At 35.8% G+C, this 57,671-nt stretch carries 58 protein-coding genes (1 of these 58 running past the window's edge); 38 read left to right on the plus strand and 20 right to left on the minus strand.

Annotated elements, in window-relative coordinates:
• The 8 genes from I4641_RS02275 to I4641_RS02310 all read left to right on the plus strand — a co-directional run.
• The coding region (locus tag I4641_RS02275) for a hypothetical protein (RefSeq protein WP_229638804.1) at positions 1-323 on the plus strand (323 nt) is incomplete at its 5' end.
• 110 nt (positions 324-433) lie between these two features.
• Entirely contained in the window at positions 434-655 is a 222-nt protein-coding gene (locus I4641_RS02280) for a hypothetical protein (protein WP_229638805.1), read from the plus strand.
• Between the two features lie 24 nt (positions 656-679).
• Positions 680-1,177 carry a hypothetical protein gene (locus I4641_RS02285; protein WP_229638806.1) on the plus strand — a complete coding sequence of 166 codons (498 nt, stop codon included), beginning with the start codon at positions 680-682 and terminating at the stop codon, positions 1,175-1,177.
• A 168-nt stretch (positions 1,178-1,345) separates the two neighbouring features.
• Positions 1,346-1,585 (plus strand): hypothetical protein, encoded by a 240-nt coding sequence (locus I4641_RS02290; protein WP_229638807.1) that lies wholly within the window; start codon positions 1,346-1,348, stop codon positions 1,583-1,585.
• 439 nt (positions 1,586-2,024) lie between these two features.
• Positions 2,025-2,609, plus strand: coding sequence for a DUF6036 family nucleotidyltransferase (locus tag I4641_RS02295; protein WP_229638808.1), 585 nt, complete (start codon positions 2,025-2,027; stop codon positions 2,607-2,609).
• Complete coding sequence (locus I4641_RS02300) at positions 2,606-2,983, plus strand: hypothetical protein (protein ID WP_229638809.1); 378 nt, start codon at positions 2,606-2,608, stop codon at positions 2,981-2,983. Before I4641_RS02295 ends, I4641_RS02300 begins: the two co-directional genes overlap by 4 nt.
• Positions 2,984-3,393: 410 nt before the next feature.
• Entirely contained in the window at positions 3,394-3,999 is a 606-nt protein-coding gene (locus tag I4641_RS02305) for a hypothetical protein (protein WP_229638810.1), read from the plus strand.
• Positions 4,000-4,609: 610 nt separating this feature from the next.
• Complete coding sequence (locus tag I4641_RS02310; RefSeq protein ID WP_229638811.1) at positions 4,610-4,906, plus strand: hypothetical protein; 297 nt, start codon at positions 4,610-4,612, stop codon at positions 4,904-4,906.
• A 422-nt stretch (positions 4,907-5,328) separates the two neighbouring features.
• Here the strand turns inward: I4641_RS02310 and I4641_RS02315 are convergent, their stop codons facing one another.
• From I4641_RS02315 to I4641_RS02335, 5 genes are all read right to left on the minus strand, one after another.
• The gene (locus I4641_RS02315) at positions 5,329-5,616 is read right to left on the minus strand and encodes a hypothetical protein (RefSeq protein WP_229638812.1); all 288 of its coding nucleotides are present in this window, start codon (positions 5,614-5,616) and stop codon (positions 5,329-5,331) included.
• 378 nt (positions 5,617-5,994) lie between these two features.
• Positions 5,995-6,258: a Txe/YoeB family addiction module toxin gene (locus I4641_RS02320; RefSeq protein ID WP_229638813.1), complete on the minus strand. Its 264-nt coding sequence runs from the start codon at positions 6,256-6,258 to the stop codon at positions 5,995-5,997.
• Positions 6,251-6,505 carry a type II toxin-antitoxin system Phd/YefM family antitoxin gene (locus tag I4641_RS02325; RefSeq protein WP_229638814.1) on the minus strand — a complete coding sequence of 85 codons (255 nt, stop codon included), beginning with the start codon at positions 6,503-6,505 and terminating at the stop codon, positions 6,251-6,253. The genes I4641_RS02320 and I4641_RS02325 overlap by 8 nt, the downstream gene beginning before the upstream one ends.
• A gap of 44 nt (positions 6,506-6,549) precedes the next feature.
• A complete protein-coding gene (locus I4641_RS02330; protein WP_229638815.1) occupies positions 6,550-7,758 on the minus strand; it encodes a hypothetical protein in 1,209 nt (402 codons plus the stop codon).
• A 106-nt stretch (positions 7,759-7,864) separates the two neighbouring features.
• Complete coding sequence (locus tag I4641_RS02335) at positions 7,865-8,128, minus strand: helix-turn-helix domain-containing protein (RefSeq protein ID WP_229638816.1); 264 nt, start codon at positions 8,126-8,128, stop codon at positions 7,865-7,867.
• Positions 8,129-8,297: 169 nt separating this feature from the next.
• Between I4641_RS02335 and I4641_RS02340 the strand changes: the two genes are divergently transcribed.
• The 13 genes from I4641_RS02340 (at position 8,298) to I4641_RS02400 (ending at position 18,647) form a co-directional block, all read left to right on the plus strand.
• Entirely contained in the window at positions 8,298-8,960 is a 663-nt protein-coding gene (locus I4641_RS02340; RefSeq protein WP_229638817.1) for a hypothetical protein, read from the plus strand.
• Between the two features lie 23 nt (positions 8,961-8,983).
• Positions 8,984-9,319 carry a hypothetical protein gene (locus I4641_RS02345; protein WP_229638818.1) on the plus strand — a complete coding sequence of 112 codons (336 nt, stop codon included), beginning with the start codon at positions 8,984-8,986 and terminating at the stop codon, positions 9,317-9,319.
• A 189-nt stretch (positions 9,320-9,508) separates the two neighbouring features.
• Entirely contained in the window at positions 9,509-9,742 is a 234-nt protein-coding gene (locus I4641_RS02350) for a hypothetical protein (RefSeq protein WP_229638819.1), read from the plus strand.
• A gap of 77 nt (positions 9,743-9,819) precedes the next feature.
• Positions 9,820-10,050: a hypothetical protein gene (locus tag I4641_RS02355; RefSeq protein WP_229638820.1), complete on the plus strand. Its 231-nt coding sequence runs from the start codon at positions 9,820-9,822 to the stop codon at positions 10,048-10,050.
• Between the two features lie 44 nt (positions 10,051-10,094).
• The gene (locus I4641_RS02360) at positions 10,095-11,267 is read left to right on the plus strand and encodes an ATPase (protein ID WP_229638821.1); all 1,173 of its coding nucleotides are present in this window, start codon (positions 10,095-10,097) and stop codon (positions 11,265-11,267) included.
• 55 nt (positions 11,268-11,322) lie between these two features.
• Complete coding sequence (locus tag I4641_RS02365; protein WP_229638822.1) at positions 11,323-12,153, plus strand: hypothetical protein; 831 nt, start codon at positions 11,323-11,325, stop codon at positions 12,151-12,153.
• A 20-nt stretch (positions 12,154-12,173) separates the two neighbouring features.
• The gene (locus I4641_RS02370; RefSeq protein WP_229638823.1) at positions 12,174-13,445 is read left to right on the plus strand and encodes a HipA domain-containing protein; all 1,272 of its coding nucleotides are present in this window, start codon (positions 12,174-12,176) and stop codon (positions 13,443-13,445) included.
• 221 nt (positions 13,446-13,666) lie between these two features.
• Positions 13,667-14,425: a ParA family protein gene (locus tag I4641_RS02375; protein WP_263858097.1), complete on the plus strand. Its 759-nt coding sequence runs from the start codon at positions 13,667-13,669 to the stop codon at positions 14,423-14,425.
• Positions 14,416-14,853, plus strand: coding sequence for a hypothetical protein (locus I4641_RS02380; RefSeq protein WP_229638825.1), 438 nt, complete (start codon positions 14,416-14,418; stop codon positions 14,851-14,853). Before I4641_RS02375 ends, I4641_RS02380 begins: the two co-directional genes overlap by 10 nt.
• 541 nt (positions 14,854-15,394) lie before the next feature.
• Positions 15,395-15,640: a hypothetical protein gene (locus I4641_RS02385; RefSeq protein WP_229638826.1), complete on the plus strand. Its 246-nt coding sequence runs from the start codon at positions 15,395-15,397 to the stop codon at positions 15,638-15,640.
• Positions 15,621-15,917 carry a hypothetical protein gene (locus I4641_RS02390; RefSeq protein ID WP_229638827.1) on the plus strand — a complete coding sequence of 99 codons (297 nt, stop codon included), beginning with the start codon at positions 15,621-15,623 and terminating at the stop codon, positions 15,915-15,917. The genes I4641_RS02385 and I4641_RS02390 overlap by 20 nt, the downstream gene beginning before the upstream one ends.
• Positions 15,918-16,059: 142 nt before the next feature.
• Positions 16,060-16,533: an ATP-binding protein gene (locus tag I4641_RS02395; protein ID WP_229638828.1), complete on the plus strand. Its 474-nt coding sequence runs from the start codon at positions 16,060-16,062 to the stop codon at positions 16,531-16,533.
• 170 nt (positions 16,534-16,703) lie between these two features.
• Entirely contained in the window at positions 16,704-18,647 is a 1,944-nt protein-coding gene (locus tag I4641_RS02400; protein WP_229638829.1) for a protelomerase family protein, read from the plus strand.
• A 153-nt stretch (positions 18,648-18,800) separates the two neighbouring features.
• Here the strand turns inward: I4641_RS02400 and I4641_RS02405 are convergent, their stop codons facing one another.
• The 4 genes from I4641_RS02405 to I4641_RS02420 form a co-directional block, all read right to left on the minus strand.
• Positions 18,801-19,262 carry a calcium-binding protein gene (locus I4641_RS02405; RefSeq protein ID WP_229638830.1) on the minus strand — a complete coding sequence of 154 codons (462 nt, stop codon included), beginning with the start codon at positions 19,260-19,262 and terminating at the stop codon, positions 18,801-18,803.
• Positions 19,263-19,782: 520 nt separating this feature from the next.
• Positions 19,783-20,586 (minus strand): DUF6753 family protein, encoded by an 804-nt coding sequence (locus tag I4641_RS02410; RefSeq protein WP_229638831.1) that lies wholly within the window; start codon positions 20,584-20,586, stop codon positions 19,783-19,785.
• Positions 20,516-21,259 (minus strand): P-loop NTPase family protein, encoded by a 744-nt coding sequence (locus I4641_RS02415; RefSeq protein ID WP_229638832.1) that lies wholly within the window; start codon positions 21,257-21,259, stop codon positions 20,516-20,518. The genes I4641_RS02410 and I4641_RS02415 overlap by 71 nt, the downstream gene beginning before the upstream one ends.
• 22 nt (positions 21,260-21,281) lie before the next feature.
• Positions 21,282-21,875, minus strand: a complete 594-nt coding sequence (locus I4641_RS02420; protein WP_229638833.1) for a hypothetical protein — start codon at positions 21,873-21,875, stop codon at positions 21,282-21,284.
• A gap of 380 nt (positions 21,876-22,255) precedes the next feature.
• On the opposite strand from I4641_RS02420, the gene mobF reads away from it, so the two are divergent.
• Together mobF and I4641_RS02430 are read left to right on the plus strand one after the other, a co-directional pair.
• The gene (gene mobF, locus I4641_RS02425; protein ID WP_263858098.1) at positions 22,256-24,721 is read left to right on the plus strand and encodes a MobF family relaxase; all 2,466 of its coding nucleotides are present in this window, start codon (positions 22,256-22,258) and stop codon (positions 24,719-24,721) included.
• Positions 24,722-24,725: 4 nt separating this feature from the next.
• Positions 24,726-26,405, plus strand: coding sequence for a type IV secretion system DNA-binding domain-containing protein (locus I4641_RS02430; protein ID WP_229638835.1), 1,680 nt, complete (start codon positions 24,726-24,728; stop codon positions 26,403-26,405).
• Positions 26,406-26,545: 140 nt separating this feature from the next.
• Here I4641_RS02430 and I4641_RS02435 read toward each other — a convergent pair whose 3' ends face one another.
• The 3 genes from I4641_RS02435 to I4641_RS02445 are packed head-to-tail and all read right to left on the minus strand — an operon-like array spanning position 26,546 to position 28,677.
• Positions 26,546-26,704, minus strand: a complete 159-nt coding sequence (locus I4641_RS02435; RefSeq protein WP_229638836.1) for a hypothetical protein — start codon at positions 26,702-26,704, stop codon at positions 26,546-26,548.
• 9 nt (positions 26,705-26,713) lie between these two features.
• Entirely contained in the window at positions 26,714-28,228 is a 1,515-nt protein-coding gene (locus I4641_RS02440) for an ATP-binding protein (RefSeq protein WP_229638837.1), read from the minus strand.
• Positions 28,229-28,272: 44 nt separating this feature from the next.
• A complete protein-coding gene (locus I4641_RS02445) occupies positions 28,273-28,677 on the minus strand; it encodes a hypothetical protein (RefSeq protein WP_229638838.1) in 405 nt (134 codons plus the stop codon).
• Between the two features lie 489 nt (positions 28,678-29,166).
• Between I4641_RS02445 and I4641_RS02450 the strand changes: the two genes are divergently transcribed.
• The 9 genes from I4641_RS02450 (at position 29,167) to I4641_RS02490 (ending at position 39,800) form a co-directional block, all read left to right on the plus strand.
• Positions 29,167-29,754, plus strand: a complete 588-nt coding sequence (locus I4641_RS02450) for a hypothetical protein (protein ID WP_229638839.1) — start codon at positions 29,167-29,169, stop codon at positions 29,752-29,754.
• Between the two features lie 478 nt (positions 29,755-30,232).
• Complete coding sequence (locus tag I4641_RS02455) at positions 30,233-30,535, plus strand: hypothetical protein (RefSeq protein WP_229638840.1); 303 nt, start codon at positions 30,233-30,235, stop codon at positions 30,533-30,535.
• A 6-nt stretch (positions 30,536-30,541) separates the two neighbouring features.
• Positions 30,542-33,670 (plus strand): putative type IV secretion/conjugal transfer ATPase, encoded by a 3,129-nt coding sequence (locus I4641_RS02460; RefSeq protein WP_229638841.1) that lies wholly within the window; start codon positions 30,542-30,544, stop codon positions 33,668-33,670.
• Between the two features lie 10 nt (positions 33,671-33,680).
• Positions 33,681-34,595 (plus strand): hypothetical protein, encoded by a 915-nt coding sequence (locus tag I4641_RS02465; RefSeq protein WP_229638842.1) that lies wholly within the window; start codon positions 33,681-33,683, stop codon positions 34,593-34,595.
• An 11-nt stretch (positions 34,596-34,606) separates the two neighbouring features.
• On the plus strand, positions 34,607-35,701 hold the full coding sequence (locus tag I4641_RS02470) for a hypothetical protein (protein WP_229638843.1): 1,095 nt from the start codon (positions 34,607-34,609) through the stop codon (positions 35,699-35,701).
• A gap of 28 nt (positions 35,702-35,729) precedes the next feature.
• On the plus strand, positions 35,730-36,494 hold the full coding sequence (locus I4641_RS02475; protein WP_229638844.1) for a hypothetical protein: 765 nt from the start codon (positions 35,730-35,732) through the stop codon (positions 36,492-36,494).
• Between the two features lie 10 nt (positions 36,495-36,504).
• Positions 36,505-38,070, plus strand: a complete 1,566-nt coding sequence (locus I4641_RS02480; protein WP_229638845.1) for a hypothetical protein — start codon at positions 36,505-36,507, stop codon at positions 38,068-38,070.
• Entirely contained in the window at positions 38,070-38,777 is a 708-nt protein-coding gene (locus I4641_RS02485; RefSeq protein WP_229638846.1) for a hypothetical protein, read from the plus strand. The genes I4641_RS02480 and I4641_RS02485 overlap by 1 nt, the downstream gene beginning before the upstream one ends.
• 9 nt (positions 38,778-38,786) lie before the next feature.
• A complete protein-coding gene (locus I4641_RS02490) occupies positions 38,787-39,800 on the plus strand; it encodes a hypothetical protein (protein ID WP_229638847.1) in 1,014 nt (337 codons plus the stop codon).
• Here I4641_RS02490 and I4641_RS02495 read toward each other — a convergent pair.
• Positions 39,797-41,251, minus strand: coding sequence for a response regulator (locus tag I4641_RS02495; protein WP_229638848.1), 1,455 nt, complete (start codon positions 41,249-41,251; stop codon positions 39,797-39,799). The two genes, I4641_RS02490 and I4641_RS02495, sit on opposite strands and share 4 nt — an antisense overlap.
• Before the next feature lie 108 nt (positions 41,252-41,359).
• Between I4641_RS02495 and I4641_RS02500 the strand changes: the two genes are divergently transcribed.
• Complete coding sequence (locus I4641_RS02500; protein ID WP_229638849.1) at positions 41,360-42,484, plus strand: hypothetical protein; 1,125 nt, start codon at positions 41,360-41,362, stop codon at positions 42,482-42,484.
• A gap of 4 nt (positions 42,485-42,488) precedes the next feature.
• Positions 42,489-42,734 (plus strand): hypothetical protein, encoded by a 246-nt coding sequence (locus I4641_RS02505; RefSeq protein WP_229638850.1) that lies wholly within the window; start codon positions 42,489-42,491, stop codon positions 42,732-42,734.
• A gap of 8 nt (positions 42,735-42,742) precedes the next feature.
• On the opposite strand, the gene I4641_RS02510 is transcribed toward I4641_RS02505, so the two are convergent.
• The 7 genes from I4641_RS02510 to I4641_RS02540 form a co-directional block, all read right to left on the minus strand.
• The gene (locus I4641_RS02510; RefSeq protein WP_229638851.1) at positions 42,743-43,387 is read right to left on the minus strand and encodes a hypothetical protein; all 645 of its coding nucleotides are present in this window, start codon (positions 43,385-43,387) and stop codon (positions 42,743-42,745) included.
• Between the two features lie 139 nt (positions 43,388-43,526).
• Positions 43,527-44,495 (minus strand): hypothetical protein, encoded by a 969-nt coding sequence (locus I4641_RS02515; protein WP_229638852.1) that lies wholly within the window; start codon positions 44,493-44,495, stop codon positions 43,527-43,529.
• Between the two features lie 22 nt (positions 44,496-44,517).
• A complete protein-coding gene (locus I4641_RS02520; protein ID WP_229638853.1) occupies positions 44,518-45,726 on the minus strand; it encodes a PstS family phosphate ABC transporter substrate-binding protein in 1,209 nt (402 codons plus the stop codon).
• A gap of 83 nt (positions 45,727-45,809) precedes the next feature.
• On the minus strand, positions 45,810-46,709 hold the full coding sequence (locus tag I4641_RS02525) for an ABC transporter substrate-binding protein (RefSeq protein WP_229638854.1): 900 nt from the start codon (positions 46,707-46,709) through the stop codon (positions 45,810-45,812).
• 285 nt (positions 46,710-46,994) lie between these two features.
• A complete protein-coding gene (locus I4641_RS02530; RefSeq protein ID WP_229638855.1) occupies positions 46,995-49,946 on the minus strand; it encodes a plasmid replication protein, CyRepA1 family in 2,952 nt (983 codons plus the stop codon).
• Between the two features lie 708 nt (positions 49,947-50,654).
• Entirely contained in the window at positions 50,655-52,661 is a 2,007-nt protein-coding gene (topA, locus tag I4641_RS02535) for a type I DNA topoisomerase (protein ID WP_229638856.1), read from the minus strand.
• Between the two features lie 74 nt (positions 52,662-52,735).
• Positions 52,736-54,265, minus strand: coding sequence for a DUF3102 domain-containing protein (locus I4641_RS02540; RefSeq protein ID WP_229638857.1), 1,530 nt, complete (start codon positions 54,263-54,265; stop codon positions 52,736-52,738).
• Between the two features lie 455 nt (positions 54,266-54,720).
• On the opposite strand from I4641_RS02540, the gene I4641_RS02545 reads away from it, so the two are divergent.
• From I4641_RS02545 to I4641_RS02560, 4 genes are all read left to right on the plus strand, one after another.
• On the plus strand, positions 54,721-54,954 hold the full coding sequence (locus tag I4641_RS02545) for a hypothetical protein (protein WP_229638858.1): 234 nt from the start codon (positions 54,721-54,723) through the stop codon (positions 54,952-54,954).
• 54 nt (positions 54,955-55,008) lie between these two features.
• Complete coding sequence (locus I4641_RS02550) at positions 55,009-55,641, plus strand: nitroreductase family protein (RefSeq protein ID WP_229638859.1); 633 nt, start codon at positions 55,009-55,011, stop codon at positions 55,639-55,641.
• Between the two features lie 91 nt (positions 55,642-55,732).
• The gene (locus I4641_RS02555; protein ID WP_229638860.1) at positions 55,733-57,538 is read left to right on the plus strand and encodes a fatty acyl-AMP ligase; all 1,806 of its coding nucleotides are present in this window, start codon (positions 55,733-55,735) and stop codon (positions 57,536-57,538) included.
• A 19-nt stretch (positions 57,539-57,557) separates the two neighbouring features.
• Positions 57,558-57,671: the 5' end (the start) of a phosphopantetheine-binding protein gene (locus tag I4641_RS02560; RefSeq protein WP_229638861.1), read on the plus strand. It continues 1,497 nt past the right edge of the window; only the first 114 of its 1,611 coding nucleotides appear in the window; the start codon lies at positions 57,558-57,560; its stop codon lies off the right edge, out of view.

The following is a 57,671-nucleotide window of genomic DNA, read 5'->3' on the forward strand; positions in this document are numbered from 1 at the left end:
ATACTATGTCCAATTCTTCTAGCCCTTACACTGAAACCATTACCGATCTTCTACAGCTTCTTACTGATGCTGGCGTTATTTCTCACGACAACCAAGAACGAGCTAAAGCGGTCGCGCACAATTATCTCGAACAGCATTCTGACTTTATCTCGATTACTTGGGACGTTGATGACGTTAAAGCAGTAGCCAGAGATCGCAATCTCCAGCTCACTAATGAACATTGTTTAGACGTTTTGGATTACATCGAATCCAACCATGATGCAAATATCGGTATTTCCTGGGACTCTGTTCACTTCGCTCTTGATTCAATGGACTTTGATTAATCTCTCTCCATCAACGCAAAAAATGAACTTTTCTAATTCTTACCATCGCTCTAACAAACCCCCCACTATCAAATGTCCTCCCAATCCGAAAAAAACTCTAATTATTCCTCATGAACCTGGACAACATTGATTTTAATTCTGCTGCTTACACCATCAACCTCGACGGTTCTTATCTTCACCAAAAAGATAGTCTTTGGGGTCTTTACGACTTCGGCGATTCTCCCGATAATCCTATCGTTCCCTATACTTTCCCTACTCGAAACGAGTTAATCCTCTGGTACTTCAAAGATATGGGTTGGAATATCAATCTCTACTTAATTCACCTTTCTTGAGCCAACTACTAGCTAAAAATTATCATGCCTAATTGGTGCAACAATACTCTCCAAGTCAATGGCGACTCTCAACACATCAATCAACTTCCTTGGAGCGATCGCGGATTACTCTTTGAGAAAATCATTCCCCGACCTTATGACCTTCAGCCAGAAAAAATTGAGTCCTGGAGTCGTCTACATTGGGGCATTAAATGGGACTGCGAAATTGAAATTGTCGATTACACGGAAGATTTTCTTGAACTTCAGTTCACTAGTCCTTGGATAAGTCCTTTTAACGGCTTTAATGCGATCGCAAAACTGTTTCCTAATCTGACTCTTCAGTTAAAATCTTCTGAGTCTGGAAATGATTGGCAAGAGTTTTGTCTTTGGCAAAACGGTAATTTAATCCAAAAAACTACTGGCTCTTTTTACCAACAATCATCTCTAAGATGTCCCAACTGCCAGTCAGATTATTTTCCAGAAATCGATCTCGATGGTCGCATTACTTATTCCGAGTGCCTCAAATGCGGCTGGCACTGCTAAGATTTTTCTCTTTGAAGAGTTTTAAAACAGCATTAGTCCCTCCTTGGACGCAAAGCGGTCGCCTGATTCATTGCTACGCGATCGCTCTCTCCCTTATAAATTTACAATCTCAAATAGTTTTCCTTTGACGCACCCCATACCTAAAGGCAGAGGATTCCTAAGAGATAGATGACTAACATGGAACAAAAATCTCAAAAATCGAACAGTGAAGAATTGAATTATCTTACAAGAGAATTTGTTAAGCAAGATTGTGGCACTAATGGGGCTATTCTAAGCGATCAAGATTGCGACATCATCATTGATAAAGTCAAACAACTTCATTCAGTCGGTAAATTTCATCACACTGGTGTTTATTGGATTGCTAACTCCCTCGCTGCCGACGGTCTGATTCAAGTTAAACAAAGATAGCAATAAACTTCTCAGATTTCATAATGTTGAATTAATTGATTTAAAGAATCAAGAATCAAGAATCTTGATTCTTTAAAATATCGCTTTCAATTAAAGAACTCGTCTTGTTTGCTAGGCTTTAATGTATAAAACTCGATTCAAGTTGATCGATATCCTCACTATTAAATGAAGCCAGCAAATTTGATATTTTTTCCGAATAATTGTCAGCAACATTTAGAAATTTATTAACATATTCTTCAAATAATACATAATCATCAAGTGAAACTATTTGAGCGAGTGGTTCAGCAGTGATAGATATCAACGAAGCAATCATTATCATTGAAAAAGTTGCTACATCAGTCTGGAGTTGAAATATACATCGATCCTAACTCTCCCTCTCCTTTTTACTATTTTTAATAAGAGCAATGATATTATATAAGAGTAAGGAAACAGGAATTAAATGCTCTACACTGAAACTTCTTTTTCCCAAGCTATATTCCAAATGTTTGAAAACTTAGATTCTTGGTTAGCAGAAAACTACCAAAATCTTCCTCCCAATGCTGTGAAAGTCTATCTTTTTGGTGGCTGTGCCGTACATCTCCATACAGGATCTAGAACTAGCAATGACGTTGATGCAGAATTGAAAAAACTTGACAATCTGGCTTTTCCTGAGATAACTATTAAACCCGTCTTTTTTAGAAATGAACGGGGATTACGAAAAAGTCTATTTTTTAATGGTAATTTTGATACTTCTCTAGCTTCTCTCAATCCTGACTACGAAGAAAGAGCAATATTTTTACACCAAACTCGCTCTAAATTAGTCTCCCTTTTTCTCGTTTCTGCTGTAGATTTAGCTGTTTCTAAGTTGAGTAGATTTGAAATTAACGATCGCTCCGATATTAAAACACTCTACGAAAAAGAGCTATTCACCGAGCAGGAATTTATCGATACCGCAAACGAGGCTCTAAGCTACTACCCTGTCCGACCCGATGGGCTATCATTTAATATAAGGCAAGCTTTAGATCTGATTAGAAAAGAACAATGACTTTACAGCAACAGTTTGAAAATCTAGTTGGTTCGTCTTTGACGAACCTCAATTCAGAAGATTTAAAGCCTGTTGCTCTTGGTTTTTGGTACGAAGACTATACTCCAAATCTCGACAAAATGAACTCTATGGAACTTCGTCGTGCTGGTTACTTGCTTGATTTATTTATGAGCTTCAATTGTGTAAGCGATCTCCGACAAATTGAACTTATGGCATTAACTCAGAAAATCAAAGAAAACCTGCCCGAATTAAAACTTGTTACTTCCAGTAAAAGCTTAGACCCAATAGCTCAAGAATGGGATCTTGATGAGGACATATCTACTGCCATACAACCTTTACTACAATATCAAACACGGCACTACGTTCATTTTTGATACCTTAATCTGGCTCTTGATACTGAGAAGTTCGTCCAGAATTGTAGACATATATTAATTTTCTGCGATCGCGATAAATTGTTGAGGTATTACAGGGAGGCATATTCCTTTCCCTTTCTAACTTCTAAGCACCACCTAAAAAAAATAGTTGTTGGCAAGCGCGGATTTCTATTACGTCAGAAAAATTAGTAAAATTCTCAAAGGCTCATTTTTTCGACTGTTTATTTTTCTTGGGAATATATTTCACAGTCTTAATTTTTCTATTAGGAAACAGTTGATTAAATGCTTCTATCGCTATTTCAGAATTATGCTGTGTTGTATTCGTTCTTACTCGACTCATTTTGTCTCCAAAAATAAATTTACTACATCAACGCTGATAGGCGGCAAAGCACACAAAACAAAAAGTGAAAATGGAATTACAAGTTGAGACTATCACTTATTCATCAAACAGTGATACATATATCTCCAAGATAGATGACTTTTTAATAACGCCAATGCATTCTTCCATTAAAGCAGATTTTAGCTATGAGTTATCCTCCGAAGACTTTGCAGATGGCGTAATCAAGCTCAAAAAGGTTGGATCTATCTCAGCTTACAGAATAAACTTATTTGAGCCTGAACGAAGTCTGGCGATTTTAGCCGATCTTATTTCTCAAGATCTCTGTTTCGCTGCAAGCTATTTTCTTTACGATGATGGCAAAAATTATTTATCCTCTCAATATTTGTACTATATTGATGAGGTTTTTATTAAGCCTGAATACAGACAATTTGGATTTGCGCTGAAGGGACTAGCGATGTTTTTGGAGAATTTTGCTCAGGGAGAAGCCGTTTCTTGCCATCCCTGTCCTCTGAAAGACTTGAGAGCAAAATATGAAGAGAAATACGGCAAACGCTTGCTCAGAAGATATTGGTCAAAAGTCGGACTGAATAAATATTCAATAGACAATAATATTCTTTGGACAGACGATTGGTCTATGCCCTCTTGGTTAAAGCATCAAATTTTTTTTGAGGATTAAGTTTGCAACTCCTTACAGAAATTTAACGACCAAAAACCTGTTTTTTGAAATGATTCCATTAAATACAGAATAGCTTCTAGTAAGACTAAGGTTACATCCAGTAGCTTTCATTTGAATAACTCTAAAGTTTCGGTTTATCGTCAAGAATTTCTTTATTAACTTTGCGATCGCATCCTGTTTCCGCACAAGGTCAACAACAACAATCTTTATAACTTATGCGATCATCGCTTCATTCTCATTTTCAAGATTCTTGTATCAAGAAAAAAGAATCTTGATATTTCTCACAATCTATCATTTAGCTCTTTTACTCGTTTCAAACCGAGTCATCCACTCAACTACACGACGGACAATCGAGAGTGAACTCAGGCGCGACTTAGAACAGTTGAGTTCATACCTACGCTCAGGACATACACCCGTTAATCTTGAATATTGATTCTTGATTCTTACTTGCGATCGCCTGTGGATTAAAATATGTGTATTGTTTGCAAAAACAATGCTCTAAAGCTTTGAACTCAAAGATCTTAAACCAAAGCTAAATATAACGCTACCAAATTTCCAAGTTAAAATAGCTTTAATTGAATTGTAAAGTTAATTATTTTTTAGCTGTTTCATGAAAGATATTTACAGCATGAATACTTATTACGAGGGTATTAATGCAGATAACATACAACTCGAATTAGATCGTGAATATTTTCATCTCAATCCCAAGCGAAGTCACTATATTAGGGAAAGATTACCAAATGAATTAGGTATCAATAGTCCTTATGTGCTAGTAATCAAATTAGGAGAAAACGAACGGACAAGGTTTCCCTCAGAAACTACCACTATTTCACGGCAGAAAGTTAAAAAACTTAGAAAAATTTCTCTAAAAAAGATCAAACAGCAGCGATCCTCACGTTATGCCTGAGTTTGATCTAATCTTTATTCAATAATCTTGATTCTTGATTCTTTAAAACTGAAGAAAGCGATCGCCCGAACTATTAGTGCGATATGCAGTCAGGATTATGTTGCTAGAGTCGGTTAATTTAAAAAGAAGCAATTTTTTATCTGGGTATGTCCGACTCAAATATCAGAAATATATTGAAGCAATTCAGGATGACAATGAAACCATTCACCCCTAACAATAAACTTTTAACGTTTGGTTCTATTGATGGCGGCTTTTTCAATAAAATTGCCACTCTATTCGTCGAGTGATCGTAGACAAATTTCAATCTGCCTAAATTTGCCCGTACTCGATTTGATAATTGCCTATTTTTACCGAGTGCATTTTGAGTAATCTGGATTAATCTGTTGCTTGATATGTTTATTTCTATGTTTAATTTTTATTCTTCAATAAACCCAGGTCAATCTTGACTTGGGTTTTAAAATTTTAAATGCCAGTCTTTTATAGCGGTGACTGGCGGTATTTATACTCTCTATTGTCTCAGATCCCTTGTCTTTAGATGTGATTTGGATCACTTCAGACATTTCTAAGTTGTTAGCAAAGCAGATTTCTGTTGCGCCAATATTTCTTTCTTGTGCAATCGCTTTATTTTCGCTTTTCCTTATTCTTGAATCAAGAAAAAAGAATCTTGATATTCCTCGCAATCTATCATTTAGCTCTTTTATTCGTTTCAAATCGAATCATCCACCCAACTACACGACGGGCAATCAAGCGTGAACTCAGGCGCGACTTAGATCGATCAAATTCATAACCACACTCAGGACATACACCCGTGAAAAACGGGTGATTATCTAACAGATACTCCTGTTCTTCTTTAGTTCGATATGAATGATTTCGGATCAATTCGTTCCCATACCAGCAGTATCCTTGAGGAGACCATTGTTCTTCTGGTTCTTTTTGGGGGTCAGGTCTGAAATCTATACAGCTATTCCCCTCTACTCCCTCTGGATGTACCCCACAGACAACATATGGCGAAGGCGAATAGAATAAACGGCGATCGCATTCTGGTATTTTTGGCATGACAGCATTCTTGTTAAGAATTTTTGCTTACTTTAGTAATGAAAGCGGCAAGAAATAATAGTTATGTAACGGTCATCTACTGCATACACGAGACGATTGCTATCATCAATTCGACGAGACCAAAATCCTGATAAGTTTTCCTTCAAAGGTTCTGGCTTTCCTATTCCATTAAAAGGCGTACTTTTTGTTGCTTTGATTAGCTTATTGATTCTCTTAAGGGTCTTTTTATCCTGCCCTTGCCAGTAAACATAACTGTCCCACGCTTCATCAGTCCATGCTAATATTCGACTACTCATCCAACAATTCTTTTTCTGTTACTTTTCCCGCCCTGTATTGAGCTATCGAACGCTCTAGATGAGCTGCATTCGCAGGAGACTTGAGTAGATGAACCGTTTCCAACAAGCTATTAAAATAATCCAGAGACATTACTACCGCATCATCTGCATCCCTTCTGGTTATTACCGTATAGTCGGCATCATCAACTACCCGATCCAACACATTTTTTAGCTTGTTTCTCGCTTCGGTAAAAGTAATTATTTTCATCCTAAACCTGTCTTACTACCTGTACAAGTATTTTATCCTAATCATCAAGAATTTTGATTTCGTTTCATTATCTTCTTCAAATATTCCAGTGAATACCCTCGCTCTAATGCACTTTCCCACTTCTCCCAGCTCCCTGAAAGGCATACCCACTGCTGCCCTTCTCTGATTTCCTGCCCAGAGCAATACCCCAATTCTCTAGATAAGTCATACCAATGACGGAATACTGCTCCTTTATCAACTTCTGATGATTGGCGATCAAGATCGCTTTCAACAATATTTTGACTTGACCAATCCCCTTTCAACGCCGATACGAAATACCCCGAAGGATTTGGAATGTGCTGTTCTCTTTTTCTCGCTCTCACCAATGCGATTGCACCCTCTACCTTCTCTGCTGGATACAATTTCAGTAAATCCTTTATCGTTCTGTTTATTGGTACGCCAGCACTATCTAACAACGGTATTAATTCTTTCCATTTTTTATTGACTATATAGTCAATTTTAGCGGCTTCTTTTTCTTTATTAAGGTTTGACTTATCTTGCGTTGATTTTTGTTTTATTTGGTTAGAAAAAGTAGTTAACCTATCTGAATGATGATTTGTATTGGATTGAGTTTTTTCTCTTTTTGAGGTGTTTTTCTGTTGGGCGGCAGCAATTGAGGAATTTTGATTTATGCGATCGCTTAATTGCTTTGTTGTTAGATTTTTATATTTAGTACTCTTTGTATTGTTTTGAGACAATTCACAGGACTTAGTTGTTTTGATTTTCTCAATACTTAGTTCTGTGGAATCCTCAATACGGATGCTTTCAATACTTTCAGCCTTTTCTATCAGTTTTCCAAGTTCTTCATAGTTGATACTGTAGTAGTAGGTTTGGTTCTTCGGCTGCCACCAAAAACTTTTATACTCCTGCTTCTGATGTCTGGCGAATAACTTCTCCCTTCTGATTAGATTTTTCTCTAACAGAGATGCGATCACTTTTCTAAGTTTCCATTCTGTTAGTCCTACTAGTACTTCATTAAGCCATTCACTGATAGGTTTGAATATCCACCTAATTCCATCGATTACCACTCCATATTCTGAATAGCTCCAGTAGTGTAATTGCTGTAGAAAACGCGCCTCGTTGTAATTGTGGTCTAGTAGGGCGATTAGAGAGTTTGAGATTACTACCGTGTCAAACTTAGTCTTTAAACAATCTATCTGAATTACTGGAGAATTAAGAGTGCAGCTTTGCTCCACACCATTTAAAATGGTCATAACGAATATTTCCCTCCTTTTAGGGATATTGGTCATAAAAGCGATCGCTAAGTTTTCTCAGGACATAGGCGATCGTTTTTGCTATTTACAGCAGATTTTTCTTCTTTTATTGTTTCGGAGTAAATTCAAATAGAGCTGCGGGCATTACTATCTCATTTATTCCTTTTTCTTTGTACAGCTTAGTCAAACAGTTACAAAGATTCTCTAGTGTATCGCCATCAATCCGAGGCATTGTATCTGCCGTTTTCATTCGAGAAACAGAAGTTTCATGAACTTTTAGTTCGGCTGCCAATTCCCGATTGGTTATTTTGGCACGCGCCATTACTTCTCTAAGCTTCCATCGAAGCATTTGCTTCCCCAAAGTCAACATTTTCTAATGTCCTCTATTTGATGACTTTACGCCACTACTTTAGCACACAAGATATTATATTTACTACTTGACGCTATATAGCGTGACGCGCTATACTTAAATCATAAGGAAACGGAAAACATTAATCCGCAAGCCATAGAAGTTAACCAAATAATGTAAATCAATAAATATGAGAAACGATCGCCCTCCGTCCAAAGATTGCGATCGCTCTCTACACCTCAACAAATCAATTAAGGTATTTAATATCATGACACAAGCTACAGCTACGAAGCTAGCAGTAGAAGTAAAAAACTGCGCTACTTGCCTATATTTCGACAATTTTCACGAGTCAAATGGAAGAGGATGGTGCAAACTCTTTGACCATCAAGCCAGAGAGCATCATGAAATTACGAACGACTGCATCGTATCTTCTGACCTAGCGGTTTCAGTAGAACTCGAAGATAACTTAGATATTTTTCCCGATATCGATTTAGAAGAACTCGAAGCATTTCCAACAGAAGAAATAATAGATGAAGCTGATAAATCTCATGCTGAATATGAAGTAGGAAGTATCGTTAAAGTAATTGATAAAGATGAGCATTACATGGAATGGGCAACCTTCGAGATTGTTGAATGCCAATTCAATCAATACACTTATAACGAAAATAATCCTGAAGCTTATTTAAACCATGTTGAATGGCATTATCGTCTAAGCAGCTACGCTGATGGAAATACGATGCCTACAGAAAGCTTTGTAGAAAGTAAGTTTTTGTGGGTAGCAGAGAATGAAATCTGCGCCTTTGATATGGCTCATAATATCTGCACCGAAGATATGCGGAGCGGTATCCTTTAGGACATTTTCTAAATAAATAAAAGATGATCGCTATCATTGCTAATAGCGATCGCAAATCTTTTCAGTTAGATCAACACAATCATCTAGAAATTACTATGCCATTACCAGAACACAACATAGAACGAGAATTCGCCTTAATTTTGCTTTCTCTCCATCTTCAGAAATACCCAGAGCAGGCAACTATCTTGGCTATGAATCATTACGAAGACTACATGAATCTGGCTCACGATTATAAATTACTCAGAAGAGATCTTGAGAGATTACAACAGGAAAACTTTCAATTACGAGTCGAAAACACAAAGATTAAATCTTCCACACCCTCTAAATCTCCACAATTACCTTTATTTTTAGAAAAATGATCCAGCAACAGTCATAAATATCTATCGTTGTCAAAACTGTAGAAGAAAATAAAACCTGTTAGGGGGCGATTGCTAAAAATTGGGTAGGACAGAAAATTAATTATTGAACCCGCAATCGTCAACCGATAGGCGATTCGATACGAATACAGACAATCGACAGAAGTATAATTAAGCATGGAGGAAAAAAACATGGCTAATGCAGAACCGAAACAGCAGTACGAAGGAGCGATTCTACAACAGCTAATCAAAAATTCTGAAAGATTAGTTGTAATAGAAAATGAAGTTACTAAAATTTCTCCTTTGGAAGAGAAGGTAGATTATATTTACAGTTCTATTAAATGGATAATCGGGTTATTGGGAGCAATATTAATTGCTGTGTTAGCTAATTTGTTGAGTCAACCAATTTTAAGTATATTTGGCTGAAACTGCGTGTCTTTGTACTATAGAAAAAAATAGGGCAATTGGCTGAAGCTGAATAAATAGACATTATTAGAAAAACTATGACGCAATCATTACCCTCGAAACAAACTGAAACTGAGAATAAAAATTCAGAGGATATTTCAAAAAAAGATTTTGCCGATTTATCAACAACAGAGATGGAAAAGTTGATGAATAAAGGAATCAAACAAGCAAAGAAACGGATGCACGATAAAGGTATTTCTAGCGTCTCTTCTGTAAATGGACAGATATACGAAGAACTCCCTGACGGAACTAGAAAAAAAAGAAATTAATCAAAGTAGATGAACAACCCTGTCCTAGTTATGTTCGCAGGTCCGTGCGCTGGAGCGCACCGCCATCGCAAAGCGATGTCGAATCCCCTTCGGTGATTGGTTCGGGAAAGTCTAGTATAACTCCAGTGTTCCAAAATCAGCCTGGTTTTCCTCAAAAATATATAAACCCAGATGAGATAGCTTTAACCCTTGGTGGCGATACAATGTCCAAAGCTTATGAAGCATCAGCAATTGCGGCAAAGGAAAGACTTAAATGTATCGAACAAAAAGTTTCTTTTTCCTTTGAAACTGTCATGAGTCATCCTTCCAAGTTAGCTGTTTTAGAAACCGCAGCAGAAGCTGGTTTTGAAACTAAAGTAATATTTGTCTCTACTGAAAACCCAAATCTGAACATAGATCGAGTAAAACAAAGAGTTCTAGATGGGGGACATAATGTACCAGAAGACAAAATAGTCTCTCGTTATCATCGTTCTTTGTCCTACTTACCTAAAGCTGCTGAAATCGCTGATAAAACTTACATTATAGATAACAGCGACTCTCTACAAATAAAAGCAGTTTTATCTCAAGGTCAAGTCATAGAACAACCTGAAGTGAAAATTGATTGGGTAGAGAAAACAATCGCTACTTTAAACGAACGACTACAGAAAAAATTAGCGATAGAACGGGTTAATCCTGATAGTTCGGTTGCGAGTTTAAATCGAAGCAACCATACAGGAAAAATTAAATCAGTTGGCAAACATTTTTTAGTTCAACAAACAAAAGACAATGGAACAGTAGTTCATGAAAATTCAATTTTAAATTCAGATGAATCTGCTGTCGGTCACGATGTCTTAATTAACTATCGTAATGGAGTACACAAAATCAGTATTCCCGAAATTTCAATAGACACATCCGACAAAATTGAAGATACTTTGTTCGATCTTGCTAATTCTTCAAAATACATAGTGCTAAATCGAGGTATAGACAAGACAAGTTCTGAAGATCTTAAAGTTTATAACTTTCCAAGTGGCGTAACTATTGAGAAAAGCTCTGAAAGCTTATCAATTTCCTATAATGATAAATTGCTTCGATTCGATCGCGACTTTAATATTATTCAAAATGATTTCTCTAATCGAGAAATTCTGAAGCTTAATCAACAAACCCAATCGATTAAACAGCATACTCTTAAACAAAGTCGCGATCGAGAAATACAGATAGATCTTTATCTATCAATTTAATAGATTTCTTGAATCTTCAATCTTCAATCTTGAAATAAATTAAATATATAGTCTAATGACATCAATCCAACAACCAAAATCATTAAAAGCAGTTAGCAATCAAATAACATCTCTTTTTATGGCAGAACTAGATTCTAGGACGGGACTTTGGTTTCCTATCAAAAAAATGACCTGGAAAGAAAAACAAAATAATAATTATTTAGACTGTTCTATTCACTTCATTAAAGGAGCGCAAATATATCAATCTCTTTATCCAGAAAGAAAAAATCTATTTGTGCCTAAAGATCTAAGCAGAACAATGAAATACAAAGATATTCTTAAGTCTGCTTGGCGTAACCGAATGCCTGTCGCCAGACCTTTAGAAGAAGAACTGAAGATTTGCATGGGGTTTAATTCTGAGGACTCTATAGATCCAGTAAAATTTGTGGCAAGAGATGGAGGCTATAGACACGGAGATTTGTGCGGACTCTTTCCAGAAATCACTCCAGACGAACGAGGGAATTATAATTTTGTATTTCGTGGTGTCGATACATGGACTATGTGTACGAATAATAAACCCGAACTAGAAACAATTTCTACTGGAGCAAATATAACAGTAAAGCTCCCAGAAAAAGAGAAAGTTATGCCAGGAGAATGGGAAAAGCCGATGCTCGAACCACCTCCTGAAACTATCAGAACAACAATGTATGCTGAAAATGAAATGGTTGGTTATGCTCCTCACTATATCCAAAAACTTTATCAACAATTTAGAGAGCAACTCCAAATTAAAGTTTTTCAAGTTAATTCTGGAGTACCCTTTGAATATCAGTTTTTATTTTTAGCGACGGTTAATCAAAAAGCAGGAATTCCTTTTTCGGATGAAATATTTCAGCTTCTCAACCAATAAAAATTATTTCTCAAAATTTGATGGACGATAAATTTGATATTGTTTCCATCCCAGCAGAAAAGTTTATTTTTAATAAACAACTTGATGGAATAATCGCTAAGGGTTGGGTTGAAACTTCTAAGGGTCGAGCTTTATTTAAACAAGCTGCACAAGTTCCCTCAGATCTTTCCGAATCTAGAACCGATTGGTCTGAGAAAATTACTGCGGAGTTAGCATCCCGCATTCAACTTCCTGCAGCAAAATATGAATTTGCTCAAGTCGAAAGTCCCGATCTAATAATTCCAGGTTCGATCTCAACAGACCTCTCTAATCCAGGAGAAAAACGTATTCCTCTGGCAGAAATACTTGATGAAAGCATAATCGATTACGATTATGCCTTCAACTATGAAGTTTCTCAAGTAATTCAAGTCCTGAGCGAACAAGATATTAAAATCCCTCCTGGCTACAAGCTTCCAGAAGGAATTAATGACGGAGTTGATATGTTCGTTGGGGTTTTAATGCTTGACGCTTATGTCGGAAATACAGACCGACACGATCAAAATTTAGATATAGTCCAATTAGAAGATGGCACTAGTTACCTTTCTCCAGTCTTCGATCACGGTTTTAGTCTTGGTGCAGTTTTAGACGACAGAATGAGGGAGAATAATTCTCCACAAAGGTATTCTGAGGTCTTCAGCGATTCGTCGTTTAGCATTGATGGAGTTGATGTATCTGGATTAGAAGCCTTTGAGGAAGCTGCTAAGTTAAGACCACAAGCAGCCAAAATTTGGCAAAACCAATTATCTCAAATCCGTACCCAAGAAATTCGAGAATTATTCGTCAGAATTCCAGAAGATAGAATAACTTCAAGATCTAGAGATTTTGCCAGTGATTTATTGAGTCATAACCAATCTCAGTTATTAAGTCTCAATTTGAGTTATCAACAAAATATAAGTCTCGCCCCTCAAAATATATCTGCTAGGGCATCTACTCTAGATACTTCTAAACCTATTGAAGACGTTAAATTCGAGCTGGCAAGTTCTGCCAAATACATAGCATTTAAACAAGGCAAGGAAATTATTGATTCAGTAGATGGGGTAACAATAGAAAAACAAGATAATTTATCAATTCGCTATGAAGGCAAATTAATTGAATTTGACCGCGATTTTAACGTGATTAGCAATGAATTTAGCGATCGCGAGCTTCGTCAACTAAATCAAAAAGTTCAAGTTAATAAACAGCAGCTTAAAGAACAAAGCCAACAAATCAATCGAGATCGTAAAATTCAAAGAGATAACGGTCTATCACTTTGATAGATTTTAATAACCTCAAAGAACGAAATCAAAATCGATAAATCAATTGCGATGGCGGGCTTTTGTTTGTTATTTTCAAGATTCTTGATTCTTTAATCTTGATTAAACTATCTCGACAAACTATTTTTTCTGAGCTATCTTGATTCTTGATTCTTGAATTTTTAGATTATTTTTTCAAGATTCTTCTTTCAATACTCTTCATTCTTTTGGATTTACCTAAAATGTGTAGAACCATCTCAATCTTTAATATGAAAGGAGGCGTGGGTAAAACCACTACTGCCTATAACTTAGCTGCTGGTCTAGCCGATTTCTGTCACCAAAAAGTTTTACTTGTTGATATTGACCCCCAAGGTAATTCTTCTGCGTCTTTCGGTATTCCCATTTGGGATTTAGAATTGCAGATCCGAGATGTTTTACTTCGCAAAGCTTCTATCCAAGATACTGTTATCTCCATCCGCGACAATATTGATGTTGTTCCTTCCAACATCATTTTGGCTGAAGACGAAATCCCAATTTCTGGTTTACCTGGTCGTGAATTACTTCTTCGCAAAGCTATTGCCTCGATTGAGGATAAATATGATTATATTTTGATTGACTGTCCTCCCAATATTGGTGTTTTTTCCATTAATGCTCTTATGGCTAGTCAAGAAGTTCTCATTCCTGTTGATTTAAGTTTTCTGGGTCTTCTGGGTCTTCGATCAATCGAAAAAGCTTTAGATCTTATTCGCACTGCTCTCGACCACCCACTTAAAATCACTGGTGTTTTAGCTACCCGTTATGATGGGCGCACTAATGTTAGTAAGGAGGTTCTCCAATCCTTGAAAGACACTTTCTCTGACAAGATGTTTTCTACTGTCATCCCTGAAAACGTCAAAATTAAAGAAGCTCCTAGTTTTTCTATTCCTGTTTACCAACACGATGAAAAAGGCGTTGGTGCTAAAGCCTATTCTTCTCTTGTCCAGGAGGTCATATGTCGCTAAAACAAAATAAATCCAAATCTGCTCTCGGTAATAACCCTCTTTCTGACCTCTCTTCTTCTTCTCTAGGCATTTTTAACCGTACCGATAAAATTGACAACTCTCAAGAATCAAGAATCAAGAATCAAAATTCTGACTTTCAAGAATCAAGAATAAAGAATAAAGAATCTTCTTTTTCTCCTCTCTCTGACCGTGACCTTGATAAAGAAAAGGTTAATCTTCGCCTTCCTCTCGAACTTAATGATTGGCTTGATGCTACTGTTAAGCGTTCTAAACGTTTGCACGGTCACAAGATCAAGAAAGAAACTCTCGTTCATGCTGCTCTCCTTTTCTTTCATCATCTGCCCCTCGATTGGGATTCTATTCAGTCCATCGATGATCTTCAGCTTCGACTTCATAGACTCTCTTCTATCTTGAATCAAGATTCTTGAAAATTTTGGCGATCACTCTTCTCCTATTTTAATATTCTTGATTCAAGAGTATTGATTCAAGATTCTTTTTTCTTGCCACCAAGAGCGATCGCATCTCTTTATTTTTATAGGTTGTCGGCGCAGCGAATTTCTGTTGCGCCTGAATCTCTCTTCTTCACGATAATCTTCTGTTCCCGCGCAAGGTCAACAACAACCAACTGTATTTAAACCCGTTCGATAATTACTTTCTCTCTACAAAAATCAATTTGATTGTTAGAGCAATTCAATTTTAAAAGCTATTTCTTGTTTGGGTAGTAATTATTGTCACTCTTTACTGTTTAATGTTCGAATTTTACCTGGAGATAAGATTACTGCTTACTCAGCTTTAATTGAAGACTCTAAAGGTAAATTAAGAAGAAAAAAATCCACACTACGATCCCAGACTCTCACATTTAAATGATAAAGAACTTTCAGATCGAAGAGACTTTTCTTGCTACTGGAAAGTTCGTGACATAGATTCACTATGCAATTGGTATAATTATAGTAAAGTTAGCTAAAAACAATGACTCAAATACCGCAGTCAAAACACGGCAAAACGGCAAACAATAGCTTGGCAGATACAACTAAAAAAAGCTTTTTCGATTTGTCGACAGCAGAAATAGAACAATTGGTGGTTGAAGCTACTACAAAAGCTAGAGAAAGGATGCACGATAAGGGCATTTCGACCATTATCTCCATTGATGAAAACGTATACGAAGAACATCCAGATGGCAGTCTAACTTTACTTCATGAGCGACCCACAAAATAAACCAGTTCTTGTGATGTTTGCTGGACCTAATGGCTCTGGTAAATCTACCATTACTCCACTGTTTCAAAACCAGCCTGATTTTCCTCAAAAGTATATTAACCCAGATGAAATAGCTTTAACTCTTGGTGGCGATACAATGTCCAAGGCTTATGAGGCATCTGCTATCGCTGCACAAGAGAGACTGATATCTATTGAAGAAAACGAATCATTTTCTTTTGTCGGTCATGATGTCGTGATTAGCTATCAAAATGGAGTACACAAAATTGATATTCCATAAATCCTTTTTTATTAGGATAAATCGAGTTTTATATTAACCAACATGATTTTTAATTTTAGCTTTATAGCTTTAATCAAATAGTGGTGATACGATTTCTTTTGCCACCATCATTTAAAAGCTGAGGATAGTTAAAGCGTAAATTATGACCTCATCAATACTGTGTCATCTTCTAGTTGGTTTACCTGGAAGTGGCAAATCAACTTTTGCTCGACAACTAAATGAACAGATACCTAATTCCGTTATCATCTCTACTGATGCGATTCGTTTGAGATTATATGGTGACGAAAAGATTCAAGGAGACTGGAATACAATAGAGCAATCGGTAATTGAACAGGTTCGGCTAGCAATAACACACGAACAAACTGCTATTTATGATGCGACTAATGTTCGACTAGATTGGAGAAATTCACTGTTGGACAAAGTTAGCGATCTTAATCCTGAATGGATTGCTTGGTGGATAAACACACCAGTAAATATCTGTAAATACTGGAATAGAAGGCGATCTCGTAAAGTACCTAATTACGTTATCAATGCTTATTATGACGATCTTCAGCAGTCTCCACCAACTCTAGGAGAAGGATACATCGCAGTTAAAGAAATAACGCCTTTAGGTTAAAGCCAAATCACTTGCCGATTTTTAAGTGGGGGTGGATTGTATTGCGATCGCTTTTTGCTTGAACTTTGCTTTGAAAATACCATCAAAGCTTTTCTCTTATAGCTTAATTGTTAAATATAAGGATAAGAGCTAAAATATAACAACAAATGTTACGCAATAGAGCTTAAAACTTGTCAAATCTATACGAGCAAGCATCCGAGGAAGGAGCGAAGGTCTGGCTCAAAAAATTATTAGTAGAAATGTTGCCAGCCTTACCGAAAGATTTAGATGGCTGTAATCATTGGTTTGACTCTCTTATTCAAGCTTTTGAAGCCAGAAAATTAGTTGAGCCAAAGCAACAAAAAAATTATCTAACACAAGTACGTAATGCGATTAAAGTAATAGATCCCAAACATCCTGCTTTAGATGTGGTTAAATTTGATAAGTCTACATGGGTAGAAATCAATAATAGCTCCACCGATCGCATTGCCGAGAGGAATACCAAATTTATCCGCAATCCCGAAGCAATAGCAAACAAGGCTAAAGAGTTGATAACTAGTTTGGACTGGTCTGAGATTGCAGCAGGATTAGCCGTGTTGACAGGACGTAGAAGTAGCGAGGTAATTAAGACAGCCAAGTTTAGTTATAAGACTAAGTTTAGCGTCATGTTTAGCGGTTCTCTCAAAAGAAGAAGCGAACCAATTGATGTAGTGTTTGAAATTCCTACTCTTTGCGAGGCGGAACTAGTAATCGATGCGATCGCGCGTTTGAGAAGATTTTTAGGAGATGAGATTGACGAGTTATCAGTCAGACAGATCGGCGGACGTTACTCAAGGGCAGTAGCCAAAAAATGTGACGAACACTTTGCAGAGCTTGTACCAAAACGGGATGGTGAAGACAATCTTTACTCCCATCTATTTCGAGCTGTTTATGCCACTATAGCAAGTCACTGGTATTGTCCGCCGACTATTCCTGAAATGGAATATCGGGCAGCAATCCAGGGTCACTACCAAATTCTGGAAGAGAAAAATCCAGTTTTACGCAGATCCTTGGAAGCAGGTCGGCATTACTATGACTACAGAATCAGCGATGGTTCGGGCAATATTGACGGTAGATTGGGAATGAAATTAGGTCTATCGGGCGTAGAAGTCGTCGAACAATTCGCTCGCATCACCTCTGAGGATAGAGCGAAGGACAACCGAAATAATACTCCTATTGAATCTGCTTTGATTTCCCAACCCCCAAGTGAGCCTCCTAGAGAAAAAGATCTAAATCAAATTCCTAAAAAACATTTGTTGAGAAGAAAGAGAATGAATGAATCAGTGACTGTTCCCAGATACTTAATGTCTCGTTTGATGGGATTATCTGAAAGGTTGGAATTAGATGAAAAAGAAACCTTAGAAGCTCTATTTGATTGGGCAGAAATAAGCTTATCCTTAGCAGAAATCCTAGAGATAGAAGAGTTAAAGACTAATGTACTTTATGACAAAGTAGAAGGATTAATCGAAAAACTGGGACAAGCTGAGGTTCAGAGACCTCGACAGAAGACCGATATTAAGGGAACTACAGACGATAATATTTCTATTAATACCGAATCTATCAGAGATCTTTCTTCTTCGGTGAGAATTTTGTCCGAGCTATTGGCCTCGAAAAACCCTTTACCTCGAAGTATCAATGGTAAGGACACGACTACTACCCCTACAGTACAAAGAAAAACCTCTCAGCAAGGAAAGAACGAGGCAGATACGACAAATAATAAAGTGGTTCGACAAGAGTCAAGCAAGCCAGAAGCAGACAAGACCGAAAACGATAAAGGGAGAAAAGTTTCTCAAAGAACAATTGAAGCAGAAGCAATAATTAATAATGCGATCGATAAAATAATCGAGTTTAACGAGCAAGAAGGTATAACTCACAAAGAAAAAATTAGAATAGGTATAGGAGGAGTGAGAACGCTTACAGGAAGGGGAGACAACATAATTAGAAGAGTATTGAAAAGAAGAGAAGATGAACTTGAAGAGCATCATCTGCATCATGAGTTGAGTTCGACCCATAACAGTAAAGGCAAAACTGCACCGTCAATTGATGAAGTAATTGAATTTGACAAAGATAAGGTGATAGAAGAAATTTGCCAGTAAAAAATAAGTCAACTAAAAGTTGAGTTAGGCTGGGTGAAAAGAAATTTTAAGGCATACCAAGTGGGAACTATTTGATAATTTAGATCGCTTAAAGGATACCACCAGACTGGAAGGTATCCTTCAAGGCTATCTCATAATTTTCAAACAAAAATACTATGAAGGTAAGAATAAATGTTCTGTACCACTAATTGTTGCTAGTAATTCATTACTATCATCATAAATAAAGGTCAAAGCACCATCAGAACCTCCTGAGCCATAGTGGACATCGTGAAGACCGTCAAAATTGCTGACACTAAATGAAATAGTGTCTTCGCTAGAATAATCCTTAATATTGACAGCATTATCCGAGCTAATACCTTCAAAAGAGCCTAGTCGAGAACTGTCTGCTATTACAAAAGTGTCACTTCCTGCTCCGCCAGTTAAAGTATCATTACTACCTGGAGAGTTATCACCTATCAGATAATCATTTCCAAGACCACCATCAATATAATCTGAGCCACTTATTTCTCTTCCTCCAGAGAGAATATCATGAGCATTTCCTCCAATAACCACATCGTTTTCTTCAGTTCCCAAAATGCGATCGTTATTGTTTTTGTCAGCGTAAAGTACAGCCATTTTTGTTCCAAGTTATTTGCATTTCTTACTTCTTCTGCAAAAAACTATTTAATCGCCAAAATATTTAAAATTACCGATAGTTACTGTTAATTTGTTTTAAACAGAAATACAGATAAATTTTACAAAACCTTCCCAGAGATAAACATAATTACTATGCTTTTACCCCTCGTAAAAGCAAAATGTAAATATATTAAGTCAAGATAAGCAAAATATTCTGACGATCGGCAAATAGTTTCAAATTAACGCTTCCCCAAAAAGCATTAATTTCGCAAAAGTTATGTGAATCTTGAAAAGTACATGAAGCGCAAATTACTTTGATACAAAACAATATAGCCCAAATATGATGCTAATTTGATTTAATAACACAAATATTTTATTGTTGACAAAACAATAAACTTAGTTACTTTAATTTACATACCCCTTAATAAACAAGTACCCGCCAAGAGCATTTACGTTTTCATGGCACAAAGCAAATTCTGTAGATTAGAGATCTAAATAACAGCTTTAACTATGCTAATTCCTAAGTATTCAAAACTGAGCAATCTAGCAATGCTTCTGATTGCTCTACATTAGTCATTTTAACTAATCCAAATATAAGCAAGCCAATAACAAGCAATACACTTATAAGCGATCCCAATATCACCCACTTATCCCAAATCTTAGACAATTTCAATTTATTAAAAACAGCAATGGAATTGTCAATCTGAGACTTAGCCAATTCTAAATCTTTTGTTGTTCTACCAACACCTTCAATCAACGCTTTCATAACCTTTATATTGGTACTTCTTTCGGACTGAAGTTTAGTATTGAGTTTGTTTAACTGTTCAATAGCATTTGTAATCTCTTGTGATGACTCTCGAACACTGTTTTCGACTTCAGTATTGGTTGAGAGAATTTCACCTACAAGCGATTTATGCAAAATACAGATATCATCTACGTTTTTAGAATTAATCTCTCCGACGCTTTGTTTAATGTTTTCTATCTGTAGTTCTTGAGCTTCTTGAACAAGAGCGATCGCTTCATGTAAATCCTTCATACTTTCAGAAACTTGAGCCTTCCAAACCCCCAATAGTTCGCGTAATTCAACAGGAGCAATTTCTAAAAGTACGCGAATCTGACCAGTCAATGCCAGCACTAAAAACATGGGATCGTTCGGCTGGACTCCACAGAGACTGATTACCTCGTAAATTTTAGCCCTTATTTCAGGAGATTCTTTAGCAAGACAAAACTCTAAAATTTCATCCGCTTTATTTCTAGGCAGACTCACAGAGATCTCCTTTGTCGTTAGGTTCTTGCCATGCCCCCGTACTATCAAAAGCAGCATAGGCAGAATTGAGGAAATTTACCACTCTTTGCCGTCCCATAATAGTTAAATCGTGATGCTCTCTAGCATCTCCAAATGTTAGTTGATTTTTGTTGATAAAGTATCGTTCTGCGTATCCCAATTTTGGGAAATCAATCGTTTGAACATTATATTTATTGATTGCAGCTTGAACCTTTTCATCTTTCTCAACCTGCTCCCACTCATCGCAAACTCCAAAATTTCTTACTAAAATATGAGGCATTTTTTCACCATAGTCATCTAAAGATTTGAGAAACAGTTTAATGCTGTGATACTCACCATTAGTGACAAACCATTTTCTAAAGGCTACCCCGTGCTGCTCGCCCAAATCAAACAAGTTGTTATTGTCAAACCATGCTTTTAATGCTTTTTGAACCTGGGAGGGCAAATTAACTATTACAGATCTACGAGTTGCAAATTCAAAAATACGATCTGCTCTGCCAGCCTCTTTTTCATTCTCAGTAAAGAAAGCGTGTTTACAATATTTTCTATATACATTAGACACATCAGGATTAGAGCGATCTGCTTCAACTGCAATAAACTCATAATCACGATCTATCAAACACTGAATCGCAACTTTAGCAACAAGAGTCTTCCCAACTCCTCCTTTTTCTCCCCCAAAGAGGTCAACGAACTTATAGTTCGAGCTATCCATATATTACACTCCATAAATTAACTTAATAGTCGTTGTAGCCACTCAAATCATCGTCATCATCAAAAAGATCGTCATTGGAAAATGTTGAGCCTTGAAGCTTAATAGCCAACGAACTCTGATTCTTGTTTGAAGAATCAGCTTCAAGATTTTCTGACATATATAAGCGATCGCTACCGTCGACTTGACTTGACTCAGGCTGAGACACCGATAATGTCTTTGGCAAAGTATTGCTTGGATGCCTATCGATAAAATTATTCCCGTCCGAATCTGAGTTTGCTTGAAACTCACTATTAATCTTTGTCTTCTCTCCATTTAGCAGTTTTCTATTTGAATCACTGTCTGTTTTAGGACTTTGATTAGATTTAGTTTTTAGATTCTTTTGGGTTCGATTTGTCTGATGATATTTCTTTAGTGTGCTTGGCGAGATTGTTACTTCTGTTTCAGAAATTGCCTGGGCTATATCATCATATTCACAACCATTCGCCAAAGCATCTTCAATCAATGAAAAATGTGTTTTTATCAAAGACTTAAGATAGCCAGGCTGTTTTGATTTTGGCTTAACACTCTTTATTTTTTTCCCTACTAGTTTTTCTAGAGGGCTTTTATAAGTCTTCATCACCGCTTGATACGAGGTTATATACTTGCCTTGTTCATTATTTTGCCAAGTATTTATAATTTTGGATCGTCTACCTTAAAAAGAAGCCATACATAGCACGAAAATATTTGATTGCATAGATACAATCCATTCAGAATTTACAAGCTTGATTTTAGTCCGATTCATTCGTAACTTTTGACCCTCACACCAGACGCACCCACAAAAAAATTTGAGAATGAATTGACTTTATTTCCCGAATAAACATGAAAATTTTTAAGAATGAACCCGTTTGAGAGAATAACTATTAAGAGTTGTTAACCAATCGGCTAAAACTATTTTCTTAATTCTGAGTAAAAACAAAATAGAATTATATTAAGCAAAAAATCATTACTCTACACAATATGGTTTGCACTATAGGTAATCCTTACTCTAAGCTTCAAGACTATGCAGAGGAAAATCTGTATACAAAAGAACAAACAATATTAAACAGCAGATGGTTGGGAAAAGGAGCAAGTAATCTTGGAATAACAGGTTATGTCACTCCTAAAGATTATGAAAAGGCATATCGCGGATTGGACCGTGCTGGTAACTCCCTCCGACAACAACAAGCAAACAAAAAGTCTAGATCGGGAAGAGACCTTACTTTTTCTGCTCCTAAATCTGTATCTTTACTTGCTTTACTCGAACCAAAGGCGGAAATTATCAACGCTCATCATCAGGCAATCAATCGAGCCTTGGAATATGTAGAACAAAACTGTGTTTTTACTAGAATTGGTAAAGGAGGGCGTGAAAAACAACAAACGGATAACATGATTGTTGCTGTTTTTCAGCACTCTGACAGTCGAAATTTTGACCCGAATCTACATAGTCACTGCGTAGTTTTTAATCAAACCCAAGGAAAAGATGGTAAATGGCGTTCTATGGATAACCACCAACTTTATAGTCAAAAGATGACGATTGGAATGGTTTATCGCTATGAATTAGGTCGGCAGCTATCAGAATTAGGACACTCAATAAATTGGAATCAAGATGGAACTTTTGATATTGCAGGATTCAACTCAAAACAATTAAGCCACTTTAGTTCTCGTAGGACAGAAATCATTGACGCTGTGGGAATCGAAAGTAGTGTCAAAGAAAAAGCAAAAGCTTGTATTTCAACACGCAACACGAAGAGATATATCAGCATTGATGAACGAGATACTATACATAAATCTTGGCAGCATAAGTTTGATTCATTGGGTCTTACTGTTCCTCAACCTACTACTCATAGCGATAAGCCCAAAGGCATGGCTTCGCTACGCATATTTGATACCAAAGACCTAGAGCGATCGCGCCAAAAATCTATTGATAATTCTATTCAAACCTTGGATAGTAGAGATGGTAAAACCCGATTTTTAGAACATGAATTACTGAGGGAAATACTCGTACAAGCTCAAGGTCAACATCAACTAGACAAACTTCAACATGATGTAAAACATCACCCAGGTCTAATCGGGACTGAAGATGGGAAACTCACCACAATAGATCTATACAGAAAAGAAAAAATAAGGCTTAGAGAGGCGAAGCAGATAGCATCTAAGACTATAGACAAACCAGATATTTTAGAGCTGGCAACTTTAACTTTTGAGCAGAAAACTAGTCCCTATCAAGATCGAAAAGACTTAAACTCCGATTCTAAGATATTTAATTTTAAAGAGATAAAAGATCCCCACAGTAGAATATCTCAAGCTGTTCAAGAGTATCTGCGTAAAAGCGATCGCCAACAATCTAAGACTGTCATCTTAACTGATACAGAAGAAGATAGATACAAAATAACTTCTAGATTAAGACAAGAATTAATTAAGCAGAATAAGCTTGAGAGTAATGCAATTAGGACAAATATATTGCATTCCAAAAATCTGGATACACGAACCGTTCTTAATATTGAAAATTATCAAATAGGTAATGCAGTAAAATTCGATCGTACTTCTAAGAGATTTAACAATAAAGATCTCTATAAAGTAGTTGAAATAGATCTACAAAATGGAATTTTACATCTTATAGATCGTTTCCATAGTGAGAAAAAACTTCCTCTTCATCGATATAAACATCGTCAAGTCTATCAAGCTCAAAAGCGAGAATTAAGAGTTAATGAGAAGATGCATTTTTTACGCAGTCAATATATAAATGGCAATCAAGTATCTGCTGGTCAGTCATTTACTATTACTAATATTAAAAATAAACAAAGAATTACTATAAAAACTAAAGGAAAACTAAGTATTGTGAAGGCTGATGACTTATTGTTTTCAGAATACAATTATGTTGATACTTTAAAAAAGCATCAAGGTAAAAAAATTGATAGCTGTATTTATCACCCCTCAACAGCTAAATCAAATAAATTATTTAAGCAAGATATATATAAAGTAGCTTCCTATACAAAAAGAGGGCTAACTGTCTATACATCTGATAACTTTTTGCAGCAAAACACCACGATAAAAGCTCAAGTATTGCAACCAAGTATGAAACTTAAAGGAAAATCCGAAGTACAGCATATAGATGAGTCTCAGGCTATTAATAACACTTTATTTGAACTTGCTAGTTCATCAAAATACATAGCACTTAATAGAAAGCTTGACATCTTAAATTCAGCAGATCGACAAGTTTATAATTCTCCAGATGGAATAGTAATTGAAAAGAATTTGCAAAATTTATCGATTTATTATGATGACAAATTAATAAATTTTGATCGAGATTTTAATGTGACTAAAAATGAATTTTCAAATCAAGAAATTCATCAACTAAATCAAAAAGTCAGTGATATTAAACAGCAAAGCGTAGAGCAAAATCAAAATAAACAAATTCAAAAAGATATAGGTCTATCTTTATAAGAAAATGAAAAACACGAATATTAATGTAGAGTTGGATTTTTCTAAACTCTGGATAGCCCTATTTATTCTTTTTGATTTATTACTCTTCATAGGGTATTGGACACTCAAAAACAAAGAAGTCGTTGCATTTTTGATCGAACACCCTATTATTATCTTTCCTTATCTAATTGAAAAAATTGGTGTGGTGAAACTTTTACTAGGAGGTATAACAATTGTTGGCTTTGTTCCCCTTATGATCGCATTACCTTCTACTAAAAAATCGAAAAAGCCTCAAGTGGTTCGAGGAGCAGAAGTAACCGATGGCGATCGCTTTGAAATCATAATGCAGAGTAAATGTATTGAAGAAATTGAGGAACAATTTAAAAAGTCTAACAACAAACTAGGGAAATTAAAAATAAAAACTCTGGCAAAAAAGGTATATGAAAGAAACAAAAAGCAATACATTAAAATTGCTGGCATACCATTGCCCCAAAAACTCGAAAATAGAGGCTTTTTCTTTTTTGGCGATCCAGGTACAGGTAAAAGTCAATCTATCAAGCAAGCACTATCGGTCATAAAAAGTCGTCCTGATGTTAGAGGAATAATCTTTGATCGCAATGGTGAAATGCTCAAGCAGTTTTACGATCCCGATAAAGACTTAATCTATAATCCTTTCGATGCCCGTAGTGTTGATTGGTGCCATACCTATGAAAAGGGAGTCAGACCTGAAACAATGGCAGAAGCTCTAATCCCTCCACCTTTAGCTGGTGCGCCAAATCCTTTTTTCCAAACTGCTGCGGGAGTTGTGGTTGGTGAAATATTTCGTAAAGCCAAAAGTAATCAGCAAGTTTATCAAATGCTTACCAAATCAGATGAAGAAGTCAAAAGTGACTTAGAAGGCACAATAGCTTCTAGATATCTTGCTGACGTAAAACTAGCAAGTTCCGTCGTCTCAACCGCTAACAATTACTGCAAATTTTATCGTTATGTTGGCAACCAAAAAGACTACAAAATTAGTTTCTTTAATTGGGCTTACCAAGATGATCCCCGCTGGATCTTTGTTACCTTGAAAGAAAATGATGCTCCAGTTCTACAACCATTACATAGTATGCTATTCGAGCTTATGTTGAAAGGCTTGTTGTCAAATCAGCATAGAAAACTTAAAACAGCAATAATTATTGACGAACTGGGAGCATTAAACAGATTAGATAGCCTGGGAAGATTACTGAGTGAGAGCCGTAAATTCAAAGGGTGTCCATTTTTAGGGACACAAACTCAAGCACAGATTACTAAAATCTACGGTAGGGAAGAAACCAGTATTTTGCTACAAGGAACATTAATTAAGCTCATGCTTCGCTGTAGCGATCCAGAAACCGCCGATACAATGGCTAAATTAATCGGTAAACGCGAAATACTTAGATATAAGACCAACGAGAGTAAAACTGCTGCTACTTTTAAATCTCCTGCGTCTAAAACTAAATCTACAGTCCAAGACTACAACGAGAGCTTTGCAGTTCTTTCGAGTGAAATTCAAAACCGACATGACTTAGAAGGATACCTTAAAGTAGGAGGCTTAACTTCCAAAGTCCAGGTTACATATCAAAATTTCCCAGATAAGTATCCAGATTTTATTGATATCAATGAATCTACATCCAAAGATTCCAAAATTAAATTTACCAAGCTAGACGATTACGAAGCAGCTTGACTTTTTAATCCTATTGATTTTTTGGATGTCATGGTAAATAACCCCTAAAATTTTAATCTGTCATAATGGCAGATTAAGAAATAGCAATATGTAGTATTTAAAACTATGTATTGCTATACACAACTTTGCTTAAGATAAAGTTACCAAAGATTAGTTACCTGTTCGCCAGAAAACAATTCTGACCATACTGCTATTAATTGCCCAATTGAGCCATAAATAAACCAAGCACTAATGCAGTAAAATACCAAAATGAGAGTTTTAGGAGAAATATTTCTAATAAATCTTCTTATATGTTTCATTTTTATTACTTAAATAGCTGGTGTATAACCTTCTGGAAGCGAACTTTTTTTCTCTTGATACAGTCTAATTGGAGGAGAAGCAAAACGGGAGCGATCTTTACCCTGAACTGGTCTAGCAAAATCCGCAGTTCTCCTAATTTTAGCCAGGGCATCACTAATTTTGCGATCGCTTACAGCAGGCTTGAAGTTTTGTCTTTCCTTAATCAGATATTCAATAAGAATTTCTACCGTCAAATCTATATGAAGATTTTGATAGAAGATTTCATCATGAACCCTTCGCACTGCTTTCCCAAGCTCATCTGGAGAGCAAGATCGATATTGTGAAAATATCCTATACCAATCTTCATCTTTAAATTGCTCGTAAAATCCAGGAAAATGGAGATTTAGATGCACTTTTAAAACTTCGTACATAGCCCCATTATGGAGATTAATATCGAAAAACCAGACATATTCAAAACGCCTGATTAACTCTGGTGGTAACATATCAAGCCTATTGATCGTAGCTACCATAATCGAAGGGCTGGTGTGGTCTTGCATCCAAGAGAGTAAATATCCTGCTTGTTTAGCCATTACTCCCCCTGCACTTCCGCTATTCCAACCAAAGAAGGCTTTTTCAAATTCATCAAAGAAAATTACACAAGCTCCTATACTATCGACAAGTTGGAAAACTAAGTCGATATTTTGTAGTGATTTAGAAAGACTTGAAGATATTAATTCATTCCAATTGCATGAAATTAAAGGTACTTTGAGAATTCTACTTAACATTTTGGCTGTTAATGACTTACCTGTTCCTGGTAGTCCCCACAATAAACATCCTTTGGGTGGTCGTAGTCCTCTTTCATAAGCAGTTGGATGAAACAGCTTTCTAATTTTGTTTAGATCTCGCATCAATAGATCTAAGCCACCAATCGATTCCACATCAGGAGCAGGAGTAATTCGCAATCCCTTGGCAGCTAATTTCGCTGTCTTATAAGCTAAGATGTCATTTTCCGACATCTGTCTTTGATTCAGTAGTTTGATTTCTCCATAAGATAAGCCAATATACTGCGTACAGTCTCTATTAGAATGCTTTTCAGTAGATAAAAAATTCTGAATTTCAGAAACATTGGGTAATTTTACTTTTACCTTGGGAATTATTGAATACAAACTATCGGGAATTGATATCAAGCAATCAGCTAAAATTAACTTAGTTCTAGATAGTGAGTCGAAATACAAATTCTCCAGTTTATAAGTTAATGACTTGTTCGACTCTATTTGCCCAAGTCCCTCAACAACTAACACCCCATCCAATGAAGAAGTAAGTTCTAGAGCTTCTGCTTCGCTGCTGATAACGTAGTCTGGTAAAACTTCAAGCCTATTCTCGGTAAACCATTGTAAGTACTTATAACCCTGATTCCAGAAATAAACTCGATCGTCAGGATAATGCTCGGCTATTTCTTTCAGAACAAAATTGCGATCGCATATTGAAAATTCAATCGCAGCAATTTTAGAACTAAAAATTTTTTTCCAGTTAATAATATCCATACTTGAGGATGTAATTTTCAATCCTAGTTTAAAAAAACTAAAGCTTATTCTTTGTGAGTCAAACTTTCTGTGGACTGACAAGCCATATCACTCAATTGACCGCCTATCAATATTAGAGATGAATTAGCTTTTACATCCTTCTCACGAGCAATTTGTTCTGAGAGACTGTTGATTTTAAATTTGGCTTGGTTCAACTTATCTGAAAAAAGTTTCAAAGATCTGTAATAAACATGACTGAGAATAGACGAATCTACATCATTTAAGTTGAATACTTCTACAATTTCGGCTAAAAAAATCAGATCGAGTATTCGCTTATTCAATTTATAGTTGGGGTCTTGTTTCAGTTTTTCAATAACTTGCCCGCAAAAGGTATTTTTGTCATATCTAATATATAAAACACCAGGATCTATTTGATTTTGAACATTAGGTTCAATTTTCTTTTTTGGCATTATTTCAGAAGTGAAGCTAGAAATATTTGAAGGAAAGACTTTAATATTTACGAACTAGTAAAAATATTCTCTTATTAGCTATTTTTAGCTCGCAAGCACTTTCTAAATTGTCAACCTTGATAGATAGGATTGACAATTCTGCTGACTGTGCATATTGATTCTAAATTAAATTACCTAATAATAGCGCATTTATTGTAAACAAATATTACAACAATAAAAGCTTAAAATGCTAGCATTTTCATAATTTTTCTAGCGTGTAACAAGTTTTCCTTAACAAAAACACACAAACTATAACTATAATACTTTTGCTTAAACTATCAATATGCGTTCTTTTTAAACGATTATAAATTTTCTGTGAATAATAAAGAAAATATAAAAAGTGCTAGCATTCACAAAAAATTTTACGCCTTGTATATCAATTCAGGATGTTTTAAAAGTTATGTATGTGAATCGAATATGTACTAGCTTTATTACCTTGTAAATCTAAGAATGGAAAGTACAATCCCAAATACTACTTTCTGCCCAGACGAAATTTTCAAAAGACTAGACACCTATATTACTCAAGTGCAAATTCTTGATAATATTCAAGTTTCAAATCCCCGAAAAATTTTGTCTCGAACATTAGGTTTAATATCTCTTTCAGAAAAAGTCGGACAAAAAAAAATTGAGATTACCAAAGATGGACTAACCTTATATTGTGCAAAAAAGGCTCGTGATTGGACAATTGTTGAGAATCAGCTTAATCGTGAGCAAATTTCAGTTATTGAGAACTTACCTCAAACTAAAGAACAAATTTTCCTTGAGTTCTATAGTCGTAAGTTAACTCACAAGCTGAAAGAAATTTTTCAACTTAAAAACTATCCAATCGATCGGGCTATTAGCCTAAATCATGCTCAAGTTCCTTATGAGTTTCTTATTTCTCATGAATCAACAACAAACAAAATAATTTTTGTAGGAACTAATCTTGAGAACGATATAGTTTTCAAGTCGTCTTTTTATAAAAATGCTCAAGTCCAGGTTATTACTAATAATCTATCTCTTGAACATATAAATCAATTATGCTGCTTTAACTCTTAATATGTTTCCTACTAACATACATAAATTAAAGCAGCAAAGTTAATTTCTTTTTTTGTCAGCAGTTTTTTTGCAGAGAGATGTTGATAGCTGAATCTTATCACTAGATTCCTTACCTAATTACACCTTTCTAATCACATAAAAAGATCAACTGATGGCAAATTCAAATCATCCACTCGGTCTTAACCAACTGTCACGAAGGCAGGCTGCGTCATCCTATGGCGGAGTCTCATCAGGGGGAATCGAGATAATCTGTAACTCGAAATACTTAACCTACAAAAACCTTCAAATTTCTACAATCCAGTCGTTAGTAATTATTGCCACGGCTTTAGTTTACTACTGTAATAACAACCTTCAATTCCTACAGAATAATATCCAGTTTGGGCTAATTATTTTACCTATTGGAGCTGTTGCTTTACTATTTACGTATTTTTCCCTTGGAAAAAAAATAAAGCCCAAAGCACTGCATTTCCTAATCATTTTGTCTACCATAGCATTTGTCTTTAATTATGAGGCAACTGTTCACGCTCAAATTTTAGATGGAATCGATGGGGCATTAGGTGATGTAGGAACAGCAGCAGGAGGAAGCATTGCAGCCACAATATTAGATGCTGTGATCGATTTAATTCGGATTGCTGTCTATGTCGTCGTTGCTGGTGCTGTCATTGCAGCAATAGCATTTGGAGTTATTCAAGCTCAATGGCAAGCTCCCGTTTTAGTTGTAGGAACAATTATAGCGATTGGACTATTTCTAGAGCTTATGGGAGTTGTCGTTTTCGGATAATTGTTAATGAGAAAAGATAAAGACTTCGATCGCGAAATACTAGAACAGTCAATAAGTACCATTCAGGCTTTAGGTGAAAAATCTAAAATAGCTATTATCCCCAGGGAATATTTATTACCTTGGCTTATTATTACCACCATTAGCTACGTGGTAATTTTTAAACCTTTACAGTTTTTTCTGGGGCTGGGGTATTTTTGGCTTCTGGTAATTATTATCTGGTTTTGTACTGCTTGGGCTTTAATAGCTGGACGAAAGAGCCACAATTTTACTGATGAGTTCTATCCACTGCCCGAAGACAACTGGATTGATGTACCGCAAACCTTCATCCCTGCCACAGACAAAATGTTTCCTAAGCTAGTAACCAAAAAAATCAAACTACCAGAAGAACAAGACTCGACTGGAAAATCTCATAAGTACATTCCATTTCAAAATGAATCGGAACTACATGGCAATATGAGAGTAAGTATTGCAGGGCAAGACTTTGTGAGTATTTTGCGCTGTAATAAAGATTTAGAATGGTCTGCTTCAGTACCTTTTAACTTGGTAGGGTTACATCCTCAGTTAGAAGATTCAGAAATTATTAATCAATCACAAGCAATTACTAATGCCCTAAAGGATATTCCTCAAGGAGAATCTATTTGCTTTGTGTTCGGTTGTCGTTCTCATTGTGATAAAAGAAAGCGTCAGTTGACGGATTTGATTAATGAGAAATTTCCCATTATGGGAATTATGCTTGAATCTGAAAAACTAAAAATCGAGGAAATTACCCAAAAAGGTCTGCGACAGGAATGGCATCACTATGCCATAGTTAACTGGAGTCAGAAGAACCAAGACATCCGTCAAAATTCAGATACGATCTCAGTCTTTATCAACTTAAGTAAAAATTTCTTTGCCAAGTATTTCCGTAAAATGGTGGGTACGGAAAACAATTACTGGAGAAGAATTTATATCACTCTTGGTAGAGATATCTACAGTAACTCCTTCCTGCCTTGGAAAATACGCTTAGAAAGTAAAGGAAAGCTACTTTTATCAAGTCTAAATCATCTGCAAGCTTATGAGCTATTGGCAAACAGGTTCAATAATCATATTACTAGAGATTTAGAACCTGATATTCCTCAAAAAATTAATGTTAGTGATATCTCTGGAAAATTAAAACATAGAGTAGTCATTAACAATCCTTACAGTCCCAAAGATTTGCTATCCAAGCTAATCGAAGGAGATGAAGGAGTATCTAACTGTCCAAATCATGATTCTCGTCGCGATCGCATTAGAATTAGAAACGATTTGGTTGCAGTTTTAAAATTAGTATATCCTCCTGAAAAAGTTCAATTTAGTCAGCAGCCTTATTGGGTATGGGATCGAATTAAACATCCTTCGGTTCGTGACACAGACGTTTTTTTAGAAATTACACCTGGAAATGTCGAAGACAGTCGAACTAATCTAAAAAGATTAGTTCGACAAAGTAGCTATGCCAACAAGTATGCAGCAGATAAAGGAAACATAATAGATGTCGATGCTGACCAACTAAGCGATGAGGCAATTGAAGCCCAAAGGCGTTTAAAAGCAGGAGCGCAGCCATTACTTGTTTCTTTTACTATTCATGTTTATCGACAGAGTGACATTGAGCTAGACATTGCCTGCCAAAGACTAATCGAACTATTTGCTCCAGCAAAGTTAGTTCGTGAAGATAAAGTATGCTGGAAAAGGTGGATGGAAAGTCTACCTATTAACAACCACAAAATTCTTACCTCTTCTCAAGTATTTAGCGAACCCAGGATAACTATGGATACAGAGAGTATCCGTAGCTTACTGCCTCTAATCCGTCCAAGAGATATTCATTTTTCAGGAGTTGAATTTATCAATACTGAGGGTGGATATCCTATTTATATCAATATTGTCGAAGAATGTCTTCGTGGAATTATTACTGGAGGAACTGGTTCGGGTAAAACCGTCATGGCATTTTCCCACATTAAGCAGGCTCTAGCTCGTGAAGATCGAGCTTGTGTGGGTTTTGATATGAGCAATGAAGGAGAAGGAACATTAAAGCCCATCATGGAGCTATTAGGAGAACAAGGAGCTTACATCAATTTAATCGATGAAAGTTTCAATATTCTTCAACCCCCTGACTTGAGAAAACATAATCCTGATGTTCAATCAAGAAGATTCAAGATTTGGCTTGAATCAAGAAAGAAAATAATTACCGCTTTCGCTGTAGGTTCAAATCCTAACGATGACATCAACACCGACATAATTTCGGCAATTGTTACTCTGGCTCTAGAAGTATTCTTTTCTGATATAGAAATTGTTAGACGATACAATGCAGCCCTGGAAAATGGCTGGAAATCCCCTGAATGGCAGAACATTCCAATACTAGAAGACTTCTTATTTTTCTGTTCCAAAGACAAATTAGATCTATCAGATTTTGGCTCGCAGCAGGGAGAAGCTTTGGATATAATTGTTACTAATATCAGTGCAAAGTTAGTAGATCCCAATATTGGTGACTGTATTTCCAAACCCAGTACAGTTTCACCCCATGCCAGATTACAATTTTTTGGACTATCAGGACTTAGTGATGATAATAATGCTTATGTGTTAAGCCTTGTAGCTCATGGTGCTTGCTTAAATGCTTCTCTAGAATACGAAAAAAATTTGGTAATAATTGATGAGTGTCCTGCGCTTTTTAGAAAACCAGGGTTTACCGAATTAGTTGGGATGCAATTTTCTCTAGGTAGAAAGGAAGGAACAAGCGTATTGCTAATCGGACAAAACATTGAGGCTATTACTCAATGTGAAAATTCTTCGCAGATTATCCGAAATACTGATTTTCATTTTATCGGTAAAATTTCTAGCGATGGAATCGAACACTACTCCAAAGTCTTACATATTCCTGCAAGGGACTTACGTCAAAATGCAGGCGATACTTTTGGCATTGACAAAAACATGGGCTGTTCGTATTGGTTAATTAAATATCTTGATAAGCATTGGATTACCGCTTTCTATCCTTCAATCTACGAACTAGCTGGATTAGCTAACTCTCCTGATGAAAAGAGAGAACGACAAACAATTATGAATAAATATCCCAATAGTCAAAAGGGAAAATGTCTTGGTTTGGCTGAATATGCCAGCATCTATTAAATTTTGAAAAATGGATAAATTAAAATCTTCTCTCAGCATACTTTTAACCACTTTTGCTTTACAGGTTTCTTTTATTGAAGTAGCAAAAGCTCAAATTTCTACTGGTGGTTTCTCTGGTGGTACTTTTAACTTTCCTGTTGATGGTTCTGGTTCTGGTGGCTTGGGTGGTCTTGGTGACTTAAATGGTTCTAGTAATTCTGGCGGAATCTCTACTGGTGGTTTCTCTGGTGGCACTTTTAACTTTCCTGTTGATGGAATTTCGGGCATTGGTAATTTTAGTGGTCTTGGCGACCTTCTTCCAGAACCAATTGCCGATTTATTTAGGGACATTGCTAACATCGTTGGACAGGTCAATACCTTCTTATCTGAACTAGGAATAGAAGTGAACCTTGGTGAATTAGGCTTACCCGATATAGAACAGGCAATCGAACTATTTGAACAAGATAACCAAATTGACATTGCTAGTGATGTATTTGGTACACAAACGGGAAGTACAGTCATCAATGATGATTCCTTACGCAAGCAATATCTAAAAGATTTGGGAAATGAATATGCTCAAAACTCCACTCTTTCAGAAGAAGGACAGCAAAACACTGCCGAACAAATAGAACTTAGTCAAGAAACTGCTGAAATTAGCAACCAATACGCCCAAGACAGTAACGGACAAGATGTTTCTCAAAATATCTTACGTAATATTTCTAATCAAATTGCTTTGCAGCAGCAGCTTGATAATATGAGCTACTTTGGACAGCAAGAAGACAAGATTTCTCGTTCCTTAATGCTAGCTATCCAGGGTGAAAGCGTTGTGGCTTTGGATAAATTAACCACAACTAGAGATCGCGAAGCAATCAGTATTTTGAAAGCTGGCACATATCATCAAGGGTTGTTGTCAATTCCTGCCCAACATCTATTAACATCCAATTGAGAATAGCCAATATGAGTGATTTGAGCCTACTTGCTCAGGTAGCGACTGGAAATGAATTAAGTCTGAACATTTTAGAAAGATCCCTAAATTTTTATCAGGAAACGGGTGCTGCTTGGGATCGTATATGGGATTTAGTAGTTAACCCTACTCAGCCTTTGTGGGTTGCTGCGATCGCCATCGCGAAATTCATTTTTGGCTTTTCATTACTTTTCTATACATACGTAGTTTTGAGCAGACTAAGTAACATCACTACTTCTAAACCAGTTTTAGATCAAATGCCCCTACCCCTAACTGTAGCTTTTCTATTTGCAGGAAATGGTCTAATGCTATCTAATTTAGTACTGGGGATCAGAGAAATTTTTCAGTATTTCATTGTATTAGCTCTGCAAATACAAATTGCAGGCATTAGTGTAAACCAAGCTTTGCAAGATATTCAAAGCACCGCGATCGCTAATAATAGGGCGCGAGTAATTTTTGCAGACTGCTTATCCCAAACTGGTTTGCAGTTAAATGATTGCGTCAACGATCCCGTAAAAATTGAACAAGCCCAAGAATTACTCAATGGATCGGGAAATATATTAAATGGCAATGCTCTTGAAGCAATATTGAATGCAGTAGTATCAGCAGGGACAACCATAATAGATGGTGCTACTGCTTTTATTGGTAGTGCAGTTTCAACTGTGCTAGCTACTCCAATGATTGTTTTTATCCAGATAATACTATTAGTTATTCAACACGCCTTTATTAACTTGGTCGAAGCAACAGCTTTATTAACTGCTATTAGTGCGCCAATTTTTCTGGGCTTTTCCTTGTACACCTCTAATGCACCCATATTTGCTCTCTGGCTGACCAGTTTTATGGGCTTATATTTTATCCAATTGAGCTATGTATTTTTAATTGGCTTTTATGGAATAGTCATCTCGCAGTTAGATCAAGCTGGCGTAGCAGTTGGCACAATCGTCTTAGATATTGCTTTTCTATTTTACGTCGCGCTTTTTGCTCCAATAGTCGCTGTAGGAATTTCTCTAGGAGGAGGAGTAAAACTGTACGAACAAATAGCAAGCAACATTGAAAGAGCAGCAACTTTAATTATTGCCACCCTATAAATTAGTATTATTAAGTATTACAGATAAAATGGCTATTTCATTCGATAAAAAATCAGCAGAAAAAGAGTTAGAGCATAAAGAAAGTTTAGTTGAAGCAAAAGATAGTAATAAAGTAATTATTATCTTTTTTATATTAGCAATAGGTCTTCTATTTTCAGCGATCGCAAATTTAGGTTTTGTCTACCTTTCTTTACATCTAGGTACAAGAGAGAAAATTTTTGTCACTCGCCAGGGTGAGGTGGAAATAGCACAAGAGAAAGACCCAAACTTTCGCAGCGATCGAGTAATTGAAGAAACTGTATCAAACTGGCTATACCTTACTCATGAATGGGACTCTTCTATTCCTAATAGCGCAGCTAAAGATCCTGGAGTACAGCTTAAAAGTGAAACTAACAATAAATATTTTAAAGTACCAACCAAAACTTACACTGCTTCTTATTTACTAGAAGTTGGCTTTAGAAAACAGTTTTTAGAAGAAATTTCCAAACAAATTCCCTCTAGTTTTTATCATGGTAAAATATCTAGCGATTTAAAAATTTATCATATTGGAAATACAGAAAGAATAGATGATAATCTCTATCGAGTTAGAGTAATAATGACTCGTACTGAAAAGAGCGATACCGCAGAGATACAAGAAACCCAAATAAACCAAATAGTTTATCTACAGGCAACAAAACCTTATAGATTAGTTCTAGGAAATAAAGAACCAAGTGCTTTTAGAAAACAGCTAAATCAGCTTCTTAAAAATGGCTTAATTATATATAAAGTCTCTCCAGAAGTTCCGAAATCATAAAATATTAGCTATGAGCAGTAACTCCTCAGACAATAATTATTTGCATTTTGAAGATCCAGAAGGAATAGAATCTTCAGAAACTCTCACGATAGATGATACAGATGCTGACAATATAGAAGAACTTAGTCCAGAAGATTTTGCAAACTTAGCGAGGCAAGCAAGTGGATATAGTGCTGATTTTAATAATAGTATTCGCGATTCTCAAGGCAACGAAATCGGGTCGCAGCACAAATCGAAGGAAGAAGAGAATAATAATTCCTTATCTGATGAGGAATCTGCGAAAGTAGGTCTTAGAGGTCCTTACATTAAAATTATTGTTGGTATTCTCCTAACCAGTACTGTTGTCATCGGTTTAATTTTCTTAAGGGGTGGCTGGCTAAAAATCATGAACCTTAGCCAAAATCAGAATACTACTGAAGAAAAGTCTAAAGTCGATCCTGATAAACAACAAATAGATAAGTTAAAAGCTGAACTGGCATTAGTAGAACAAAGTAAAAAAACAATTAAACTAGAACCAGAACCCAAGCCAGAACCCAAACCAGAAACTACAACCGCACCCACCCCTGCGCCTCGTTCTGAACCAGAACCTGAGCCAGAACCAGAACCTATAGACCCGTACAAACAGTGGGAGTTATTATCGCAATTAGGGACACTGGGAAGTTCTGCTCTAAATCCAAATATTACTAACTCAACCAGAATATCTCGCAAAATTCCCAATGAATCTCAAGCATTCAGTTCCATAACCTCTCTCAACAACACAAGTGACGAGGAAATACAACCAAGAAACCCAGAAGCTTCTAGAGATGGAAATAGAGTTAATAGCGTCTCTCTTAATAAAAACAATCTAGGCATTACAGATTCCTCCCCCTCATCTCAGTCCAATGTAGCTTTGGCTTCAGTTGACCCCAATAATTTCAATGACCAAAGCACTGCTGCACCAAAATCTAGGTTTTCTCCTGATGCTCAAAAGATAATATTAAGTGGGTTGGGCGTTTCCCCCTCCAAGCTCAAGGAAACAAAAAACTACGATTCAAATTATAGACAAATTACGATCGCCACGAGCATTAGAGGAATATTAACTAATTCTGTTGCTTGGACAGATAGCTCTAACCCTGAAGATACTAGAGCATCTGTAACTTTGACCGAACCCTTGAAATACGAAAATGAAGATATTGCCCTTCAACAAGGTTCTTCCATAATTGTTGAGGTTTCAGACTTTAATCAAGCGGGATTTGTTGATTTAAGAGCGATCGCAATAGTAACGAGGAATTCTAAGGGAGAATTCATCCAACAAGAAATACCCGAAGACAGTTTATTAATCCGTGGTGAAAACAATCAACCTTTGAAATTCGAGACTAAAAATTCAGGTAAGGGCAATTCGGGTATAAATCAATTACTAGGCAGCGCAGTGAAAAGTGGTGCAAGAAGTTTGCCAATTCCAAGACAGGTAGGTTCAGCGTTATCAAGAACGATTAATGGATCTGGCTCTACGAGAGCAAACAAGGGTCAATTCTATTTTATTGAAGCTCAAACTCCTATTTCAGTCTATGTAAACAATTCAATAAATGTAGATTAATGAGAAATAATCCAAATCAAGAAAAATACTATGCCAGTGTCCTCGCACTTATGCTGATAGCCACTCCTTTTAATGGATTAAACGATCTAAAGAATGCTTTAGCACAAATAACAAGACTCCCAGGCATACAAAGCAACGCTCAATTAAGAAAACTCCGACAAAAGCAAATTCCCATAGCTACAACCATATCAGGAACTATAACAACTCCTATTATTTGGACAGATAATTCTCGTCCTTCAACAACTAGAGCAACAATAATCTTAAATAAACCACTTTTATACTCTGACGGAAATATTGCATTGCCTGAAGATTCCTCCTTAATAGTTGAAGTATCTGACTGGGATGATGCAGGATTCGTAACTTTAAACGCGATCGCTATTTTATATAAAGATAGCCAAGGAAAGTTTACCCAGCAGGGAATTCCCCAAGGTAGTCTACTCATCAGGAATGAAGACAATCAGCCTCTAGCATTTAAAACGGAGGAGTCCAATGGCGGGAATTCTCTAATTAGTGGAATTCTAAATGAGGCAGTACAAACAGGTGCAGGAAATTTGTCCCTTCCTGGAGGACTTGGCTCAGTTGTATCTAGAACATTAAGAGACAATTCCAAAAGGTCAAGAAGAGCGAACAGAGATGCAGTTTATTCTGTTGAAGAAGAAACCACAGTTTCTATATACGTAAATAGCTTTTTTAGTATCGAGGATTAAGTATTGAAGATGAATAAATCGTGTATTAAAGGCATTGGTATTTGTGCTGGTGTTGCAGGAGCTTTTCTAGTTGTCCCTACTGCACAAGCAGATACCAATATTCCTGAAAATATTGCCCAAAAAGAGATAATCCCCATCAATATTATTCCTGGGCAAACTACCGCCATCAATTTTGAAAATGATGACCGAGTGTCGTACTTAATCTTAAGCGATCGCTCTAAGATAATTTACTCTTTAAATGCTCCGACTGATTCTGGTCAGGCTAAATCTATTTTCTTACGGAATATCAAACCCCTTGATTTTCCTGGTGAAATAACTAGTAATCAGCCTAATTTGTTTGTTGTAGCTATCGACGATCGGGGAAGACAAGAACAATATGAGTTTATTGTTGATAACTCCCAAAAGCATGATACTAAAATAAATATAACCCCAGAAAAAAAAGAAGCCCCGAAAAAGCCAATAAACGTCATCAATACAGAATTAGGAGCAGCTACCCCAGCCGACGTTCGTATAGGCTTAAAATACAAATTAAGGAAAGCAGAGATATCTCCAAATGACCCTATTGCACTGTATACTTCTGAAGCGATCGCCTTAACTCTCAATAGTCAAAAAAACTTACTAGCTTTAGCCGAAGAATTAGATATTCCTCTGTCAGTTCTCTCTGAGTTTGGCAGAACTGGATTAGCCCAAAAAGCCAAATTTAGAATACAGAAGGCTAATCGAAAAAAAGCTAATGCTTTAAAAGCAGCAAGACAATCTTTAATTGAAGAACAGAGCGAAAAATTTGTTATTGACACCGATCTTGGTAAAGCCAATCTTGAAGACATTAAGTTTGGTTTGTCAGTGATGCAGAAGCGCGAAACAATAACGGAGCAAAAAGCACAAAGAATATCTAAAATAATTAAACAAGCTATGAATGAAAAGAGAAAATTTTCAGCCAGAGATAAGGAAGAACTGAGTAACGTCGGTAGATTAGGTTTAGCATTTAGCTCTAGACTAAGAATCCTTGGGACTCTTGACTAAACATATAATTCTTGCTCGATACTTTCTAAAATATTACCGCTGCTAATAGATATTTTGGTAATAAGTTTGTCTAAAATAAGACTAGGATTAACATGACATTGAACACCCCATTGATTCATTGAATATCCCACTTCTGCTTCTATTTCTTGCAGCAATTTTGTGGAATCTTGAAAAGTATCAAATTTATGTTTAACAAGCAGAGAAATGCTTTCATCAACCCCTGAAATATCTAGTTGACTATGAATAGTTTCTAATAAATTGTTAGCTAGTATTAAATCATCAATATAAAACTGAAGAGTCCGAATAATTCCTTGAATATCTTGTATGGCAAAAGTAAAAGCTTCAATTTGCATTTTGGCTCGATAGATATGCAAGATAGTACGAGTTAAAGAATTAATTTCTGACTGGTTAGACTCTTGACTGGCAGACTCGAAAAAGATATCAATCAATACATTATATGCTTGAAATGCTGATTTTTCTTGTTCAGTAAATTTATCTAATTCACTTTGATATTCTTCGATAATATTCTTTAATAATGTTTCCATTGATTCTAGATGTTCTAAACAGGGTAAAGAAGCTGTTTTGAATAAAAATGAATCAATATATTTCTTTAGTTGTTTGGCATAATTTATTCTTAAAATCTGAGCATTAGTCTCTATTTTTGTTCTAAAGCAAGAAAAATTATTTGTCTGTTCTGTATAAAACCAGCAGTTTACTCGCTCGATTACTATATCGAGTTCGCTTTCTAGATTATCTTTATCAATCTTTTTTTCATCAATACATTTTGATATTAAATCATGAAATCTCAATTCTAATTCTTGCAGAAGATTACACTTGGAAGAATCACCTCTAATAAGAAAATTAATTAAATCTTTTTTATTACTAAAATTTATATCAAAGAAATTCAAAAAAGTATCTCCCACGAAATTATTATCTTTTATGCCATTTTTCCAGATCGTTATTATTTCTAAAGCAATAATTTTATTTATTTTTAATATTTTTTCTGATTCGTTTAATTGTATAATGCTATCGCAACTAGATAATAAATTACTGCTGTTTGTATCATACTTTGGGAAAACAGTGTATCCATTACTTACATTTTGAATTACTGATATTAAATTTGTAAGGATATTATCTTTAAATAAATATCCTCTTGCTCCAGCCATAATAGATTTTTGAACTAAAATAATATCATCTGAGCTAGTAATAATTATTACTTTAATGTAAGGATATTTGCTAATAATTTTCTTAGTAGCATTCAGACCATTCATAACTGGCATTTGAAGATCCATTAGAATTAAATCTAGATCGTTTTGTTCGGCTACAGCAATTGCCTCTAAGCCATTACTTGCAATTCTAATATCACTATCTTTAAATTTTAAGTGAGCCTGTATCTGCTCAACTAATAGAAATTGGTTTGATATTTGATCGTCAACAATTAATAATTTCATTTTGTAGATCAAATGCTAATTACTTTATTTCATATCTATTTTTTAATGATAGTTCAATTATCTCATTACCCTTGAACTGTTTATGATTTTTTTAAATACTCAATAGTCATGAAAAGCTATAAGTTATTAAGTATATTATTAGCCTTTTGCTATTTTCTAAATAAGCCTGCAATCGCGCAAAATGTTGAAGTAAATTTATTACCAAATTTCAACGAAATTTCGTTCAAAGATCTTGATACTTTTAGAGAAGGAGGCACAATAGGTACTGAATTTAACGAACTTGTCGGTCGAGATATCTCCCGTCAGTTTAATGCAGGCGATCGCGTTGAAGATGTTTTACAACTGGGGGATTTAGAAGCTTCTCTAGCTCCTCAAGAATTTACTTTAAATGATATTAACGATCGCCTCTTAGAACAGCCAAATGACTTTTCAATTTTACCACTTAGCGAATTTTCTCTACTTGAAGAACAGACTCTAGAAAATTTAGTAGACGCTATCCCAGGACTAGGACAAGAGCAAGCAGCAGATATCGAACCAATTAAAGCTCTCTTAGAACAAGAAGGTTTTCGTACCGATACCAATCTTGACACCCTGGTTATTGACCAGTCAATTGCCGACCTTGAACTAAGCTCGATTGATTTAGAAAATTTTTCGGTTGATTCTATCCCTAATCTTACAGATACCCAACTGGGAAGTTTTGAAAACTTTGAACAAAGTGCAATTTCAGAAGTTCCAGGATTATCTCAAGTCCCTCTCGGCGATTTTCCTAATGGTATTCCTCTTGCTGGCACATTTATTGCGAGAATTGACTTCGTTTGGGGTGGTGCGGAAAGTGAACGTAATCGAACGATCAGCGGTTCTTATGTTGAAGGCTTTCAAGTTCCCTGCGACTTAAATTGTGAGTATCTAGAACTAGACGATATAGAAAATATCGGGTCGACTATACAATTACCGTTTGAAGGAAAACAATGGATTGCTGGACGAGAACATTGGGTAAAAGGCGGAACTGGATGTTTTTCAGGTTTACGCGAACCTACAGGTATACATCCATTTGGACCCACCTTTAAGCTCGTCCTCTGGAGAACAGATGAAACTACTGACACGGCTCAAATAGTAATGTTTTTCAACATAAAAACTCAATGCGGAGAAACACCTTATGTCATTGGTCCCATACCTTTTCCTCTAGGTTTTGTCCGAGTTAATGATTACGTATTTATTGGCGTGGGAGGCTGAGGCAATGGGAAAGTACAAATCGAATAAAAATAAATTGGCTTTTATCCATCAATATGAAAACTCCGATCTTGAGACTAAGCCAGCAAAGCTTTGGCAGCAATTACAATACTCAATTACCTATTTTATTGCCAGAATTTTCCTAAAGCGATCGCAAACTTTTTTAGCGGATTCACAAGACTTCAAACCTAAAGAAAATTCAATAAACCAAGAAACAAAGATTCAACCCAATCGTCCTATACAAAGGTCTTGAGTCTTGCATTATGGCAATATAGTACTAGTTTGAATATGTTCGTTCTCTTCATACTTATCCTCATCTCTATAAACATACAAACAACTGCGACCAAGGCTCAACCATTCACCATCTATTGGCAAACTGGAGCAATCATAAATTTGCCCTGGAAAAACCTCTCTTCCCGAATCGTGAATTAAATTACCTGAGTACAAAATTAAAAAAACATTATTCAATAGAAAACTGCTTCCATTAACTATCCCAGGATCAAACAAAATCTGTTCTAAACTGGACAAGTAAGGCAGTAAATTAATTTGGCTAACTAGACTATCTTTTGTTACTTCAAAATGGAGCAAAAGTAAGTTAAGGCGATTTGCTTGATAGTGAAAATATTCTGATAATGCCGAGTAACTACTGACAATATTTGAAAAACTTTTAATATCAATACTTAAAACTGAAACCTCAGCATGGCAAATTAACTTATAATAACACCACTCTCTAACATTAAGAAAAATAGTATCTAGACCCACAAAGCTATTAGAGCAAGTCTCTATAAATTGATCGTATTCATTCAAAATTGAAACAGAACCATCAAGGATTAAAATAATACTATCAACTTCAATATATTTATCACCTGCAAAATATTGATAGGTTGCTTTTTTCAGAAAATACATTAAATCTTCTTCAGATAGAAGACAATTACAGGCAGAGTTTAATAATTTTTTTTTATTTCTAACGTTAAATACATACTTAGTTTAGATAAGTAACGAATAAAAAGTGTTTTTCTATAAATTTATGTTTTTTTATAAACAATCATTTTGCTTTGATTATAGAATTTTCTAGAAAACTTAGTTGAAACTCATAAAACAAACTTTGTGAAATATCATTAATATTTATCATGAGCTTTTGTTCAAATTCTTCAACTGTTACAGAACCATTACCCCAATAGTTAATATTATGTCCAATCCACAAGTCAATCAATAATTGCTGATAATTAATATTTATTGTTTCAAAGTACATAAATATAGGTATAGAAATCAATTTAATAGAGCATTTATTTTTTAAAGATTTTTCGACGTTAGTTAAAAACAAAAATGACTTTTGAGCAGAATTATAATAGGCTTGAGTAATCTGCAATAATTTTAGTACAAGTTTACTTAAAACTAAATCTCTTTCTTTTTTAAATTTGAATTGAAATAATAGATTAAGAGCATTCCAAACGTTTTGCTGCTCGGATTTGAAATCTTTAGAACTTGAAAGATTTATGCAAGCTTGATTTACAGATTTAATTTTTTTAGCAAGAATAGACTTATTATCTTCAAATTTTCTTCTTTGGAATAGTAATAGTTTTGAAACACCTTTTAAAAAATTTATTACGTTACCTGGACTTACTTTTTGTAAATCATCAGCAATATATTGTTCCAAGCGATCGCAATATTTATTCTCTAATAAGGTTGATATATCCTTAATTTTATCTAGAACAATATTAGAAAATTCTCTATCTAACTTTTGTTTTAAAATACTATAACTATCTACTAGGCTGGACTTTTGCTTAATTTCATTAAAACAATTTTTAAATGTATCCCAAATATTATCAAAATCATCTAAATTACTTAGTTCAACTAAAGTTACTATTTTCTCAAAGTTTGCCTTTACAGATGTCCTTGTTTTTAACTGATTTATAATCTCTTGTGCCATCCATAATTTCCAATTATCTATTAACTTCTGTGATGGTTGTAAAATTAAGTCTTGAGCCTGATTATTCAAATTATTGTCTTTCATTTCAATTAGTCATCGATAGTAGTTATTGTTGGAATTGAACTCTGTAATTGGCTATTGGCAATAAACCTACTCGCTCGATTTTGTTTTTACCTTCTATTCCATTGAGATAATTTACATAAAACAATCCCGCTTTTTGGTCTAACGTGCCATCCTCTCTTAAAACGATAAATATTCTGCGCGTTAATGGATATCTGCCACTTTTAAAGTCAGCAATATTTAATTCATTATTTACGGTAGGACTAACATAATCTGAGGAGCTACCGTCACCCAAATCAAACATTTTGATTAGTTGCTGATTTTTGACTATGGTAGCTGAAGCAAAAGAGATAGATCCTGGAGTACTAATTACCTTTCTCAAAGCCTGAGTGTAGTTAGCTGTATACTCGGTTGAAACAGAAAGTTTTTGAGTATTGTTGGTTATACCAAGCATCTGTAAGTCTTCGTTCTGAACAACTACTGGTACTATTGGCAAATCTTCAATATTGGGATCGATATTGTGCCAATTATCTATTTCTCCTAAAAATATTTTTAATAACTGCTCTCTGTTTAGCTGCTTGGTATTTACTTGTTTATTGCCATAAACTACTACACCATCTAAAGCAATTGGTATTTGCTTTAAATTGATATTACGTAATTTAGCAATTTTATATTCTTCGTCTGTCAAAGGACGTTCATTGTAAGCAAAACTAAGTTCGCCATCAATCAACATCCTAATACCATTAAACGAACTGTAGTCTTGATTTAGAGGCTTGGTATAGCGTAACTCGTAACCTGAATATTTCGTTTCAATTAAACCATTTATACCCGAAGCTACTAATGGAGCAAAAATTGGTGCGCCTCCGTAACTAAATAATCCTTGAGGTACTTCTATTGGTTCTATTTTCTTAGTTTTTTCTGCTTCAGGCTTAACTAAATTCTGGTTTGGTCGTATGACAAAATAATAATTTACCCATAACATCAGCCCCAAAGCAACGAAAAATAAACCAAGTAAATTAAGAGGTTTTTGTAATTCTCGTAGATTAGAATTTACATTTTGGTTGCTTATCTGACTAAGAAAACTATTTTTCCATCTTTTAGAATAGCTCTTAATAGATGAACCAAAAGAATTTTTAGATGATATATTTTTAGCTTTACTAAAAGCACTATGAGTGTTTGGTAGAATTCTTGCTTCATCCTTGTCTAACAAGGTTGTCTCACAAAGCAAACATGATGTTGTATGACCTTCATTCATATCATACTTACATTTTGGACAGGTTTTGTATTTCGTCGAACTGTTTTTGGAATTTGCCATCACTGTACATAATTTATAAGCAGCTAACCATTTTCTCGAACAGATTGTGCCAATACTCCTGTCTCAGTAGCTTCAGATCTCTTGACTATCTGAATTTGATTTTGAAATAGCTGCAATCGGTCTACTTGTATTCCTGTATGTTTAGCAATGATTTTGTAAGCTTCATCAGGATGCTTTTGCATAAAATTTAATGCCTGAAACCAAACTTTAGTTAATTCTTCAATTAATTCTGGTTGATTTTGGGCAATTTCTTCTGTCACCACAAGCATTCTGGCAATTTCTCGCGGAAATGCTTTAGACGAAATTAGTTCGTGTGAACCTTTTCTAGAAAACGCAGTTATAGAGTAGGGTGGAAAAGTAATTACGCCATCTATTTCATCGTTTACTGCAAAAGCAGCTGAGGCTGAACCAGTTTCTAAATTTACAATTTCAAGATCGTTAGTTGAAATATTGGATTGATTAGAAGCAAGAATTAAGCTTAATAGATGATTGTTAAAAGTTGCAGATTCTGCAATGATTCTTTTACCTCTAAGGTCGTCAATCTTGCCTATACCGTTTCTAACAATCAACTTATCTTCACCATCAGAATAGGTGTTTAAAAGCACTCCTACTTTCCCTTTGATAGCTTTTGGGGAAGTTGCCAGAGCATCTTCAATCATTTGGGAATTACCATCAATAAAGCCTGTGTTTAGATCTCCGACTGAATCTGAATAATTGTCGTACCATTTTAATTCTGCATTAATCCCATTTCTTCTTAATAGATCTCGCTCTTCTACAATTATCCAGGGCCACCAACTAGGAGAGTTGCTGTACCCAATTACTGCTGGTGGGGAAATTGAGGTTAAAGTTCCTCGTTCCATTCCCCTTGTGACAATAAATGTTAGCAGGAGCGCAATTGCAGTCAACCAAGTTAAATTTTGCATGCTAAAAAATTTTCGTCCCGATCGCATCTCAGCACCTATGCACCTATATTAAGCTGTATATAGCAAATAACACTTAAAAAGCTTTATCCGCAAAGAAATCTGCGAGCAGTTTATCTACACTTTTGCTCTTTTGAAATTTGGAGAAAACCTTTGAATATGTGCAGCCTATCATGATTTTCGATTCAAATCAAAATAAATCGTTTTTTTGACTATTTTAGATAGTTAGATTTGTAATTAATAACTTTATATAGAAAAGGGTGAGAACGTAAATAACCTCAATACGACCTACGCGACCTTTAATTCCGTTTCCACTTCCTTTGTTTCACGAGATAACCAATATTCAAAAACCTTTGAGCGTCGATCGAGGTAAACCTCACACCCTTTATAAACTCGTTGTTTAGAAGAGCGATCGCCACGCCAACATTTGAATTCTAATTTTAAGCCCAATTTCTTGAGTATTCTCTGAGCTACAGCGATCGCACTATCTTTTTCAGGATTGATAGTAACTCCTAATATTGTTTTAATATCGAACCGCATTTTAATTGCTCGATCTAGAAAGTCAGCTAGACTCGTTTTACAAAATTCTGCTTCATTGTCGAGAAATTGTTCAATCCCAATAACCTGCAAAGCCATAATTTGTGTTGATAAAGTTCGTTTATTAATATCTGGCTTGAAAGCACTACCTTGACCTTGTTCTTTGATCCGAGCCAGGGATTTGCGATCTCTTTCTGGTAGATGCTGATTGCCAAGAGTGAGATAATAATGAAGCTGCAATTGAGGATACCAGCCATTATCGTCTTTTTCTACTAACTCTGGCGTAACTTCAATGCCATATCTTTTGCTCAAAATTCCTTTTCTTTGGGATAATCGTTCGGCTTCGGTTTTCGCTTTCTTGTTTTTAAGTTCTTCTAACTGTTTCTCTGTAACAATAGAGGCATCTGAGACTTTGTAACGGAACTTGAGATAATTCTGCTCGCACACTTGGAAAACTTCTTGCCGAATAACATTAGCATTTTCAATATCTTCTTCTTGATGACTAGATAATTCATAGCCTTCAGATAGAAGTTTTGTCAGAATTGAGTCTCGATAACTATTTTTACCAGCATTAACAATACAAGCTCTTTTACCCCAGCCCAGGAGGGATTCAGGAGAAAAATTAATCTCAAGGTCATCAAAATCCGAAATAGAGGCTTGTTGTAGTAGTAAGATATTGGCTTTCGTTAGCTTATGCTGCGATTTGAGTAAGGCTTTGACGGAAGTCGAACCATTTCCTATCCGATTTCCTTTGGCGGTTGTTTTTATCCAAATATGACGGGGTACATCGTCTCTAACTCTTTCGACGGTTTGGCAAACCGCATCAACAGTTTGAACTCCTTGAGCGATCGCCCAAACAGAACTAAAATGCTGTTTCAAATTAATCGATACACCAGTTTCGATTACAGGAGAAGCGATTGCAATATCGTAGCCATTGAGAATACAGTCTAGATTTGCCATGCAGCCCACCGCTGGATGTCCTGGTTCTGATACTGAATCGCGATCAATTCTAATAATTCGCAGATGGGGAAATTTTTCTGTTAACAAGATTTCTAAATTAATCGATCCCCATTTACTTTTTGCTTTTTGACCAGTGGTTTGAATAAAAACTTTATTACCTCGTTCGATCTCTTTAACTAATGCAGCAATCAAATCGCGAGGATCGCTTCCAGTGTAAGGAATTAATTTACGGCTAACTTTTGAACGATAAACGTTTTGGGCTACCCAAGTATGTACTGGAAAACCAATCAAATTACTGACATAATCAAGGGCAATAGCAGATAAATCAGCATCGCTTAAATAAATCTGTCCCCCAGAAGTAATTACCGTTTTGAGTAATCTTTGGAAATTTTCAATAATTTCTACTCGATTATCTTGGCAGGTAGAGCTATCTAACAAATGCCAAATTACTTGTTCGGCTTCGTCTAAAATTACTACAGCTTCCGACCAATCTTCGGGATTAAAATTAGCTTGGGAATTTGGATGTAAGGAGTCGATACAAAGCCCATAGCCTAGTATTCCCCTAGTTTCAGAATTTCTGACTTCTTCTATATGGTCAACGCCAAATCTAGCGCACAATGCCTTAGCAAGCTGGATTCTATGGGTAATAATTAAAACTGGCTTGCCTTTGAAAATCAACCGTCGCACTATGCGAGATAACCATTCAGTTTTCCCCGTATTTTTAGGTGATTTTAAGCCAATGAGTTGAGCAGTTTCGGTTGGGATCAAATTTTCACTGAGATACCTTTGATTAATTATTAGCGGTTGATATTTGGAGATGTCTAATAAAGCTGAAAGTTTGAAGTTTGATAAAGACTCTCTTTTCTTGTAGCGAGAATTAAAGTATTCAATTCCTCTGGCTGCGATTAGGTCGTCTACCCCTTTTTCTGGGCGATCCCAGGTAATGATACTTACCGCAGATCCTTGAAGTTGAAGTAATGTTCCTGTTTTAGAGATCGCAGTACGGACATTTTTGACTGTAGAAGGTTTAGTATCGCGATCGAAACAGAAGATTAACTCTCGTCCTCCTTGAGCAAATATCTGTAATTGAGGAATAAGATAGGCGTTACCGCTTTTCCTATTCCATTGGTCCTTTGGCTGACGATAACCATTAAAAATTCCTGGTAAGGCGATAGCAACATATTCGGCGGTGAGAATTGCCCCTGCTTTTTTAGCACCTTCGGTGATGATAATGGGAATTTTGGAATGAGCTACGATCCATGCCCAGAAACCCAATGCCCTTCCTTGAGCCGTAACTACGATGTTTTCTGGTAATGAGACATCATAACGATTAGCGATCGCTTGCCAGAGGTCAAGAGGAACTTTGAGGGCAAAGATTTCTGTGGGGACGTTTTTCGGTGGCTCATACTTAATGAATTTCTCTTTGTATTGAGAGGTATCGAATCCTTTTCCACTCTTCTCTTGATAGCGATAGGGAATATCTGGTTTAAATTGACCCCACTCAGATTCAAATCCAGTTAAGACATCTACACCGCTACACCACCAGCCACCTTCTTCTATGTGAGTGTATCTTTTAAGTATTTTGTCTCTGATTCTGCCATCGTTACGGCGATCGCTATCTGGTAATGCATAAAGTAAGCGATCGTATGGTTCAAAATCTTTGAGTGAAACGACATTCAAGTCGATCAGACTTTGGCTAACAGCCGAATTTAACCATTCTTGCTGATGTCTTTCTAAAACCACAACTATACTCCAGAAAACTAGTACTATTTGTTCCTGGTTACTTTTTGCTGCTTCAAATTTATAATTTGTCCCTAAATATCTTGCCGATAACCCTCAAATTAAATTGTCTGGTTCTTTATTCTGGTTTTGAAAGCCAGGGGTTGCGACGAGGGCGCATTCCGCGTAATAATGATACTTAACATTTTGAATGGGGGTTTCCTGTTTCTCGATTGGTAGTCGAGACAAAATTGAGAATAAATTCTTGGGAATATATTTTTTAGGAATAAATTTTTGATTTGGACAACAGAAAACAACCTTTTTCTATTTACCCTATTTCTAAATAATTCTTTACGAAGCCTAGTTTTGGCTAATCCTTGTGCTGTCTGCTTTCTGGAGTCAGATATTTTCATGCAGCAAAATTTGTCTGTCAGCACTTGTCAAACAGAGTATTTGGTTGATACAATCAACTCAAGAAGGCAGCAAAAAGAGTTACTAATTATTTCTAATAATTAGCTCCAAAGCTGACTAGTCCTAAATTTGGCTCAAATGTTATTACATAACATCCTCCTTCATTTTCATTTCCCCCCAGGGAAGCTACATAATTAGAACGCCGATTCGTACCGCTCAAAGTATTTTCGGTGTTCCGTGGTCTTTAACTAAATTGAATAGAATCCAATTAGTTGGTTAAGATTGTAACTCTAATAGAGTCATCGATCCAGTTATTATTCACTAGGAGCGAGTTTTTAATCGAATTGGTGGGCTTTTTCGGTTAGATCGATCGCAATCCTTAATATTTTTGCGTTGATTTGGCTGTCCGAATTCTTTATTCCACCAATGACCTTGGCTAGATCGATAAAATACGACGTTCTTGTGGCCAGGTTTAAATCTTGCTTGAGAATCCGAGCATCTTAGCAAAGAGCCTGCGTGTTTTCCCTTAGAGTAATCATACCTTTCTAATTCTTTTTTGCAAACGGGACAAGTATACTCTGTTGAAGTTACAGTTCCATTTGTTTTGGATACAGGCGATTTTGGGATCGTTAATTTTGCGCTGGAGAGTGCGGGAGCAAAGTATTTTTGATTCCAATTACAAAGATAAGGCTGCCAAGCTTTTTCCCCCAGAGCGATCGCGTCTAGATTTGATTCCATTTTGGCTGTAAATTTAGCATCAATCAATTCAGCCAAGTAATTTCCCAAGAATGAATCAACGGTCATTCCTAAATCGGTAGGAATTAGCTTTTTCTGGCTGAGTTTGACGTATTTACGGTTTTTAATAGTCTTAATTGAAGAAGAGTAAGTACTAGGGCGACCAATGCCCTTCTTCTCCATTAGAGCTACTAGCTGTGGCTCATTATAGGGCGATGGGGGCGAAGTGCGTTTCTTTTGAAATTCTGCCTTGTTTAATCCCAATATTTGACCGATCGCTAGCTCTGGTAGCAAGCTGTCAGCACTTAAATTATTCCAGTAGCGGGCATAGCCCAAAAATTCGACAATTTGACCCTTGGCAATCCAAGTAATGTCCCTAGCTTTGATTGAAACGGTGGTTTTGGCTATAGTGGCAGGCGCACATTGAGAAGCGATCGCTCTTTTCCAAATGAGAAGGTACAAGCTAAATTCCTCTTGAGAAATTTCTTGTTTTAGTTGAGTTGAGGGATAAGTTAAATCGCTTTGTCGTATAGCTTCATGGGCTTCTTGTGCGCTTTTGTTTGCTTTAAATTTAGTTGCTTTTTGAGGAACATTCTTAGAGTCTTTCTCTTGTAGCCAAAGTCTAGCAGCCTTAATAAAGTCATCAGATAATGCTACTGAGTCAGTTCGCATATAAGTTATTAGCCCTTTTTCGTAAAGTGATTGAGCTAATTTCATCGTTCGGTCGGGACTAAAGCCTAATTTGCTGCCTGAAGCTTGTTGAAGAGTAGAGGTGATAAATGGCGGGGGTGGCTTTTTGTAGAGTTTTTTACGGTCTATGTTACTGATTCTGTGGATACTTGATTGAGCCAAAGCTACTAATTCTCGTGCTTCTGGCTCTTGGTAAATCCTATTAGATTCTTCATCATCCTGATCGCATACAGGGGAAGCTTTAGTGCCTCTATGACTAAAATATGCTTTAAATCCTTCAGCGTACTCTGTGAATATAGAGAAATACTCAACTGGTATAAAATTTGTTATTTCTTTGGCGCGATCGCAAACCAAATGTAATACTGCTGATTGCACGCGACCAACACTTTTTGCTCCTAGATTCCAAACTAAAGGAGAACCTCGAAAGCCTACTAATTTGTCGAGGCAAGAACGTGCTAAACCCGAATCAACGAGATCAGTATTTAAAGATTGAGGATTGGCGATCGCATATTTTACTGCTTTATCAGTAATCTCCGAGTAAGTTACTCGAACTATATTGGGATGAGAAAGAATTGAATAAAGATGCCAAGCAATTACCTCCCCTTCGCGGTCTGGATCGCTTGCTATACATATCCTAGAAACTTTTTTAGCAGTTTCTTTCAGCTCTTTAATTAGCTTCTTTGATTTACTGTCTTTTGGTTGCCAGCGCAAAGAAATACGATCCGTAGGCTGCGTACCAACACAATCGCATTCCATATCAAAACCTAAATTATCTTCACCATCGTTAGCCAAGGTACGAAAATGCCCCATCGTGGCTTTAATAATCCAATTTGCACCAAGAATTTTTCGTAGTTTCTTAATTTTGCCTGGACTTTCTACAATGAGCAATTGATATTGGTTCATAGTTCATTCTAAGACATTGAAAAAAATCTCATTTATGTAGATATGTTAATTTTTGTTTCTGACATTATGACAGATTAGGCTGGATCTAGATTATTCAACTCCCCCTCTACTACACTAATACACTTCTGGTAATTAGGATCGACAACGTATGCTTTACAATACCAGTCATGTACGATATTAAGTATATCTACATGAGGTATATAAAGAACTATCACCGCGTCCAATTCCTCTGTACTACTTGCAATTACCTCACTTATTAAATCGACTAACTTTTTGGCATCCAAGTTGGGATTTTTGATGTAAAGACTCAACCAAGAATCATAGTCTGTGTATTGAAATTTAAATTCAGGATCGGGAGAAAAATTGAGACAAATTAAAGCCTTTGGAGGTAAAAGTTTGAGAAAGTTAGGGGAATTAGGATCTCCATTGTATATAATATGTTTATCTATATGCCAAAGACGTTTTTGGGTAATAACTTCAACAATTTGCTGTTTTGGCTTAGTTGAATCTGAAATAAGCTTTGTTGAATCATCTACTAATGTATTATTCCCTATAAGCTGATAATCGCTATTTTTATCATTTACTTCTTGCTCGTCACTGGCTATTGGCGATTGAGCCTCAGAAAAGTCTATTTTAGTTGTAGTTGAACGTTTTTTGCGACCAGAATCTTGATCGGGATTTTTTTTCGGTTCAGAATACTTGCTTTTTATCTCTTTCGCTTTAGCAACAGTAATAGTTTCGCCAGATTTTGCTACATCTATTGTTTCTCTTATAGCTTCGTTACTAACACTTTTTGGAGCTAATTCGTATAACACTGTAACGGGAAGAAGTTCTAATTCTTCCGTGGACATATCATTAAATTTGTCATAGACTCTCATAAATCTATTGACCATTTTGACACTCCAAGGAAACTCAGATTCAGCCCAAGCATAAAATTTCCCCCTTGGTAATGCCTGTTTGACATCGATTAAATTTTTCCCAATCTGAATTATGCTTTCTGCTGTTATTCTTGCTAGATTCTTGATTGTGCGAGTTTTTTGTTGGATAATCTCACTATCTTGCTGAGATAATTCGTCATAGTTAAAGCCAATATTGTTAATAGATACGATTGAGTTTTGTGGCTTGAATCCTTGGACTGGAATATCACAATATTGCAAAGCCAGTTTAAAAGCTTCACGGTAAGATTCGGGAGATTCATCTTTCCTTAAATAGCCGACAATATTTGAGTTATCTTTAGCCTGCTCTTTCAATATAGTTTTATCAACATAAGCAGAAAAAACAATTATTGGTATTTCTTGGTTAATTTCTGTAATTTCATCGATAAGTTGAATTCCATAGTCGGAACTGTCAGTAGGGTTATAGTTAACACTTTCATTTATGGTTTTAGGCAGTTTACAGTCTAAGAAGCAAAATTTTATCTCAAGATTTTTTCTTAGTACGTTTAAAGCCTCTTCACAACTTGCTACAAATTGAGGGTTTGTATTAGCAAATCCCAAATCATCGATAAAGTCTTCTTGAGATATTTTGTCTGCAGCGATTTCATCATCAATAATTAGATAGCTTACATCGGACAACTTTTGTTCTATATTTTGAACTTTGTTCATTATTTTAAAACTGCTGAGATTTATCTTGATAGTTGTTTTTTTTGATGCTGTGTCTTTAGTCTAGCTTTTATTAGCTAGTCCTACTTTAAATATTCTTTTTCAAATGTTTACTACTAAAAATTGTTAGTCAATTCTAAAATAATTCTTAATTTTTCTCATAAAATATACAGTTGAGGCTTATTGTTTTATTATCTGGAAATGCAGGCGAGGAAAAAGTAGGAAAATTTCCTAGCTTGAATTCATACGAACGTTACTAGATATTTAGCTACATCAACATTTAGAATATCAGCTAGAAAAGAGTAGGAAAATTTGCTAGCTCTTCTTTATGGTGAACAATATTAAGCATTTGGATACATTTTTTCTTAATTCTTAAAATATTAACTGACGGTGCTTGTTAGCAGTTAGTAGACATTCATCTCTATGAGTTAATACATAGTCCGCGCGTGAATGTACTTATGGATCGATCAATCGGTTTACTCGTAAAGGATAGACCAATAGTAGAAGCTCATTTATGTTCTCCGTATTCTGTAAGAGAAGCTTTTTCACCTAAAAATTTGACAAGAATAAATGGAATTAAGTTACAGCGAATTTGGATTGATCTGATTCACGAAGTTAATCAGCTTGAACTAACAGTTCAAGAACAAATAATTAAACAACAGGAGATTATTGAATCTAGAGTTGGTAATTAAAGTTGTTTATTGACAAAACTTTAACTACTTTTGGTTTCATGATTTTTAATTACTATGATTCTTAAAGAGATAATTAGAGAGCGAAGATCTGCAAAATCTTTTATCTTAGATAAAGCAATTGCCCAAGACAAATTATCAGAAATTTTCGAGTCAGCAACTCTTGCTCCTTCTGGATTTAATTTACAGCCTTGGCGATTTATTACAGTTCAAAGTTTATCTAATAAGGAAAAACTTTACTCTTGTGCTTTTAAACAAGAACAAATTAGACAAGCTTCGGCAGTCTTAATCTGTTGTGGCGATCGCCATGTTTTTAGTCCCGAATATATTGAGTCAGTATTAGAACTTGGTAAAAGTTCTGGTTCTATGAACGAAAAGCACGCTGATTTTTTGAGAGGGGCTATTCCCACCTTTGCTAAGTTTCATCCTAGTTATGATTCGATTGAGGCTTGGACTAATCGCCAAGTAATGATCGCCGTCACGCAAATGATGCTCACTGCTAAAAGTATTGGAATTGATTCTTGTTCTATGGAAGGGTTTGTTAGTAAAGCTATAAAAGAAAATTTTGATATTCCTGAGCATTGGGATATATGTTGTCTTTTAGCCCTTGGATACTCAGCGAACGAGCGCAAATTTGGCGGTAGATTCGGTGTAAAAGAACTTTTTTATCAAGAAAGTTACCCTCAATAGCCTTCATGATGTTGCTCTGAATCGAAAAATTAGAAGGTAGCTAACCTTCAACATTCATTTGTTTCCTAAAAGATGTCAATCTTATCTTGTTATGACGAGCCTATTAAATATTCAACAAAAGTTGTTGCTTACCAAAAATTCAGATTTTGCTAATTCAAGCAATGATTTGGTGGAACTTTTGACAATTCGCGCCCAGCAAAACTCTAATCAGGTTGCGTATCGTTTTCTTGGAGATGGAGAATTTGAATCTGATTTAATTACCTATGGTCAATTGAACAAGAAAGCACAAGCAATTGCTGCTCATCTCCAAAATAATAAAGCAGAAAAAGGCGATCGCGCATTACTATTATATCCTTCTGGGTTAGAGTTCATAGCTGCCTTCTTAGGATGTTTGTATGCGGGGGTTATTGCTGTTCCAACTTCAATGCCTCGAAGAAGAGAAAAAGCCGATCGACTTAAGGCAATAACTGAGAATTGTCAGCCTAAATTTATCTTGTGTACGTCAGCATATTTGCCGAATCTCAAACTAAAAAATCCCGATAATAATCAAATAGAGCCAATAATATGGATCGAGAGCGATTCTGTTTGGTTGGAACTGGCATCTAAATGGGAAAAAACCGAGATTGATCGAGATGCAATTGCTTTTTTGCAATATACTTCTGGATCTACTGGTACTCCAAAAGGAGTAGCAATTTCACATCGGAATATATTGTACAACCAGAAAATGATCGAAGCAGGTTTTTCACATTCTAAGAAAACTGTCTTTGTAGGTTGGCTACCTTTATTTCATGACATGGGTTTGATAGGTAATGTATTACAACCTTTATATTTAGGAATACCATGTATTCTAATGCCTCCAACAACATTCTTGGTCAAGCCTATTCGCTGGTTAAAAGCAATTAGTAAGTACAAAGCAACAACTAGTGGTGGTCCTAATTTTGCCTATGAGTTGATTTCACAAATTCCCACCGAACAACTAGCAAATATAGATTTAAGTTCATGGGATTTAGCATTTTGTGGTGCAGAACCAATCCGCGCAGCAACTATTCGTAAACTGGATAAATTAAAACCATTAGGCTTCGATTCTAAATCTTTTTACCCTTGCTATGGCATGGCTGAAACAACTCTATTTGTTACTGGAATCAACAAAAGTAGTCCTTCAACTATCCTCAATCTCGATCTTGATTCTCTTGCCAGAGATCGAGCGGTATTAGTTCGTAGTAATGAAGATTCTAATCAGTCAAATTCTATAGCAATCGTTGGCTGCGGTCATACATGGCTGAATCAAAAAATTATTATTATCAATCCAGCTTCTTCCCAGAAGTGTCTGAGTGGAGAAATTGGAGAAATATGGGTTAGAGGAGATAATGTAGCCCAGGGATATTGGAATGATAGAGCGAAAACGATTCAAACTTTTAAAGCCTATACTTTTAGCGATCGCTCTGGATCTTTCTTGAGAACGGGTGATTTGGGATTTTTCCATAATGATGAACTATTTATTACTGGAAGGTTAAAAGATCTCATTATTTTGAGGGGATGTAATTATTATCCTCAAGATATTGAAGCTACTGTAGAGCAGAGTCATCCAAGTTTACGGAAAAATGCTGTGGCAGCGTTTTTAGTGGAATTAGAAGGTAAAAAGCAATTAATTGTTGTAAGTGAAGTCGCACGAACTTTTAGGCGGAATTTGAACCCAGAAGAAGTAGTTAGAGCTATTCGTACAGAAGTATCTTGTGAACATAATCTTTTTGTGGATTGGGTTTGTCTAATCAGGACTGGCAGTATTCCCAAAACCTCCAGTGGCAAGATTAAGCGTCAAGCTTGTAAACATGAGTTTTTGAATAAAACTCATGTTTACAATAGATTCCACAATAGATTCATAGATAAGTTGTTCTAATTATTGAAAATAATACATAATGCAGCTAAAATCGCACAAATCACTGAAATTGCAGTTAATAAAAGCTATTCTGCTAGAAATACTGGCTTTAGAACTTGATATTTCTGCAGAAAGGCTTGAGTCGAACAAAACT

Origin of the sequence: Waterburya agarophytonicola KI4 (assembly GCF_020640915.1) — a bacterium.
Taxonomy (GTDB): Bacteria; Cyanobacteriota; Cyanobacteriia; order Cyanobacteriales; family Xenococcaceae; genus Waterburya; species Waterburya agarophytonicola.

What these genes read in the sequence shown, in the direction of transcription:
- I4641_RS02385 (WP_229638826.1), top strand. Translation starts at nt 15,395, where the DNA reads ATGACTCAAATACCGCAGTCAAAACACGGCAAAACGGCAAACAATAGC.
- I4641_RS02415 (WP_229638832.1), bottom strand. Translation starts at nt 21,259, where the DNA reads ATGGATAGCTCGAACTATAAGTTCGTTGACCTCTTTGGGGGAGAAAAA.
- I4641_RS02430 (WP_229638835.1), top strand. Translation starts at nt 24,726, where the DNA reads ATGAAAAACACGAATATTAATGTAGAGTTGGATTTTTCTAAACTCTGG.
- I4641_RS02370 (WP_229638823.1), top strand. Translation starts at nt 12,174, where the DNA reads ATGGACGATAAATTTGATATTGTTTCCATCCCAGCAGAAAAGTTTATT.
- I4641_RS02545 (WP_229638858.1), top strand. Translation starts at nt 54,721, where the DNA reads ATGGATCGATCAATCGGTTTACTCGTAAAGGATAGACCAATAGTAGAA.
- I4641_RS02555 (WP_229638860.1), top strand. Translation starts at nt 55,733, where the DNA reads ATGACGAGCCTATTAAATATTCAACAAAAGTTGTTGCTTACCAAAAAT.
- I4641_RS02295 (WP_229638808.1), top strand. Translation starts at nt 2,025, where the DNA reads ATGCTCTACACTGAAACTTCTTTTTCCCAAGCTATATTCCAAATGTTT.
- I4641_RS02280 (WP_229638805.1), top strand. Translation starts at nt 434, where the DNA reads ATGAACCTGGACAACATTGATTTTAATTCTGCTGCTTACACCATCAAC.
- I4641_RS02480 (WP_229638845.1), top strand. Translation starts at nt 36,505, where the DNA reads ATGAGCAGTAACTCCTCAGACAATAATTATTTGCATTTTGAAGATCCA.
- I4641_RS02285 (WP_229638806.1), top strand. Translation starts at nt 680, where the DNA reads ATGCCTAATTGGTGCAACAATACTCTCCAAGTCAATGGCGACTCTCAA.
- I4641_RS02310 (WP_229638811.1), top strand. Translation starts at nt 4,610, where the DNA reads ATGAAAGATATTTACAGCATGAATACTTATTACGAGGGTATTAATGCA.
- I4641_RS02445 (WP_229638838.1), bottom strand. Translation starts at nt 28,677, where the DNA reads ATGCCAAAAAAGAAAATTGAACCTAATGTTCAAAATCAAATAGATCCT.
- I4641_RS02490 (WP_229638847.1), top strand. Translation starts at nt 38,787, where the DNA reads ATGAATAAATCGTGTATTAAAGGCATTGGTATTTGTGCTGGTGTTGCA.
- I4641_RS02460 (WP_229638841.1), top strand. Translation starts at nt 30,542, where the DNA reads ATGAGAAAAGATAAAGACTTCGATCGCGAAATACTAGAACAGTCAATA.
- I4641_RS02395 (WP_229638828.1), top strand. Translation starts at nt 16,060, where the DNA reads ATGACCTCATCAATACTGTGTCATCTTCTAGTTGGTTTACCTGGAAGT.
- I4641_RS02515 (WP_229638852.1), bottom strand. Translation starts at nt 44,495, where the DNA reads ATGAAAGACAATAATTTGAATAATCAGGCTCAAGACTTAATTTTACAA.
- I4641_RS02510 (WP_229638851.1), bottom strand. Translation starts at nt 43,387, where the DNA reads ATGTATTTTCTGAAAAAAGCAACCTATCAATATTTTGCAGGTGATAAA.
- topA (WP_229638856.1), bottom strand. Translation starts at nt 52,661, where the DNA reads ATGAACCAATATCAATTGCTCATTGTAGAAAGTCCAGGCAAAATTAAG.
- I4641_RS02475 (WP_229638844.1), top strand. Translation starts at nt 35,730, where the DNA reads ATGGCTATTTCATTCGATAAAAAATCAGCAGAAAAAGAGTTAGAGCAT.
- I4641_RS02540 (WP_229638857.1), bottom strand. Translation starts at nt 54,265, where the DNA reads ATGAACAAAGTTCAAAATATAGAACAAAAGTTGTCCGATGTAAGCTAT.
- I4641_RS02410 (WP_229638831.1), bottom strand. Translation starts at nt 20,586, where the DNA reads ATGCTGCTTTTGATAGTACGGGGGCATGGCAAGAACCTAACGACAAAG.
- I4641_RS02440 (WP_229638837.1), bottom strand. Translation starts at nt 28,228, where the DNA reads ATGGATATTATTAACTGGAAAAAAATTTTTAGTTCTAAAATTGCTGCG.
- I4641_RS02320 (WP_229638813.1), bottom strand. Translation starts at nt 6,258, where the DNA reads ATGAGTAGTCGAATATTAGCATGGACTGATGAAGCGTGGGACAGTTAT.
- I4641_RS02420 (WP_229638833.1), bottom strand. Translation starts at nt 21,875, where the DNA reads ATGAAGACTTATAAAAGCCCTCTAGAAAAACTAGTAGGGAAAAAAATA.
- I4641_RS02550 (WP_229638859.1), top strand. Translation starts at nt 55,009, where the DNA reads ATGATTCTTAAAGAGATAATTAGAGAGCGAAGATCTGCAAAATCTTTT.
- I4641_RS02325 (WP_229638814.1), bottom strand. Translation starts at nt 6,505, where the DNA reads ATGAAAATAATTACTTTTACCGAAGCGAGAAACAAGCTAAAAAATGTG.
- I4641_RS02365 (WP_229638822.1), top strand. Translation starts at nt 11,323, where the DNA reads ATGACATCAATCCAACAACCAAAATCATTAAAAGCAGTTAGCAATCAA.
- I4641_RS02330 (WP_229638815.1), bottom strand. Translation starts at nt 7,758, where the DNA reads ATGACCATTTTAAATGGTGTGGAGCAAAGCTGCACTCTTAATTCTCCA.
- I4641_RS02290 (WP_229638807.1), top strand. Translation starts at nt 1,346, where the DNA reads ATGACTAACATGGAACAAAAATCTCAAAAATCGAACAGTGAAGAATTG.
- I4641_RS02520 (WP_229638853.1), bottom strand. Translation starts at nt 45,726, where the DNA reads ATGAATGAAGGTCATACAACATCATGTTTGCTTTGTGAGACAACCTTG.
- I4641_RS02500 (WP_229638849.1), top strand. Translation starts at nt 41,360, where the DNA reads ATGAAAAGCTATAAGTTATTAAGTATATTATTAGCCTTTTGCTATTTT.
- I4641_RS02345 (WP_229638818.1), top strand. Translation starts at nt 8,984, where the DNA reads ATGATCGCTATCATTGCTAATAGCGATCGCAAATCTTTTCAGTTAGAT.
- I4641_RS02435 (WP_229638836.1), bottom strand. Translation starts at nt 26,704, where the DNA reads ATGAAACATATAAGAAGATTTATTAGAAATATTTCTCCTAAAACTCTC.
- I4641_RS02335 (WP_229638816.1), bottom strand. Translation starts at nt 8,128, where the DNA reads ATGTTGACTTTGGGGAAGCAAATGCTTCGATGGAAGCTTAGAGAAGTA.
- I4641_RS02355 (WP_229638820.1), top strand. Translation starts at nt 9,820, where the DNA reads ATGACGCAATCATTACCCTCGAAACAAACTGAAACTGAGAATAAAAAT.
- I4641_RS02380 (WP_229638825.1), top strand. Translation starts at nt 14,416, where the DNA reads ATGTCGCTAAAACAAAATAAATCCAAATCTGCTCTCGGTAATAACCCT.
- I4641_RS02340 (WP_229638817.1), top strand. Translation starts at nt 8,298, where the DNA reads ATGAGAAACGATCGCCCTCCGTCCAAAGATTGCGATCGCTCTCTACAC.
- I4641_RS02465 (WP_229638842.1), top strand. Translation starts at nt 33,681, where the DNA reads ATGGATAAATTAAAATCTTCTCTCAGCATACTTTTAACCACTTTTGCT.
- I4641_RS02470 (WP_229638843.1), top strand. Translation starts at nt 34,607, where the DNA reads ATGAGTGATTTGAGCCTACTTGCTCAGGTAGCGACTGGAAATGAATTA.
- I4641_RS02300 (WP_229638809.1), top strand. Translation starts at nt 2,606, where the DNA reads ATGACTTTACAGCAACAGTTTGAAAATCTAGTTGGTTCGTCTTTGACG.
- I4641_RS02525 (WP_229638854.1), bottom strand. Translation starts at nt 46,709, where the DNA reads ATGCAAAATTTAACTTGGTTGACTGCAATTGCGCTCCTGCTAACATTT.
- I4641_RS02495 (WP_229638848.1), bottom strand. Translation starts at nt 41,251, where the DNA reads ATGAAATTATTAATTGTTGACGATCAAATATCAAACCAATTTCTATTA.
- I4641_RS02505 (WP_229638850.1), top strand. Translation starts at nt 42,489, where the DNA reads ATGGGAAAGTACAAATCGAATAAAAATAAATTGGCTTTTATCCATCAA.
- I4641_RS02390 (WP_229638827.1), top strand. Translation starts at nt 15,621, where the DNA reads ATGAGCGACCCACAAAATAAACCAGTTCTTGTGATGTTTGCTGGACCT.
- I4641_RS02305 (WP_229638810.1), top strand. Translation starts at nt 3,394, where the DNA reads ATGGAATTACAAGTTGAGACTATCACTTATTCATCAAACAGTGATACA.
- I4641_RS02375 (WP_263858097.1), top strand. Translation starts at nt 13,667, where the DNA reads ATGTGTAGAACCATCTCAATCTTTAATATGAAAGGAGGCGTGGGTAAA.
- I4641_RS02450 (WP_229638839.1), top strand. Translation starts at nt 29,167, where the DNA reads ATGGAAAGTACAATCCCAAATACTACTTTCTGCCCAGACGAAATTTTC.
- I4641_RS02485 (WP_229638846.1), top strand. Translation starts at nt 38,070, where the DNA reads ATGAGAAATAATCCAAATCAAGAAAAATACTATGCCAGTGTCCTCGCA.
- I4641_RS02350 (WP_229638819.1), top strand. Translation starts at nt 9,509, where the DNA reads ATGGCTAATGCAGAACCGAAACAGCAGTACGAAGGAGCGATTCTACAA.
- I4641_RS02405 (WP_229638830.1), bottom strand. Translation starts at nt 19,262, where the DNA reads ATGGCTGTACTTTACGCTGACAAAAACAATAACGATCGCATTTTGGGA.
- mobF (WP_263858098.1), top strand. Translation starts at nt 22,256, where the DNA reads ATGGTTTGCACTATAGGTAATCCTTACTCTAAGCTTCAAGACTATGCA.